General features: G+C 60.1%; 51 protein-coding genes (1 of these 51 only partly in view). 22 read left to right on the forward strand and 29 right to left on the reverse strand.

Annotation, left to right across the window (positions count from 1 at the left end; translation table 11 throughout):
- Nucleotides 1–113: the 5' portion of a delta-9 fatty acid desaturase DesA gene (gene desA, locus CAG47_RS22645; protein WP_085727603.1), read on the reverse strand. Its footprint begins 1,072 nt before the window's first position; 113 of the gene's 1,185 nt are visible here — the first part of the coding sequence; its start codon is at nucleotides 111–113; the stop codon falls past the left edge of the window.
- 146 nt (nucleotides 114–259) lie between these two features.
- On the opposite strand from desA, the gene dibA reads away from it, so the two are divergent.
- From dibA to CAG47_RS22675, 6 genes are all read left to right on the forward strand, one after another.
- Nucleotides 260–2,179, forward strand: coding sequence for a phosphodiesterase DibA (gene dibA / locus CAG47_RS22650; RefSeq protein WP_085727605.1), 1,920 nt, complete (start codon nucleotides 260–262; stop codon nucleotides 2,177–2,179).
- 295 nt (nucleotides 2,180–2,474) lie between these two features.
- Nucleotides 2,475–2,657 (forward strand): sulfur starvation response protein OscA, encoded by a 183-nt coding sequence (oscA, locus tag CAG47_RS22655; RefSeq protein ID WP_007975618.1) that lies wholly within the window; start codon nucleotides 2,475–2,477, stop codon nucleotides 2,655–2,657.
- 74 nt (nucleotides 2,658–2,731) lie between these two features.
- Nucleotides 2,732–3,745 carry a sulfate ABC transporter substrate-binding protein gene (locus CAG47_RS22660; protein WP_085727607.1) on the forward strand — a complete coding sequence of 338 codons (1,014 nt, stop codon included), beginning with the start codon at nucleotides 2,732–2,734 and terminating at the stop codon, nucleotides 3,743–3,745.
- Between the two features lie 151 nt (nucleotides 3,746–3,896).
- Nucleotides 3,897–4,715 (forward strand): sulfate ABC transporter permease subunit CysT, encoded by an 819-nt coding sequence (gene cysT, locus CAG47_RS22665; RefSeq protein ID WP_085727609.1) that lies wholly within the window; start codon nucleotides 3,897–3,899, stop codon nucleotides 4,713–4,715.
- A 13-nt stretch (nucleotides 4,716–4,728) separates the two neighbouring features.
- Nucleotides 4,729–5,598, forward strand: coding sequence for a sulfate ABC transporter permease subunit CysW (gene cysW, locus CAG47_RS22670; RefSeq protein ID WP_007972954.1), 870 nt, complete (start codon nucleotides 4,729–4,731; stop codon nucleotides 5,596–5,598).
- Between the two features lie 3 nt (nucleotides 5,599–5,601).
- Nucleotides 5,602–6,591, forward strand: a complete 990-nt coding sequence (locus tag CAG47_RS22675) for a sulfate/molybdate ABC transporter ATP-binding protein (RefSeq protein WP_085727611.1) — start codon at nucleotides 5,602–5,604, stop codon at nucleotides 6,589–6,591.
- A gap of 85 nt (nucleotides 6,592–6,676) precedes the next feature.
- On the opposite strand, the gene CAG47_RS22680 is transcribed toward CAG47_RS22675, so the two are convergent.
- Nucleotides 6,677–7,201: a DUF962 domain-containing protein gene (locus tag CAG47_RS22680; protein WP_085727613.1), complete on the reverse strand. Its 525-nt coding sequence runs from the start codon at nucleotides 7,199–7,201 to the stop codon at nucleotides 6,677–6,679.
- A gap of 83 nt (nucleotides 7,202–7,284) precedes the next feature.
- Here CAG47_RS22680 and CAG47_RS22685 point away from each other — a divergent pair, with 83 nt between their 5' ends.
- Nucleotides 7,285–7,971 carry a Crp/Fnr family transcriptional regulator gene (locus tag CAG47_RS22685; RefSeq protein WP_085727615.1) on the forward strand — a complete coding sequence of 229 codons (687 nt, stop codon included), beginning with the start codon at nucleotides 7,285–7,287 and terminating at the stop codon, nucleotides 7,969–7,971.
- Nucleotides 7,972–8,048: 77 nt separating this feature from the next.
- On the opposite strand, the gene CAG47_RS22690 is transcribed toward CAG47_RS22685, so the two are convergent.
- Nucleotides 8,049–9,053 carry an AraC family transcriptional regulator gene (locus CAG47_RS22690; protein WP_085727617.1) on the reverse strand — a complete coding sequence of 335 codons (1,005 nt, stop codon included), beginning with the start codon at nucleotides 9,051–9,053 and terminating at the stop codon, nucleotides 8,049–8,051.
- A 100-nt stretch (nucleotides 9,054–9,153) separates the two neighbouring features.
- On the opposite strand from CAG47_RS22690, the gene CAG47_RS22695 reads away from it, so the two are divergent.
- From CAG47_RS22695 to CAG47_RS22725, 7 genes are all read left to right on the forward strand, one after another.
- Nucleotides 9,154–10,227, forward strand: coding sequence for a fatty acid desaturase (locus tag CAG47_RS22695; protein WP_085727619.1), 1,074 nt, complete (start codon nucleotides 9,154–9,156; stop codon nucleotides 10,225–10,227).
- Nucleotides 10,228–10,730: 503 nt separating this feature from the next.
- Nucleotides 10,731–11,312, forward strand: a complete 582-nt coding sequence (locus tag CAG47_RS22700; RefSeq protein WP_085727621.1) for an alpha/beta hydrolase — start codon at nucleotides 10,731–10,733, stop codon at nucleotides 11,310–11,312.
- Nucleotides 11,313–11,376: 64 nt separating this feature from the next.
- Nucleotides 11,377–12,300, forward strand: coding sequence for a sigma 54-interacting transcriptional regulator (locus tag CAG47_RS22705; protein WP_085727623.1), 924 nt, complete (start codon nucleotides 11,377–11,379; stop codon nucleotides 12,298–12,300).
- Nucleotides 12,301–12,586: 286 nt separating this feature from the next.
- Nucleotides 12,587–13,369, forward strand: coding sequence for a MetQ/NlpA family ABC transporter substrate-binding protein (locus CAG47_RS22710; protein ID WP_007972924.1), 783 nt, complete (start codon nucleotides 12,587–12,589; stop codon nucleotides 13,367–13,369).
- Between the two features lie 590 nt (nucleotides 13,370–13,959).
- The gene (locus CAG47_RS22715; protein WP_085727625.1) at nucleotides 13,960–15,063 is read left to right on the forward strand and encodes an efflux RND transporter periplasmic adaptor subunit; all 1,104 of its coding nucleotides are present in this window, start codon (nucleotides 13,960–13,962) and stop codon (nucleotides 15,061–15,063) included.
- Nucleotides 15,060–16,124, forward strand: a complete 1,065-nt coding sequence (locus CAG47_RS22720) for an efflux RND transporter periplasmic adaptor subunit (protein ID WP_085727627.1) — start codon at nucleotides 15,060–15,062, stop codon at nucleotides 16,122–16,124. Before CAG47_RS22715 ends, CAG47_RS22720 begins: the two co-directional genes overlap by 4 nt.
- On the forward strand, nucleotides 16,121–19,171 hold the full coding sequence (locus tag CAG47_RS22725) for an efflux RND transporter permease subunit (RefSeq protein WP_085727629.1): 3,051 nt from the start codon (nucleotides 16,121–16,123) through the stop codon (nucleotides 19,169–19,171). Before CAG47_RS22720 ends, CAG47_RS22725 begins: the two co-directional genes overlap by 4 nt.
- Before the next feature lie 99 nt (nucleotides 19,172–19,270).
- On the opposite strand, the gene CAG47_RS22730 is transcribed toward CAG47_RS22725, so the two are convergent.
- The 13 genes from CAG47_RS22730 to CAG47_RS22790 all read right to left on the reverse strand — a co-directional run bounded on the left by CAG47_RS22730 (nucleotide 19,271) and on the right by CAG47_RS22790 (nucleotide 32,385).
- Entirely contained in the window at nucleotides 19,271–19,900 is a 630-nt protein-coding gene (locus tag CAG47_RS22730) for a bifunctional 2-polyprenyl-6-hydroxyphenol methylase/3-demethylubiquinol 3-O-methyltransferase UbiG (protein ID WP_085727632.1), read from the reverse strand.
- A 158-nt stretch (nucleotides 19,901–20,058) separates the two neighbouring features.
- On the reverse strand, nucleotides 20,059–20,397 hold the full coding sequence (locus tag CAG47_RS22735; protein ID WP_085727633.1) for a DUF6124 family protein: 339 nt from the start codon (nucleotides 20,395–20,397) through the stop codon (nucleotides 20,059–20,061).
- 539 nt (nucleotides 20,398–20,936) lie between these two features.
- A complete protein-coding gene (locus tag CAG47_RS22740) occupies nucleotides 20,937–21,581 on the reverse strand; it encodes a methionine ABC transporter permease (protein ID WP_085727635.1) in 645 nt (214 codons plus the stop codon).
- Nucleotides 21,571–22,692: a methionine ABC transporter ATP-binding protein gene (locus CAG47_RS22745; protein ID WP_085727637.1), complete on the reverse strand. Its 1,122-nt coding sequence runs from the start codon at nucleotides 22,690–22,692 to the stop codon at nucleotides 21,571–21,573. The genes CAG47_RS22740 and CAG47_RS22745 overlap by 11 nt, the downstream gene beginning before the upstream one ends.
- 2 nt (nucleotides 22,693–22,694) lie before the next feature.
- A complete protein-coding gene (locus CAG47_RS22750; RefSeq protein ID WP_085727639.1) occupies nucleotides 22,695–23,504 on the reverse strand; it encodes a MetQ/NlpA family ABC transporter substrate-binding protein in 810 nt (269 codons plus the stop codon).
- 131 nt (nucleotides 23,505–23,635) lie between these two features.
- Complete coding sequence (locus CAG47_RS22755; protein ID WP_085727641.1) at nucleotides 23,636–24,988, reverse strand: LLM class flavin-dependent oxidoreductase; 1,353 nt, start codon at nucleotides 24,986–24,988, stop codon at nucleotides 23,636–23,638.
- Nucleotides 24,989–26,182 (reverse strand): SfnB family sulfur acquisition oxidoreductase, encoded by a 1,194-nt coding sequence (locus tag CAG47_RS22760; RefSeq protein ID WP_085727643.1) that lies wholly within the window; start codon nucleotides 26,180–26,182, stop codon nucleotides 24,989–24,991.
- Between the two features lie 23 nt (nucleotides 26,183–26,205).
- Nucleotides 26,206–27,438 carry an SfnB family sulfur acquisition oxidoreductase gene (locus tag CAG47_RS22765; protein ID WP_085727645.1) on the reverse strand — a complete coding sequence of 411 codons (1,233 nt, stop codon included), beginning with the start codon at nucleotides 27,436–27,438 and terminating at the stop codon, nucleotides 26,206–26,208.
- Between the two features lie 232 nt (nucleotides 27,439–27,670).
- Complete coding sequence (locus tag CAG47_RS22770; RefSeq protein WP_085727647.1) at nucleotides 27,671–28,435, reverse strand: hypothetical protein; 765 nt, start codon at nucleotides 28,433–28,435, stop codon at nucleotides 27,671–27,673.
- 430 nt (nucleotides 28,436–28,865) lie between these two features.
- Nucleotides 28,866–29,621 (reverse strand): L-cystine ABC transporter ATP-binding protein TcyN, encoded by a 756-nt coding sequence (gene tcyN / locus CAG47_RS22775; RefSeq protein ID WP_085727649.1) that lies wholly within the window; start codon nucleotides 29,619–29,621, stop codon nucleotides 28,866–28,868.
- A gap of 4 nt (nucleotides 29,622–29,625) precedes the next feature.
- The gene (tcyL, locus tag CAG47_RS22780; RefSeq protein ID WP_085727651.1) at nucleotides 29,626–30,291 is read right to left on the reverse strand and encodes a cystine ABC transporter permease; all 666 of its coding nucleotides are present in this window, start codon (nucleotides 30,289–30,291) and stop codon (nucleotides 29,626–29,628) included.
- Complete coding sequence (gene tcyJ, locus CAG47_RS22785; RefSeq protein WP_085727653.1) at nucleotides 30,291–31,091, reverse strand: cystine ABC transporter substrate-binding protein; 801 nt, start codon at nucleotides 31,089–31,091, stop codon at nucleotides 30,291–30,293. Before tcyJ ends, tcyL begins: the two co-directional genes overlap by 1 nt.
- Nucleotides 31,092–31,392: 301 nt before the next feature.
- Nucleotides 31,393–32,385, reverse strand: a complete 993-nt coding sequence (locus CAG47_RS22790; protein WP_085727655.1) for a D-cysteine desulfhydrase — start codon at nucleotides 32,383–32,385, stop codon at nucleotides 31,393–31,395.
- Between the two features lie 191 nt (nucleotides 32,386–32,576).
- Here CAG47_RS22790 and epsC point away from each other — a divergent pair, with 191 nt between their 5' ends.
- Nucleotides 32,577–33,503 (forward strand): serine O-acetyltransferase EpsC, encoded by a 927-nt coding sequence (gene epsC, locus CAG47_RS22795; protein WP_085727657.1) that lies wholly within the window; start codon nucleotides 32,577–32,579, stop codon nucleotides 33,501–33,503.
- A 355-nt stretch (nucleotides 33,504–33,858) separates the two neighbouring features.
- On the forward strand, nucleotides 33,859–35,814 hold the full coding sequence (betT, locus tag CAG47_RS22800; protein WP_177409064.1) for a choline transporter BetT: 1,956 nt from the start codon (nucleotides 33,859–33,861) through the stop codon (nucleotides 35,812–35,814).
- A gap of 24 nt (nucleotides 35,815–35,838) precedes the next feature.
- Here betT and CAG47_RS22805 read toward each other — a convergent pair whose 3' ends face one another.
- From CAG47_RS22805 to CAG47_RS22840, 7 genes are all read right to left on the reverse strand, one after another.
- On the reverse strand, nucleotides 35,839–36,099 hold the full coding sequence (locus tag CAG47_RS22805) for a hypothetical protein (protein WP_085727661.1): 261 nt from the start codon (nucleotides 36,097–36,099) through the stop codon (nucleotides 35,839–35,841).
- A 142-nt stretch (nucleotides 36,100–36,241) separates the two neighbouring features.
- On the reverse strand, nucleotides 36,242–37,084 hold the full coding sequence (gene tauD, locus CAG47_RS22810) for a taurine dioxygenase (RefSeq protein WP_085727663.1): 843 nt from the start codon (nucleotides 37,082–37,084) through the stop codon (nucleotides 36,242–36,244).
- Between the two features lie 149 nt (nucleotides 37,085–37,233).
- A complete protein-coding gene (tauC, locus tag CAG47_RS22815; RefSeq protein WP_085727664.1) occupies nucleotides 37,234–38,067 on the reverse strand; it encodes a taurine ABC transporter permease TauC in 834 nt (277 codons plus the stop codon).
- Nucleotides 38,064–38,858 carry a taurine ABC transporter ATP-binding subunit gene (gene tauB, locus CAG47_RS22820; RefSeq protein WP_085727667.1) on the reverse strand — a complete coding sequence of 265 codons (795 nt, stop codon included), beginning with the start codon at nucleotides 38,856–38,858 and terminating at the stop codon, nucleotides 38,064–38,066. Before tauB ends, tauC begins: the two co-directional genes overlap by 4 nt.
- A gap of 249 nt (nucleotides 38,859–39,107) precedes the next feature.
- Nucleotides 39,108–40,691: a glutamate--cysteine ligase gene (gene gshA / locus CAG47_RS22825; RefSeq protein ID WP_085727669.1), complete on the reverse strand. Its 1,584-nt coding sequence runs from the start codon at nucleotides 40,689–40,691 to the stop codon at nucleotides 39,108–39,110.
- A gap of 272 nt (nucleotides 40,692–40,963) precedes the next feature.
- Nucleotides 40,964–41,347, reverse strand: a complete 384-nt coding sequence (locus CAG47_RS22835; protein WP_085727673.1) for a PaaI family thioesterase — start codon at nucleotides 41,345–41,347, stop codon at nucleotides 40,964–40,966.
- Nucleotides 41,347–43,671 carry a Tex family protein gene (locus tag CAG47_RS22840; RefSeq protein WP_085727674.1) on the reverse strand — a complete coding sequence of 775 codons (2,325 nt, stop codon included), beginning with the start codon at nucleotides 43,669–43,671 and terminating at the stop codon, nucleotides 41,347–41,349. The genes CAG47_RS22835 and CAG47_RS22840 overlap by 1 nt, the downstream gene beginning before the upstream one ends.
- A 361-nt stretch (nucleotides 43,672–44,032) precedes the next feature.
- Here CAG47_RS22840 and ompR point away from each other — a divergent pair, with 361 nt between their 5' ends.
- Nucleotides 44,033–44,773: a two-component system response regulator OmpR gene (gene ompR, locus CAG47_RS22845; RefSeq protein ID WP_007972873.1), complete on the forward strand. Its 741-nt coding sequence runs from the start codon at nucleotides 44,033–44,035 to the stop codon at nucleotides 44,771–44,773.
- Between the two features lie 114 nt (nucleotides 44,774–44,887).
- Nucleotides 44,888–46,201, forward strand: a complete 1,314-nt coding sequence (locus tag CAG47_RS22850; RefSeq protein WP_085727676.1) for an ATP-binding protein — start codon at nucleotides 44,888–44,890, stop codon at nucleotides 46,199–46,201.
- Between the two features lie 83 nt (nucleotides 46,202–46,284).
- On the opposite strand, the gene rimK is transcribed toward CAG47_RS22850, so the two are convergent.
- Entirely contained in the window at nucleotides 46,285–47,190 is a 906-nt protein-coding gene (rimK, locus tag CAG47_RS22855) for a 30S ribosomal protein S6--L-glutamate ligase (protein WP_007972871.1), read from the reverse strand.
- The gene (locus CAG47_RS22860) at nucleotides 47,187–47,648 is read right to left on the reverse strand and encodes an ATP-dependent zinc protease (RefSeq protein WP_177409066.1); all 462 of its coding nucleotides are present in this window, start codon (nucleotides 47,646–47,648) and stop codon (nucleotides 47,187–47,189) included. Before CAG47_RS22860 ends, rimK begins: the two co-directional genes overlap by 4 nt.
- A gap of 234 nt (nucleotides 47,649–47,882) precedes the next feature.
- Here CAG47_RS22860 and CAG47_RS22865 point away from each other — a divergent pair, with 234 nt between their 5' ends.
- From CAG47_RS22865 to CAG47_RS22875, 3 genes are all read left to right on the forward strand, one after another.
- Entirely contained in the window at nucleotides 47,883–48,287 is a 405-nt protein-coding gene (locus CAG47_RS22865; RefSeq protein WP_085727680.1) for an RNA-binding S4 domain-containing protein, read from the forward strand.
- 203 nt (nucleotides 48,288–48,490) lie between these two features.
- Nucleotides 48,491–49,393 carry an Hsp33 family molecular chaperone HslO gene (hslO, locus tag CAG47_RS22870; RefSeq protein WP_085727682.1) on the forward strand — a complete coding sequence of 301 codons (903 nt, stop codon included), beginning with the start codon at nucleotides 48,491–48,493 and terminating at the stop codon, nucleotides 49,391–49,393.
- 180 nt (nucleotides 49,394–49,573) lie between these two features.
- Nucleotides 49,574–51,115, forward strand: coding sequence for a phosphoenolpyruvate carboxykinase (locus CAG47_RS22875; RefSeq protein WP_085727685.1), 1,542 nt, complete (start codon nucleotides 49,574–49,576; stop codon nucleotides 51,113–51,115).
- A 134-nt stretch (nucleotides 51,116–51,249) separates the two neighbouring features.
- On the opposite strand, the gene CAG47_RS22880 is transcribed toward CAG47_RS22875, so the two are convergent.
- From CAG47_RS22880 to CAG47_RS22895, 4 genes are all read right to left on the reverse strand, one after another.
- Entirely contained in the window at nucleotides 51,250–52,527 is a 1,278-nt protein-coding gene (locus CAG47_RS22880; protein WP_085727687.1) for a type II toxin-antitoxin system HipA family toxin, read from the reverse strand.
- Nucleotides 52,524–53,018 carry a helix-turn-helix domain-containing protein gene (locus tag CAG47_RS22885; RefSeq protein WP_085727689.1) on the reverse strand — a complete coding sequence of 165 codons (495 nt, stop codon included), beginning with the start codon at nucleotides 53,016–53,018 and terminating at the stop codon, nucleotides 52,524–52,526. The genes CAG47_RS22880 and CAG47_RS22885 overlap by 4 nt, the downstream gene beginning before the upstream one ends.
- Nucleotides 53,019–53,220: 202 nt before the next feature.
- On the reverse strand, nucleotides 53,221–53,517 hold the full coding sequence (locus CAG47_RS22890; protein ID WP_085727691.1) for a hypothetical protein: 297 nt from the start codon (nucleotides 53,515–53,517) through the stop codon (nucleotides 53,221–53,223).
- A gap of 415 nt (nucleotides 53,518–53,932) precedes the next feature.
- Entirely contained in the window at nucleotides 53,933–54,223 is a 291-nt protein-coding gene (locus tag CAG47_RS22895) for a hypothetical protein (RefSeq protein WP_085727693.1), read from the reverse strand.
- Between the two features lie 449 nt (nucleotides 54,224–54,672).
- Here CAG47_RS22895 and CAG47_RS22900 point away from each other — a divergent pair, with 449 nt between their 5' ends.
- Nucleotides 54,673–56,607: an ATP-dependent DNA helicase RecQ gene (locus CAG47_RS22900; protein WP_085727695.1), complete on the forward strand. Its 1,935-nt coding sequence runs from the start codon at nucleotides 54,673–54,675 to the stop codon at nucleotides 56,605–56,607.
- Nucleotides 56,608–56,633 lie beyond the last annotated feature (26 nt).

The following is a 56,633-nucleotide window of genomic DNA, read 5'->3' on the forward strand; positions in this document are numbered from 1 at the left end:
GCCGAATAACGATGCAGATAGACCGTGACAGCGATGATCGTCACGTGGGTCATCAGCAGGGTGACTGCCACCAGTGACCAGGGCGACAAGCCAAGAAAACCTTCGTACCACATAGGCTATAGGGCCCTCGATAAAGGAAAAACAGCCGATGCATTATCACTAAGCCCACACAGAAAACCAGTCGCCCTTTCAGATAAGAGTGGCTGGAGGTGCCTTTAAACTATAATTCCTGTTTTTTTGTAAGGACATGGATCGCCGGATGTCTGCCACCTATCGCGATGCCTTGCGTGCAGCGCTGCTCTATCTGTTGCTTTCTTTGGTTTGGCTGCAGATCAGTGGTTATTTATTGAACAGTTTCTTCGATAGCTCTGTCGAGCGACTGCGCTGGCAACTGATCAACGGTTATGTTTGGGTTCTGTTTAGCGCCGGGTTGATTTTCATTGCCCGGGCGCGGTTGCTGCGATGCCTGGGCATCGGCGTCACATTGCGCGAGCACAATGCCAACCGCGAGCGTCTGCGCCAGGCAGCGGCAGTGTTCGACTGCACTCGAGAAGGCGTTCTGGTCACCAATCGGGAAGGCGTGATCGTTCATGTGAACCGGGCCTTCATGGAGATCACCGGTTATGGCTGTGAGGATGTGCTGGGGCAGCGGCCCAATCTGTTCAAGTCCGGGCGACATTCCGCCGAGTTTTATCAGGCGATGTTTGCCGCGCTCGCCAGTGTTGGAGAGTGGAGTGGGGAGATCTGGAACCGGCGCAAAAGCGGCGAGATTTACCCGCAATGGCAAACGATTCGCCTGACCCGCGACGAATACGGCCAGCCGAGCCAGTATGTGGCCGTGTTTTCCGATATCAGTGCAATCAAGAACTCTGAACTCGAGTTGATGCACCTGGCGCACCACGATCCGCTGACCGACCTGCCGAACCGCCTGCTGTTCAACGATCGCGCCGAACAGGCCCTGGCCTCGGCACAGGTCCACAAGCGTGGTTGCGCGCTGCTGATGATCGATCTCGATCACTTCAAGATGATCAACGACAGCCTCGGCCACACCATCGGCGATCAGTTGCTCAAGGCCGTGGCCGGGCGTCTGGCGGCCATGTTCGGACCGGGCATCACCCTGGCGCGACTGGGTGGGGATGAGTTCGCCGTACTCGCTGAAAGCTGTCCGCAACTGGTTCAGGCCGCTGCGTTGGCTCAACGGATTATCGATGGCCTTAAAGAACCGTTCCTCATTGATGGGCACCAGCTGTTCATCAACACCAGCATCGGTATCAGCTTGTTCCCCAGCGATGCCCTGAGCGTCGAGCAACTGCTGCGTAACGCCGACTCGGCGCTGTTCAAGGCCAAGAGCACGGGGCGCAATGATTATGCCTTGTACACCGAAGAGCTGACGGCCCACGCCCAGCAACGGGTCGAGATGGCCACCGAATTGCGCCGCGCCCTGGACCAGCAGGAGCTGCGGGTTTACTACCAGCCGGTTCACGACCTCAAGAGCAGTCGCCTGATCGGTGTCGAGGCGCTGGTGCGCTGGCAGCATCCACAGCGGGGCCTGGTGTCACCGGCGGAGTTCATTCCGGTCGCCGAACGAACTGGCCTGATCGCCGAAATCGATGCCTGGGTCATGGCGCAGGCGTGTCGGCAGATGTGCCGCTGGCAGCAGGACGGAGTGGTGCTGTCGTTCGTCGCGGTCAACGTTTCTTCGCGCCTGTTCGCCCGTCGTGAGCTGTATCAGCAGGTGGCGCAGGTGCTGCGCGAAACCGGGCTGGAGCCGGCTTGTCTGGAGCTGGAAGTCACCGAAAGCGCGGTGATGGAGGACCCGGAAGTCGCGCTGGAGCAGATGCATCGTCTACGCGAGTTGGGGGTGCGCCTGGCCATCGACGACTTTGGTACGGGTTACTCATCGCTGCTGCGGCTCAAGCGTCTGCCGGTGCAGAAGTTGAAGATCGACCAGGGTTTCGTCGCCGGATTGCCGTGGGATGAGGATGATACGGCGATCTCGCGGGTGATCATTGCGCTGGCCCAAAGCATGGGCATGCAGGTCCATGCCGAGGGGATCGAACAGGCTGAGCAGGCGGCTTTCCTCCTCGGGCAGGGGTGTGATCTGGGGCAGGGCTATTGGTTCGGGCGACCGGTGCCGGCGGCGCAGCTGGATTGGGCGCATGCCCCGGTGATCGTGTAGGAGCGAGCATGCTCCGGGCGGCGTTCCGACGATGGAGGCGCAGGCACCGCGGGGTGTCAGGTAGCCAGTGTCATCGTTGACCTCCATCGCGAGCATGCTCGCTCCTACAGGGGGTTTGCGTGCGACTGAAAGGTGCAATCCCTCGCAAACCCTTGTCCCGCCAAATAATCTCTTCTGGTTATATAAACATTCTTAAATAGTCTTTTTAAGAATATAAACACGCCTCTAGTATTGCTCCCAAGCCGCAAGCAGTGCCGACACTGCGAGGCAATCTCTCAGTTGAAGGAGCAGCAATATGAGCGCATCCCTGCGTAGCGTCGACGGTCAAGACGAAGCCACCATCCTGCGGGAAATCCAGAGTGCCCTGCGCGACCTGCGCTTTGGTGCCGTGGAAATCACCGTGCACAACGCCCAAGTGGTGCAGATCGAGCGCAAGGAAAAATTCCGTTTGCAGCAGCCGGGCAACAAGCCGGGCTGAGGCGAAACAGGCATCGCGGTTCCCGTTATCCATAAGAAAAAGCCAGCACACCAAGAATTCCAGGAGCTTTCATCATGTCGTCGATTCGCCACTTCGCCTTGGCCGCCCTGGCCACCGGCCTTTTTGCCGGTTCCGCGGTAGCCAAGGATTACGAACTGCTCAACGTGTCGTATGACCCGACCCGCGAGCTGTACCAGGACTACAACGCCGAATTCATCAAGTTCTGGCAGAAGGAGCATGCCGGCGATTCCGTGAAGATCCAGCAATCCCACGGTGGCTCGGGCAAGCAAGGCCGGGCGGTGATCGATGGCCTGCGTGCCGACGTTGTGACTTTGGCCCTGGCCGGTGATATCGACGAAATCGCCAAGCTCGGCAAGACCCTGCCGGCGGACTGGCAAAAGCGCCTGCCGGACGCCAGCACGCCGTACACCTCGACGATCGTGTTCCTGGTGCGCAAGGGCAACCCGAAAGGCATCAAGGACTGGGGCGACCTGATCAAGAATGACGTCTCGGTGATCACGCCGAACCCGAAAACCTCCGGTGGTGCGCGCTGGAACTTCCTCGCGGCCTGGGCCTACGGCCTCAAAGCCAATGGCGGTGACGAAGCCAAGGCCAAGCAATACGTGCAAACCCTGTTCAAGCACGTGCCGGTGCTGGATACCGGGGCTCGCGGCTCGACCATTACCTTCGTCAACAACGGTCAGGGCGACGTGTTGCTGGCCTGGGAAAACGAAGCCTTCCTGGCCCTGAAAGAAGAGGGCGGCGCCGACAAGTTCGACATCGTCGTGCCTTCGCTGTCGATCCTCGCTGAACCGCCAGTGGCGGTGGTCGACAAAAACGCCGAGAAAAAGGGCAACGAGCAGATCGCCGAAGCCTACCTCAAGCACCTGTACAGCCCGGCAGGGCAAGAGATCGCAGCGAAGAACTTCTATCGTCCGCGTGACAAGGACGTGGCCGCCAAGTACGTCCAGCAGTTCCCGAAACTGGAACTGGTGAGCATCGACAAGGACTTCGGCGGCTGGAAAACCGCGCAACCGAAGTTCTTCAATGACGGCGGGGTGTTCGACCAGATCTACCAGGCGCAGTAAAAAACACTGTAGGAGCGAGCATGCTCGCGAAGAACGCAAGGCTAGCGCAGTCATTCAGAATGAACGCGTTATCGCTGACGAGCTTCGTCGGAACGCCGCCCGGAGCATGCTCGCTCCTACAGTTAAAACTATCCGTTAACCAAGGACTTTTATGTCGCGTCGTATCTCCCCCGTCATACCCGGCTTCGGGCTGACGCTGGGCTACACCTTGGTGTACCTCAGCCTGATTGTGCTCATACCGCTGGCGGCGATGTTCGTGCATGCCGCTCAACTCACCTGGGATCAGTTCTGGGCAATCATCTCGGCGCCACGAGTATTGGCCGCGCTGAAGCTCAGCTTCGGCACGGCACTTTGTGCCGCGATCATCAACGGCGTCATCGGCACGCTGCTGGCCTGGGTATTGGTGCGCTATACCTTCCCTGGACGAAAAGTGATCGATGCAATGATCGACTTGCCGTTCGCATTGCCCACGGCGGTGGCCGGTATTGCGCTGACCGCGCTGTACACGCCTACCGGCCTGGTCGGTCAATTTGCAGCGGATCTGGGTTTCAAGATCGCTTACACCCCTCTGGGCATCACCCTTGCCCTCACTTTTGTGACACTTCCATTCGTAGTACGTACCGTACAGCCAGTATTGGCCGATATTCCTCGCGAAGTCGAAGAAGCGGCGGCGTGCCTGGGGGCAAAACCCTTGCAGGTGTTCCGCCATATCCTGCTGCCGGCACTGCTGCCGGCATGGCTTACCGGTTTCGCTTTGGCCTTTGCCCGTGGGGTCGGCGAGTACGGTTCGGTGATTTTCATCGCCGGCAACATGCCGATGAAAACCGAGATCCTGCCGCTGCTGATCATGGTCAAACTCGATCAATACGATTACACCGGCGCTACCTCCATTGGTGTACTGATGTTGGTGGTTTCCTTCGTTCTGTTGCTGCTGATCAACTTGTTGCAGCGGCGCATCGAAACCCCATAAGGAGGCGGCACCCATGTCCCAATCGTCTATTGCTGCCGCGTCCTCGAACGCTGCCCGTCGTGGCAGTGCGACTTCGCGGCGAATCCTGATCGGCCTTGGCTGGCTGATTTTTGCCCTGTTCCTGCTGCTGCCACTGTTCATCGTGGTGTCCCAGGGCCTGAAGCTCGGCCTCGGTGCGTTTTTCACCGCGATCTTTGAGCCGGACGCGCTGTCGGCACTGAAACTCACGGTGATCGCCGTACTGATTTCGGTGCCGCTGAACCTGGTGTTCGGTGTCAGCGCCGCCTGGTGCGTGAGCAAATACTCGTTCCGCGGCAAGAGCATGCTGGTGACGCTGATCGACCTGCCGTTCTCGGTATCGCCGGTGATCGCGGGTCTGGTGTATGTGTTGATGTTCGGCGCCCAGGGCCTGTTTGGCCCGTGGTTGCAGGATCACGACATTCAGATCGTGTTCGCCCTGCCGGGCATCGTGCTGGCGACGATTTTCGTCACCGTGCCATTCGTGGCCCGTGAACTGATCCCACTGATGCAGGAGCAAGGCACTCAGGAGGAGGAAGCTGCACGCCTGCTCGGGGCCAACGGCTGGCAGATGTTCTGGCACGTCACCGTCCCCAACATCAAATGGGGTCTGATCTACGGCGTGGTGCTGTGCACCGCGCGGGCCATGGGGGAATTCGGTGCGGTATCGGTGGTTTCCGGGCACATTCGCGGCGTGACCAACACCCTGCCGCTGCACGTCGAGATCCTCTACAACGAATACAACCACGTGGCCGCGTTCGCCGTGGCGAGCCTTTTGCTGATCCTGGCGCTCTTCATCCTGCTGCTCAAGCAGTGGAGCGAAAACCGTATCAACCGCCTGCGCGCCAGCGCCGCGGAGGAATAATTCATGTCGATCGAAGTGCGTAACGTCAGCAAGAATTTCAACGCGTTCAAGGCGCTGGACAACATCAGCCTGGACATCCAGAGCGGCGAACTCGTCGCGTTGCTCGGTCCGTCGGGCTGCGGCAAGACCACGCTGCTGCGGATCATCGCCGGCCTGGAAACCCCGGATCAGGGCAACATCGTGTTCCACGGTGAAGACGTTTCCGGCCATGACGTGCGGGATCGCAACGTCGGCTTCGTGTTCCAGCACTACGCCTTGTTCCGCCACATGACGGTGTTCGACAACGTCGCGTTCGGCCTGCGCATGAAGCCGAAAAACCAGCGCCCGAGCGAAAGCCAGATCGCGACCAAGGTTCACGAACTGCTGAACATGGTGCAACTGGACTGGCTGTCGGACCGCTACCCGGAACAGCTCTCAGGCGGCCAGCGCCAGCGCATTGCGTTGGCCCGGGCGCTGGCGGTGGAGCCGAAAGTGCTGCTGCTCGACGAGCCCTTCGGCGCCCTCGACGCCAAGGTTCGCAAGGAGCTGCGCCGCTGGCTCGCGCGGTTGCACGAAGACATCAACCTGACCTCGGTGTTCGTGACCCACGACCAGGAAGAGGCGATGGAAGTCGCCGACCGTATCGTGGTGATGAACAAGGGTGTGATCGAGCAGATCGGCTCACCGGGCGACGTTTACGAAAACCCGGCCAGCGATTTCGTCTATCACTTCCTCGGTGATTCGAACCGTCTGCACCTGGGCGAAGACAGGCACGTGCTGTTCCGCCCGCACGAGGTGTCGCTGTCGCGCCATGAACTGGAAGATCACCACGCAGCCGAGGTGCGCGATATTCGTCCGCTGGGCGCGACGACGCGGGTGACGCTGAAGGTCGAAGGGCAGAGCGATCTGATCGAGGCCGAAGTGGTCAAGGATCACGACAGCCTGATCGGGTTGGCGAAGGGCGAGACGTTGTTCTTCAAGCCGAAGGTCTGGCAGAAAGTCGCCAACATCTAAAGCAAAAGCTTCGCGAGCAGGATCCCACAGAAGATTTGTGAACAATGCAAATCACTGTGGGAGCGAGCCTGCTCGCGAATGCAATCTAGACAGCCGCACGCTTCGGATTGACCCGCACCGCGCCCGACCGCGCCTCGATCTGCTCCTTGAGCTCATGGCGCATTCCCAACATGAACGCCAACTCAACCACCACAAACAACGGCCCGACAATCAACCCGGTCACGTCATCGACAAATGCCGGTTTGCGCCCCTCGTAGTGATGGCCGACAAACTGGATCGCCCAACCGATCACGAACATCGCCACGCCGCTGCTCAACCAGACCAGCGTGCTTTGTTGCGCCAGCGCATGACCGGCCCAGACACTCAGCCCGAGCAACAGGGTCATCAGCACGCCCAGACGCAACTCAAGGCGCAGGTAGAACCACGCCGAGGCCAGTGAAACCAGTACCGCTGGCGATACCCAGGCACCCCCCAGCGACCACTCCGGCCGGGACAACAACACCGCGACGGCCACAACGATGAGCGGAATGCCGATAAAGTGCGATGCGATGTTGCGCGGGTCACGGTGGTAGGCGGCGTATTGACTGAGGTGGTCGACGAGGCTTTTCATTGTTGTTCTCCTGTGGGGTAGTCGATCATGCCCCGGGGCCACTTCCCGCTCTGTCAGCCAGGCGACAATCTCTAGGAGTTTTCATGGATATGCAGGTCTGGCGTCCACGCCTGATGAGCGGTCAGTGGTTCAGCCATTTGCCTGTTTCCCTACAGGATAGTCTGCTGTCAGTGGCCAGGCTGCGACGCTTGTCGTCGGGCCAGCGGCTGTTCAAGCGCGGCGATCCGCCCTGTGGCCTGTATGCGGTACTCGAAGGCTCAGTGCGTGTGGGGGCCGTGAACGAGCAGGGCAAGGAAGCGTTGCTCAGCCTGGTGGAGCCGCCGCATTGGTTCGGTGAGATCTGTCTGTTCGACGGTCAGCCGCGCACCCACGATGCCTACGGCGCAGGCCAGTGCACACTGTTGCACATCCCCCAGAGCACCTTGCTGGCGCTACTCGACGAGCATCCGCAGCACTGGCGGCAACTGGCGTTGCTGATGAGTCAGAAACTGCGCATGACCTTCATCAACCTTGAGCAACTGAGCCTGTTGCCGGCCTCGGCACGGCTGGCGCACCGCCTGTTGATGATCGCCGAAGGCTATGGCGAACTCGACGAACCGCGCCGCGTCCTGCAACTGCCCCAGGAGCAGCTTGCCGCCATGTTGTCGCTGTCGCGCCAGACCACCAACCAGATTTTCAAGGAATTGCAGGGGCAGGGGATCATCGGGCTGAGTTACGGCGAAATCGAAATCCTCGATGCCGAGCGGTTGCGGGCGCTGGCCACAATCTGAAGCTCGATGCATATCCCTTGTGGGAGCGGGCTTGCCCGCGAAGAGGCCAGCCCAGGCAACCCATTTTCAGGGCTACATCACCGCAACCCATCCCGAAACTGCCCCGGTGTCATCCCCGTCCAGCGCTTGAACGCGCGACTGAAACTGCTGGTGTCGGCAAACCCGAGCAGATAACTGATTTCGCTCAGCGACACCTGCGGGTCCCGCAGGTGCAGCAGCGCGAGATTTTCGCGGCTTTCGTTGAGCAGGGTGTCGAACCGGCAGCCTTCATCGGCCAGGTGCCGTTGCAAGCTGCGCAGGCTCAGGTGCAGGGCCTTGGCGATGTGCTCGGCGCTGGGTTCGCCTTCGGGCAGTTGTTCTTCGATAGCGTCGCGGACCTTGCGCTCCCACGTCAGCGGTTTGAGTTGCGCCAGGGTGCGCTTGAGCACGGTCTCATTGTGTTCGGCCAGTTCCGGGTTGGCGTCGTCCAGATGGCTGTCGAAGTCGATGAGGGCGAATTCCAGTCGATCCTCGTCGGTGTCGAAGTGCACGGGCGAGCGAAAGACTTTATGCCATTGGTGCGCATCTTCCGGCTCCGGGCGGCGCAGGTAGGTCGCCAGCGGCGCATAGTCGCGACCCAGGCGATTGCGGCAAGTGCGCACGTAAATCGCCATGAAGGCATCGATGGCTTCGAAGGCCGGGGCCGGGTTGCCGGTGGGGATTTTCAGGCGGAAACAGTAGCGATCATCGGCGCGGGTCAGTTCCAGTTCCAGGGCATCGCTGACCACCTGGTGATAGCGCACGATGCGTTCGAACACTTCCCGCAGGCTGCCGCTGGCCACCAGCGCATAACCCAGCGCATGGAAAGTGGTCGGGCTGACGAAACGCGAAACCCGCAAGCCAATCGCCGGGTCGCCACTGGCCTGCACCGCCAGGTTCCACAGGTGAGTGGTGCCCGACAACGGATAGCGCGCGTTCGGGTCGTCCATCAGTTGTGGGTCGAGCCCCGCTTGCTGGCACAGGGCAGTGCTGTCGATGCCCAGGGCATCGAGTTGCTTGCGCAGGGCACGGGTCCAGCTGGCGAGGGAGGTCGGTTCAGTCATGCTGATTGGCGCTTCCGGTCAACAGGTTGGCGTTCTCGGCTACCGCGTTGCGAAGGTCCGCAAGGCAGGATGCAACCATCGATAACCAGAGGATGGAAGCATGAGCGGTACTTCTGCAAGCCCCCAGCGACTGAATGCATCACAGCGATCGGCCCATATCCGTGAAGTAGTCCTGGCCAAAGGCGTCGAGTTGCGCGAGCGCTACCCGATTCTCAAGCATCAGGACGCCATGGGCGCGGGCATTCTGGCCTTTGCGCTCGCAGGCATGGTCGGCTCGGCGGCGCTCTACATGACCGGGCACATGGCGTGGTGGGCATGTCTGCTGCTCAACGCGTTTTTCGCTTCGTTGACCCATGAGCTGGAACACGACCTGATCCACAGCATGTACTTCCGCAAGCAAAAGGTGCCGCACAACCTGATGATGGGCCTGGTATGGCTGGCGCGGCCCAGCACCATCAATCCGTGGATTCGCCGCCACCTGCACCTCAACCACCACAAGGTCTCCGGCTCCGAAGCCGACATGGAAGAACGCGCCATCACCAACGGCGAGCCTTGGGGTTTCGCGCGGTTGCTGATGATCGGCGACAACATCATGTCGTCGTTCATCCGCATGCTGCGGGCCAGGACCTGGGCCATGAAGTTCAGCATCATTTACCGAACGCTGAAGGTCTACGCGCCGCTGGCGCTGATGCATTGGGGCGCGTGGTACGTGTTTCTCGGTTTCCACGCAGCGAACGGCGTTGCGCATCTGATGGACGCACCGATCGAGTGGTCGACGACGATGCTGTCGGTGATGCAGGTGATCGACATCGCGGCAGTCGTGATCATCGGCCCAAACGTTTTGCGTACGTTCTGCCTGCACTTCATCAGCTCGAACATGCATTACTACGGTGACGTGGAGCCGGGCAACGTGATGCAGCAGACCCAGGTGCTGAACGCGTGGTGGCTGTGGCCGTTGCAGGCGTTCTGTTTCAACTTCGGCAGCACCCATGGCATCCATCACTTCGTGGTGAAGGAACCGTTCTACATCCGCCAGATGTCGGCAGCGGTGGCGCATAAAGTCATGCGCGAGATGGGCGTGCGTTTCAACGATATCGGCACCTTCGGTCGGGCCAACCGGTTTATCCGCAAGGAAACCGTAGAACCCCGGCAAGTGCAGGCCGCTCAGGTCTGAGCCATGCGCCCGGAAATTCAAATGGAAAAATCCTGGTCATCAAGTTGACCCAAAGAGAGGTTAGTTTGTGACACATGCGGGGTTGATGGCGGTTTATTGGTATATGCGTTTTAGGTCTAATAAGGTAATTAAATATTCCTTTATTAGATAACCAGTTTCGCCAATCATCGGCCCCACAGTTGTTGATCAACACTGGCAGATTTGAGTTTCCGGGGCCGTCTCCTTGGCAGGGTGCGGCCCTTTTTTTTGCCTCGATTTCAGCAGCACCCCCCCTTGTAGGAGCGAGCATGCTCGCGATGGTCGTTAACGATAACGCGTGTTTACTGGCTAAACGCGGCGCTCTTGAGTCCATCGCGAGCATGCCGCAAGCGGGCACCCGCTCCTACAGGTTTTGTGTTTAATATTCTGTATTGATCTTAATAAATAGCTTCTTATTCCTTAACGGATATAAATCCTCTCCCTATACTCGATCGGGAACAGACACGCAGCAGGAGAGCTTCCCCATGCGCAACGAATCAATTCGCTACCTGATTGTGCCGGGCTGGCAAGGATCGCCGGAAGATCATTGGCAAAGCCACTGGCACAACAGCCTGCCGAACAGTGCGCGGGTGGAGCAGGCCGACTGGCTGACGCCGCGTCGCGAAGACTGGGTGGCGGCGCTGGCCGAGGCGATAGCCACCGACAGTACACCGGTCATCCTGATTGCCCACAGCCTGGGTTGCATCACCGTCGCCCATTGGGCGGCCACCGCTCCTGCGCAGTTTTTGCGTCAAGTGCGCGGCGCCCTGCTGGTCGCACCGGCGGATGTCGAGCGCCCGGCCTGCGCGCCGGCCTTGCGCAACTTCGCGCCAATCCCGAGGGACCTGTTGCCATTCCCGAGCCAGGTCGTCAGCTCCGACAACGACAGCGCCGTCAGTGCACCACGGGCCCTGGAACTGGCGCGCCACTGGGGTGCCGAGGCGGGGATTCTGGCGGGGGCGGGGCATATCAACGTGAAGTCCGGTCACCAGCGCTGGGAGCAGGGCTTTGCCTATCTCTATCGTTTGCAGAACCGCATGGAACACCACGCCCTGCGCCGCGCTTGAACCTGTTGAATTTTCATTTTCCGTAAACGCCCCCGTCTCCCGGCGGTTTGGGCGGGAGTCTGCCATGAGCCTTGAAACCTTCGGTCAGCCGCTGCTGACTTTTCCCGATGCCGAAAAAAGTCCACTGAGCATCCGTGCCAAGGCGCTGGTGTTTGTCGACCCACGTTCGCGGCAATTACGTAAAGACCTTGAACAACTGGCCTCACGTTCGGTGTCAGTGCTCATCCGAGGCGAGACTGGCACCGGCAAGGAATTGCTGGCGCGCCATATCCACCGCGCCAGTGATCGCGGCGGCTTGTTCGTGTCGGTCAACTGCGGCGCCATCAGCCCGACTTACGCCGACGCCGAGTTGTTTGGCTACGCCGCGGGCAGCTACAGCGGCTCGGCGAGCAGTCGTGCCGGGTGGTTCGGTTCGGCCAACGGCGGCACGCTGTACCTGGATGAAATTGGCGACCTGCCGCTGCCGATCCAGATCAAGCTGCTCGCCGCCCTGGAGAACCACGAAGTCACTCGCGTCGGTGCTCATCAGCCGAGCCCGGTGGATGTGCGGCTGGTGGCAGCCACCAGCATCGATCTGGCCCAGGCGGTTGCCGCCGGGAAATTCCATGAACGGCTCTATCACTACCTCAGCGAAGGCCCGCTCGAACTGCCGGCGCTGCGCGAGCGTACGGGGGACATTCTGCCGCTGGCCGAATACTTCCTCGGCATCTACAGCCAGCGCCTCGGCCTGACGGTGCCGCTGATCAGTGAAGCAGCGCAGCTTGTGCTTGAACGTCACAGCTGGCCGGGCAACACCCGGGAGCTGGAAAACGTCATTCACTTTGCGCTGCTGGTGAGTACGGGCGACGAGGTCTTGCCAGAACATTTGAATTTGCCTGACGAAGGGCTGGGGCAGATCGAACGGCAGCTCAAGCGGATTCTTGGCCACGGTTCCGACACCGAAAAAGATGCCTTGAAACAACTGCTCTTAAGCGTTGGACTTCTGTAGGAGCGAGCATGCTCGCGATGGTCGTCAACGATGACGTTGGCTGCCTGATACCCCGAGGTGTCTGGTCCACCATCGCGAGCTTGCCGCAAGCGGGCACCCGCTCCTACAGGGTAACGCGCGGGTTAGAGCTGTATGAACAAAATGGAATATGAAGCTGAATAAAGGTTATTGTTCGGGAATAAAAAATCCCGGTATTGTCCGCTTCACGCCAGCGATAGCACTTCACTGGCACTCTCGTTTTCAAGCCGTCGCCACAAGCGACTGTGATTTTCGATAAGGACACTGCATGAAAAAGGTTCTGTTGTTCACCGCACTGGCGGCTGCCCTCACTGCGGGCCTGGCCCAGGCTGGCGAAAAACTCGTGGTTGCGGCAACCCCGGTTCCACACGCCGAGATCCTTGAGCTGATCAAGCCAACCCTCGCCAAAGAAGGCGTGGACCTGGAAATCAAAGTCTTCACCGACTACGTTCAGCCGAACGTGCAGGTCGACCAGAAGCGCCTGGACGCCAACTACTTCCAGACCCTGCCGTACCTCAAAAGCTTCAACGAAGGTAAAGGCACTCACCTGGAAACCGTGATCGGCGTACACGTTGAACCTTTCGGCGGCTACTCGAAGAAAGTCAAAACCCTGGCCGAGCTCAAGGACGGCGCGACCATCGCCATCCCGAACGAAGGCAGCAACAGCGGCCGTGCCCTGATCCTGCTGCAGAAGGCTGGCCTGATCGAGCTGAAAGACCCGAAAAATGCCCTGGCCACGCCGAAAGACATCGCCAAGAACCCGCACAACTTCAAGTTCAAGGAGCTTGAGTCGGCCATGTTGCCGCGCGTGCTGGATCAGGTCGACCTGGATATGATCAACACCAACTACGCACTGGAAGCGGGTCTGAACCCGGCTAAAGACGCTCTGGTGATCGAAGGTGCCGATTCGCCTTACGTGAACTTCCTGGTGGCCCGTCCGGACAACAAGGACAGCGTTGCCATCCAGAAACTGGCCAAAGCCCTGACCAGCCCGGAAGTGAAAGCCTTCATCGAGAAGAAGTACAGCGGCGCGGTACTGCCAGCGTTCTGATTCGCGAAGCAAACCCCTTCAAGGTTTCAAACGCCGACGGCTGATATAGCGTCGGCGTTTTTTTATGGGCGATGGATTGCTCAGGCCGGCTTGGCCTCCAGGGCCCTGCGCAATGCCATCAAGAGTTTAAGAATGTCCTGCGGATCCAGCCGTTGCGGCGCTTGTTCGTCTGCCATGTTCTCGTCCTTGTGAGGTTCTGGCCGGGAGTCTGGCCAAAAGTGCTTCGTCCTTGGAGTTGTGTTTCGAAAAAAAGATCCTTCCTACGGCCCAAGGGAAAATAGACGTCTTCCATCGTCCCGGCAAACCAGCCGTCGTTCAATCCGACCAATACCACGCCGGCTCATCCAGCATTCGCTGCCCGACAATTCCTGTCTGGCAGGCCGCGGCTGATCGAGCAAAGAGTCTTGAGCATTTGGGTTCCTGAGGCGGGGGTCGGCCGGGGCCCATTGTCGGACATGTGCAGGCGTCTATTGCAACTGTTTCAGGGTTGAAAGGCTGTGGATTTTTTCTTCATAAGACGCTCGTGCAAGGTTGCAGGTCTGTTCTAAGCTCTCTGTCGAGTTGTCCATAAAAAAGGCCAAGGAGTTTGCATGGCGGTTCCCGGATTAAAAGTAGTAATGGCCTTGAGTGTCGTCACCCTGCTAACGGCGTGCGAGGAGAAAAAGCCCGTGCAGGAATACCTGCCACGGGTATTCGTGCAGGTCGTCAAGCCAGCGGATTATTCGGCCTCGGTCACCCTCACCGGCGATATCCAGGCGCGGGTACAGACGGAGCTGTCCTTTCGTGTCGGCGGCAAGATCATTGAGCGCTCGGTTGACGTGGGGGATCGCGTGACCGCCAGGCAAGTGCTCGCCCGGCTCGACCCCAAGGATCTGCAGACCAACGTCGACTCGGCCCAGGCGCAAGTGGTCGCCGAACAGGCGCGGGTGACGCAGAGCGCGGCGGCATTCGTGCGTCAGCAAAAACTCCTGCCCAAGGGCTACACCAGCCAGAGCGAATATGACTCGGCCCAGGCCGCCTTGCGCAGCAGCCAGAGCGCCTTGAGCGCGGCCCAGGCGCAACTGGCCAATGCCAGGGACCAGTTGAGCTATACGGCGTTGATCGCCGATGCGCCGGGGATCATTACCCAGCGCCAGGCGGAAGTAGGCCAAGTGGTTCAGGCGACGATGCCGGTCTTCACCCTGGCCCGGGACGGCGACCGCGATGCGGTGTTCAACGTCTATGAATCGCTGCTGGCGGAGAAGCCCAGGGATGAAACCATTGTCCTGAGCCTGCTCGACAACCCTGCGATCAAAACCACTGGCACCGTGCGTGAAATCACTCCGTCGGTGTCGGCGCAATCGGGCACCGTGCAGGTCAAGGTCGGCCTCGACAGCCTGCCCGACGGCATGCAATTGGGCTCGGTGGTGAGCGCCACGGCCAGGGGATCGGGCAAACCGGTTATCGAGTTGCCGTGGTCGGCGCTGACCAAAAACATCAGTGAACCTGCTGTCTGGATTGTCGACGACAAGGGCAAGGCCCAGCTGCATACAGTGAAGGTCGGTCGCTATCTGACCGGCAAGGTCATCATCAGCGACGGGTTGAAGGAGGGGGACAAAGTCATCATTGCGGGCGGGCAGTTGCTGCACCCGGACATGGAAGTCGAGATTGCCGAAAACACTTACAAGGACCTGACGTGGGGAGCAAAGCCATGAAGCCTTTATGGGCGTTGTCCATCGGGCTGGTGCTGAGCGCCTGTTCCAAGAGCGAACCGCCGCCGACGCCGGTTCGGCCGGTGTTGTCGATCAAGGTTCAGACCTTGAACGAAGAGGACCTGGGCCGCTTCGCCGGCAGTATCCAGGCTCGCTATGAAAGCGATACCGGGTTCCGTGTGGGTGGACGAATCGCCAGCCGTAACGTCGATGTCGGCACCGAGGTGGCGCCGGGTACATTGCTCGCCACCCTTGACCCTTCGGATCAACAGAACCAATTGCGTTCGGCCCAGGGCGATCTGGCGAAAATCCAGGCGCAGCTGATCAACGCCAAGGCCACCGCCCAGCGTCAGCAAGCCTTGTTTGACCGCGGAGTCGGCGCGCAGGCGCAACTGGATGAAGCCAACACGAACCTGAAAACCACCCAGGCCTCTCTCGATCAGGCCCGGGCGACCGTCAACCAGAGCAAGGACCAACTGGGCTACACCGAGCTGCGCGTCGACCATAAAGCCGTGATCACCGCGTGGAACGCCGAGGCCGGGCAAGTGGTCTCGGCGGGTCAGCCAGTGGTGACCCTGGCGCAACCGGACATCAAGGAAGCGGTGATCGATCTGCCCGATACCCTGGTCGACCAACTGCCCAGCGATGTGGTGTTCCTGGTTGCGGCGCAACTCGATCCAGGCATCAAAACCACCGCGATCGTCCGTGAAATCGAGCCTCAGGCTCAAAGCGCCACACGCACACGTCGCGCCCGCCTGACCCTGGCCGAAACGCCAAGTGGCTTTCGCTTGGGCACCGCCATCAGCGTCACCCTGAGCTCGGCGATCAAGCCGCGCATCGAATTGCCGCTCACCGCGCTGCAGGAGGTCGATGGCAAGCCACGCATCTGGGTGATCGATGCACAGAGTAAAACCGTCTCCCCTCGTGACATCACCGTGGTCAGCCGCACCGACAGCACCGTGGTGCTGGCCGGCGGCGTGAAGAACGGCGAGCGAGTGGTCAGTGCCGGTGTCAACAGCCTCAAGCCGGGGCAACAAGTGAAAATCGACGAGGACAGTCAATGAAAGGGCCTTTCAACCTCTCGGAATGGGCCCTCAAGCATCAGTCGTTCATCTGGTATCTGATGTTCGTCGGGTTGCTGATGGGTGTGTTCTCGTACTTCAACCTGGGTCGCGAAGAAGACCCTTCGTTCACCATCAAGACCATGGTGATCCAGAGCAAATGGCCGGGGGCGAACCAGGAGGAAACCCTCAAGCAGATCACTGACCGGATCGAGAAAAAGCTCGAAGAGCTGGATTCTCTCGACTACGTGAAAAGCTACACGCGCCCCGGCGAGTCGACGGTGTATGTGTACCTGCGTGACACCACCAGTGCCAAGGACATTCCGGAAATCTGGTACCAGGTGCGCAAAAAGATCGCCGACATCAAATATCAGTTCCCGCAGGGCATACAGGGGCCGTCGTTCAACGATGAGTTCGGTGACGTCTTCGGGTCGGTCTATGCCTTCACCGCCGACGGCCTGACCATGCGCCAGTTGCGCGATTACGTGGAACAGGCCCGCATGGAAATTCGCGGGGTGCCGGGGCTGGGCAAAATTGAAATGATCGGCCAGCAGGACGAAGTGCTGTACCTGAACTTCTCCACGCGCAAACTCGCCGCGCTGGGCATCGATGAGCGTCAGGTGGTGCAGAGCCTGCAATCGCAGAACGCCGTGACCCCGGCGGGTGTCATCGAAGCCGGGCCGGAGCGGATTTCGGTGCGAACTTCAGGGAAGTTCGCTTCGGAGAAAGACCTGGCCGAGGTCAACCTCAAGCTCAACGACCGCTACTATCGTCTGGCCGACATTGCCGAAATCAGTCGCGGCTATGTCGATCCGTCCTCGCCGGAATTCCGCTACAACGGCAAACCGGCCATCGGCCTGGCGATTGCCATGCAGAGCGGTGGCAACGTCCAGGCGTTCGGCAAGGCTTTGCACGCCCGTATCGATCAGTTGACCGCCGACCTGCCGGTGGGGGTCGGCATCTATAACGTCTCCGACCAGGCCGTGGTGGTGGAAGAAGCCGTCGGCGGCTTTACCAGTGCCTTGTTCGAAGCGGTGGTGATCGTGCTGCTGGTCAGCTTCGTCAGCCTTGGCATGCGCGCCGGGCTGGTGGTGGCGTGCTCGATTCCGTTGGTGCTGGCCATGGTGTTCGTGTTCATGGAGTACAGCGGCATCACCATGCAGCGGATTTCCCTCGGTGCACTGATCATCGCCCTCGGCCTGTTGGTGGACGATGCGATGATCACCGTGGAGATGATGGTCACGCGCCTGGAGTTGGGTGATACCAAGGAGCAGGCCGCGACCTTCGCCTACACCTCCACGGCGTTCCCGATGCTTACCGGTACGCTGGTGACGGTGGCGGGCTTCGTGCCGATCGGCTTGAACGCCAGCTCTGCGGGTGAGTACACCTACACCCTGTTTGCGGTGATTGCCTGCGCGATGCTGGTGTCATGGGTGGTGGCGGTACTGTTTGCGCCGGTGATCGGCGTGCACATTCTCAGCGCCAACGTGAAACCCCACGAAGGCGAACCCGGGCGCATTGGCAAGGCGTTCAACGGCGGGCTGCTGTGGTGCATGCGCAATCGCTGGTGGGCCATCGGCATTACGGTGCTGTGTTTTGTGCTGGCGGTGTTCTGCATGCGCTACGTGCAAAACCAGTTCTTCCCGTCTTCGGATCGCCCGGAAATCCTGGTGGACCTGAACCTGCCGCAAAACGCCTCGATCGACGAAACCCGCCGGGCCGTCGATCGTCTCGAAGCCACGCTCAAGGACGATCCGGACATCGTGCGCTGGAGCACCTACATCGGTCAGGGCGCCATCCGTTTCTATCTGCCACTGGACCAGCAACTGCAAAACCCGTTCTACGCGCAGTTGGTGATCGTCAGCAAAGGCCATTCCCGCGACGCCATGATGCAGAAGCTCAGCGAGCGCTTGCGCAACGACTTCGTCGGCATCGGCGGTTATGTCCATGCACTGGAAATGGGCCCGCCGGTAGGGCGTCCGATCCAGTACCGGGTCAGCGGCAAGGACATCGACCAGGTCCGCCGCCATGCCATCGACCTGGCCACCGAGCTGGACAAGAACCCGCACATCGGCGAAATCATCTACGACTGGAACGAACCGGGCAAAGTGCTGCGCATCGACATCGCCCAGGACAAGGCGCGGCAGTTGGGGTTGTCTTCCGAGGATGTGGCCAACCTGATGAACAGCATCGTCAGCGGCCAGACGGTGACCCAGGTCGATGACGACATTTACCTGATCAACGTCGTCGGTCGTGCGGTGGATTCCGAACGCGGTACGCCGGAGACCCTGCAGAACCTGCAAATCGTCACGCCGAGCGGCACGTCGATTCCGCTGCTGGCGTTCGCCACGGTGCGCTACGAACTGGAACAACCGCTGGTGTGGCGTCGCGATCGCCTGCCGACCATCACCATCAAGGCGGCGATACGCGACGAGATCCAGCCGACGGACCTGGTGAAAATCCTCAAGCCGTCCATCGACGACTTCGCTGCCAGATTGCCGGCGGGCTACAAGGTCGCCACAGGGGGTACGGTGGAGGAAAGCGGCAAGGCCCAAGGGCCGATTGCCAAGGTTGTGCCGCTGATGCTGTTTCTGATGGCGACCTTCCTGATGATCCAGTTGCACAGCGTGCAGAAGCTGTTCCTGGTGGCCAGCGTCGCGCCGCTGGGGCTGATCGGCGTGGTCCTGGCGCTGGTGCCTACCGGTACGCCAATGGGCTTCGTGGCGATCCTCGGGATTCTGGCGTTGATCGGCATCATCATTCGTAACTCGGTGATCCTGGTGACCCAGATCCACGAGTACGAGGAGAAGGGCTATACGCCGTGGGATGCGGTGGTGCAGGCCACCGAGCATCGTCGTCGGCCGATCCTGCTGACCGCGGCGGCGGCGAGCATGGGGATGATCCCGATCGCGCGGGAAGTGTTCTGGGGGCCGATGGCCTACGCAATGATCGGCGGGATCGTCATCGCCACCTTGCTGACGCTGCTGTTTTTGCCGGCGCTGTATGTGGCCTGGTACAAGATTCGCGAGCCGAAGAAGGACACTGTTTAAAAAGCGAGCGCTTCGCGCTCATCGCGAGCAGGCTCGCTCCTACAGGTTGACCGCGATCCTCTGTAGGAGCGAGCCTGCTCGCGATGGCGTCCGAATTGACTACACAGTCTTACGCCAGACACTCGCCAACCAAGGCTGCTGCTCCCGCGGCAGCCCTGTCGGCCGGTAGTAATGCTCAAGCTCCACAAACCCCGCCTCGACCAACAATTGCTGCCAGGCCGCCAGGTCGTGGTATGACCCATAACGCGGCCCGTTCCAGCCTTCCTGATTCTCGCCACGGGGATTGGAGCTGAACAACACGCCACCCGGCTTCAATGCATCGCGCAACTGCCGCAACACCCGTGGCAACTCCTGACGCGGCACATGAAACAGCACCGCATTGGCAAAAATCCCGTCGAAGCGTTCAGCCGGCAGGGCGAGCTTCAAGAAGTCCTGTTGCCACACCTCGCAACCGCTATCGTCTCGCGCCATCTGCGCAAACTTTTCCGAACCGTCCAGGCCGACCGCCTTGTGGCCCATGCGGGTGAAGGTTTGCAGATCGCGCCCCGGCCCGCAGCCGAAGTCGAGAATGTCGAACGGCGCCTGGCCCTGAATGTGCCGCAACAGTGCATCGATGTTCTGGCTGACATCGTGATCGCGGGTGCCTTCACGAAAACTTTCCGCCGTCGCGTTGTAGTGACCCAGGGTCGTGGCGGTGATCTGTTCGAGGTCGTCGGGTGTTTGCTTCATGGTCGGGCTGCGCGGGCAATTTGGATTTAGCGAATATACGCCATGACGCCGGGGGCTGCTGCGCAGCCCATCGCGAGCGTGCTCGCTCCTACAGGTATACGCGATCAACTGTAGGAGCGAGCATGCTCGCGATGGCAATATCCCTGACAAAAGAAAACTCAGCCCTTTTTCATCCCCAAACACTCAATGGAGTGATCCACCATCGCCTTGGCAATCTCCAGCAAATGCCAGATCGAGTACACCATCGCCCGGTCGGCGCCCTTGAGTTGATCGCCACACTGATAGGCCGTGACCGAAGCACAACGCAGCAGGTCGGCGACATAGAGTTGGGTGTCTTCGAAGCTCACGTCCTTGCTGACGTTGTAGAAGCGCAGTTCATCGGGTCGGGTGGGTTGATCGCCGGTCAGGTAGAAATCGATGGCGCGGTAGAGCGCGGATCGATCCTTGGTTTCGTTGGCGGGATTTTCGGGAGGTGGATCGGGTACGGATTTTTCCATGATTTACTCCTATTGCTGAAAGGAGCCATCACTTACCGCCTACTAAACGATTGGGTGGTGGCTGTGCGCAGGTAGTAGGCCGGTCAATAGGAAAACCGGTGCATCCGAAGATGCCCCACGCACAGCTACCATATCTTGCATGCGGCAAAAATCGCCGAACATGAGCATGGAATTGCTATGCGCCTATTGTTCCGGGCTACTAAACCCGATCACTGATGAGCAGTGACGGACCGAGACTAGCCAGCGGATTTGGCAGGCGCAAGCGAGCGAAATGATCTAGGAAATGTCCTGCAAAGGAAAGGGAAGCGGCCTGCGGAAGCGCTGATTTTCCTGTACGAAAATTTCCCTCTTGGCGTCGATGATTACCTGTGGCGAGGGGGCTTTGTGGCGAGGGGGCTTGCCCCCGTTGGGGCGCGAAGCGGCCCTAAAACCATTCAATGAGGTGTATCAGTAAAAACGAGGTCGCTGGTTTTACGACTGCTACGCAATCGAACGGGGGCAAGCCCCCTCGCCACAAAAGCAAGGTGACGTTCAGCTCGTCAGCGTTTGTTCAGGCCCCGAGCCAACCGATCCCCACCCAACTGAATCACCGCCACCAACGCCACCAGCAACACAATCACCGTCAGCATGATCTGGCTATCAAACCGCTGATACCCATACCGGTAGGCAATGTCTCCCAACCCGCCCGCGCCAATCGCCCCGGCCATGGCCGATGAGTTGATCATGGTCACCAGGGTGATGGTGAACCCGCCGACAATCCCCGGCAGCGCTTCGGGCAACAACACGTGCCAGACGATGTGCCCGCGTCGGCAGCCCATGGCTTGCGCCGCTTCGATCAAACCATGGTCGACCTCGCGCAAGCTGACCTCGGCAATGCGCGCAAAAAACGGCGTGGCGGCGATGGTCAGCGGCACCACGGCAGCCCACACGCCGTACGTGGTTCCGACCAGAAGCCGGGTGAACGGTATCAAGGCGACCATCAGAATCAGGAACGGAATCGAGCGGAACAAGTTCACGAACGCACCCAAAACGCGGTTCAGCGCCGGAGCTTCGTAGATGCCGCCCTTGGAACTGGTGACCAGGATCACCGCCAGCGGAATGCCCGCCAACAATGCAATCAGCGACGACACACCGACCATCAGGAACGTGTCGATAAAGCCCTGCAGCAAACGATCAAACCACATAACCCAATACCTCCACCTGTTGCGCCCAATGGCCGGCGCGTTGACGCAATTGCTCGGCAGTAAGAGTCGAGCCGGTCACTGCCAGCAGCAGTTGCCCAAGCGCATGCCCCTGTATCCGTTCCACGCCGCCTTGCAGCAAGCGCACGCGGCCTCCGAGGGCGCTGAACAGCGCCGCCAGGTCCGGTTCGTCGCGTTGGCTGCCGGTGAACTGCAAGCGCAGGACCACGGCAGCGTCTGCGGACGTTGGCTGCGGCTGCAAACGGCTCTGCAGTTCTTTGGGCAATGCGTGTTGCAATGGCGCAAGCAGCGTCTTGCTGACCTCGTGCTGTGGATTGCCGAAGACCTCCCATACCGGGCCTTGTTCGACGATGCGCCCGTGTTCGAGGACGACCACGCGATCACAGATCTCACGGATCACTGCCATCTCGTGTGTGATCAAAACGATGGTCAGCCCAAGGCGTTGATTGATCTCGCGCAGCAAGCCGAGGATCGATTGGGTGGTCTCCGGGTCGAGCGCCGAGGTGGCTTCGTCGCACAACAGGATCTGCGGGTCATGCACCAGCGCCCGGGCAATGCCCACGCGTTGTTTCTGCCCGCCGGACAATTGCGCCGGGTAGGCCTTGTGTTTGGCTTGCAAGCCGACCAGTTCCAGCAGTTCACGGACTTTGCGCTCGCGTTGTTCCTTGGGCACGCCAGCGACTTTCAACGGCAGCTCGACGTTCTGCCAAACGGTCTTGGCCGACATCAGGTTGAAGTGCTGGAAGATCATGCCGATGCGCCGACGCAGCGCCACCAGGCGGTCTTCGTCGAACTCGCCGATGTCCACCTGATCGATCAGTACCCGACCGCTGCTCGGTTGTTCCAGGCGGTTGATGGTGCGGATCAGCGATGACTTGCCGGCGCCGCTGCGACCGATGATGCCGAACACTTCGCCGCGCTGGATCGCCAGGTCGATGCCCTGCAACGCGGCCACCGGTCCTTGCTGGCCGTTGTAGGTTTTGCCCAGGCCGATGAAGCGGACGTGGGCATGGTTGAGTTCGGGATGCAGCTCGGTTTGCTCGGCGCTTTGCGGCTCTGGAGTCTCCAGTCGCCGTTGGATGGCGGCGCTCATGTTCAGCTTTCCCAGCCGGCTTGATAGAGCTTGCCGTGAGCTTTATCCAACGCGGCGCGCACCGCGGGTGAGTGCTGGTAGATGTCGACGAACTTGATCAGGCGCGGATCGGTTTTGCTCTTGGGCTGGATCACGAACTGGATCACGTATTCCTTGTGATCGAGCCCGTCGAACAGCAGCGCGGAGCCCGCATCGAAGGTTTTCGACAAGCGAATGTAGGCGGGGTAGCCCTGCACCAGATCGGCATCGTCATAGGCGCGTACCAGTTGCACGGCTTCGACCTGGAGGATCTTGATGTGCTTCGGGTTGGCGATGATGTCTTCTTCGGTGGCCTTGTAGCCGACGCCGGGCTTGAGGGTGATCAGGCCGGCCTTGGCCAGCAGTTGCAAGCCACGACCGCTGTTGATCGGATCGTTGGCGATGGCCACGCTGGCGCCTTGCGGCAGTTCGTCGAAGCTTTTGTATTTCTTCGAGTAGAGGCCGACGTTGTTGATGATGCCCGGCGCGAATGGCACCAGGTCGAAACCTGACGCAGCCTTGGCGTTTTCCAGGAACGGGATGTGCTGGAAATAGTTCACGTCGATGTCACCGGAGGCGAGGCTCACGTTCGGCGCGATCCAGTCGGTAAACTCCACCAGCTCGACTTTCAGGCCTTGTTTGCCGGCTTCTTCGACCGCTGCTTCCAGGGGGATGGCGAAGGCGGCAGTGGTGCCGATTTTCAGGGGCGCGTCGGCGGCGAAGGTCACCGAGCTGAACAGGCCGAGGGCCAGGGCCAGTGCTTTGACTGGGTGAGAGAGGTAGTGCTTTTTCATGATCAGGTTTTCCAGTCAGTGCATTGAGTTTGTGGTGTCTGTTTGGGGCTTATCGCGAGCGTGCTCGCTCCTACAGGGTTTTTGAGAACGCCTGGGATCTACTGTAGGAGCGAGCATGCTCGCGATGCTTTCTAGCGGCGGTAACCCGAGCCGGAATGTTGCGGAGGTAACTGCGCCCCTTCGCGAAACAGCTTTTCGCGCAAGGTGCCGCTGTCGTACGCGGTCTTGTAGGAGCCCCGCCGTTGCAACTCGGGGATCACCAGCTCGATGAAGTCCTCATAGCTTTCCGGCGTGACGATGCGGGTCAGGTTGAAGCCGTCCAGTCCGGTTTCGGCGATCCACGATTCCAGCTCATCGGCCACTTGCTGCGGTGAACCGACCACGGTGATGTAGCGACCGCCGAGGGCGTGTTGTTCGAGCAGTTTGCGCCGGGTCCAGTCGTTGTTTTGCAGGTGTTTAGTGGCGGACTGGATCGCGTTGCTCTTGACGTACTGGATCGGTTCGTCGATTTCATACTGAGAAAAATCGATCCCGGTGGACGCCGAAAAGTGCGCCACGCCGGCCTCGGCACTGGCGTAGCTCAGGTATTCGGCGTGCTTGGCCCAGGCCAGCTCCTCGGTGGCGCCGACGATCACGTTCAGCCCCATGAACACCTTGATGTCCTCGGGATTGCGCCCGGCTTCGACGGCACTGGCGCGCACCTTGTCTACCTGCGCCCTGGTCGATGCCTTGGTCTGGCCACTGATGAACACGCACTCGGCATGCCGCCCGGCGAACAGCATGCCGCGATCCGAGCTGCCGGCCTGGAACAGCACAGGCGTGCGTTGTGGCGAGGGTTCGCAGAGGTGATAACCCTCGACCTGATAGAACTCGCCCTTGTGTTCGACCTTGTGCACTTTCTCAGGCGAAGCGTAGATCCGCTGCTGCGGATCGTTGAGCACCGCGTCGTTTTCCCAGCTGCCCTCCCAGAGTTTGTAGAGCACCTCCAGGTACTCGTCGGCCTGGTCGTAACGACGGTCATGTTCAACCTGTTCGCTCAGACCCATGGCCTTGGCGGCGCTGTCGAGATAGCCGGTAACGATGTTCCAGCCGACACGCCCGCGGCTCAGGTGATCCAGCGTCGACAGGCGGCGGGCGAACAGATAGGGCGCTTCGTAGGTGAGGTTGGCGGTCAGGCCGAAACCGAGGTTTCGGGTGACAGCCGCCATGGCCGAGACCAGCAATAGTGGGTCGTTGACCGGTAGCTGGATCGACTCCTTGAGCGGCACGTCCAGCGAATTCCGGTAGACGTCGTAGACCCCGACGATGTCGGCGATGAACAGGCCGTCGAACAGGCCGCGCTCCAGCAATTGCGCCAGTTCGGTCCAGTATTCGAGGGTGTTGTACCGGGTCGAGTTGTCCCGTGGATGAGTCCACAGGCCATGGTTGATGTGCCCGATGCAGTTCATGTTGAACGCGTTGAGCAGGATCTTCTTCTTGGCCATTCAGATGGTCCCCCGCAGTGGCGGGTTTTCATCGTTGAGGTAGTAATGACCGACGGCGTGATACTTCCAGCGCACCGGGTCGTGCAGGGTGTGCACCCGGGCGTTGCGCCAGTGACGGTCGAGACCATGTTCGCTCAAGGTCGCCTGGCTGCCGGCCAGTTCGAACAGCGTGCTGCCGGCGGCCAGGGAGATTTCGGTGCTGAGGGCGCGGACCTCGGCGACGGCGATCGACGCGGCCGCGACAGTCTCGGCGTTCGTGTCGGCCTGGGCCTTGTCGAGGTATTCGCCCGCACGTTCCAGCAGGGCCTCGGCGGCGTGCAGGCGAATGCTCAGGTGGCCGAAGCTCTTGAGGGTCAGTGGGTCGTCCGTGGCTTTTTCATGGGTGGCGTCGATCCACGGCCGGGTTTTCGTGCGCACGAAGTGCAGTGCATCTGCAAAGGCGGCGCGGGCGATGCCGGTGTCGATTGCAGCGTGAAGAATCTGCGCCAGCGGGCCGACCGGGGTCGGACGCTCGAAGGCGCTTTGAAACGGGAGGACATCTTGCGATGCGACATAGACGTCTTCGAACACCACCGAACCGCTGCCGGTAGTGCGCTGTCCGAAGCCGCTCCAGTCGTCGATCACGGTCAGACCCTTGCTGTCGCGTGGGACGAACGCCAGTTGCTGCACGCCGTTTTCATCCACGACCGAAGTGGGAATGCGCTGGGCGTAGATCGCACCCGTGGCGTAGAACTTGCGACCATTGATGCGATAGCCGTTGCCGTCGCGCGTCAGGCGGGTGACGCGATCGTGTGCGGTTTTGGTGCCAAGTTCGGCGAGGGCATTACCGAAGCGCTGGCCGGCCAGTACTTCGGCATAAAGACGTTTTTTCTGCTCGGGGTTGCCGTTCACGCGCAGCACTTCGAGGGCGTAGAAATGGTTCTGTGGAATCTGCCCCAGTGAGCCGTCGGCCTGGGCAATCAAGGCGATCACCTTGGCCAGGGTGACGTTGGAAACGCCGGCGCCGCCATACTCTTTCGGCACGCTGATGCCCCACAGGCCCGAGCGGGAAAATGCCTCCAGTTCCGGGTGTGGCAAGCGGCGTTCGCGGTCGCGCAGGGCGCTGTCGCGTTTGAAGTCTTCGGCCAGGTCGCTGGCGACGATCAGGGCTTGTTCATCGCTGGTGATGACCGCGACGTGCTGAGAACTTGTCATGTGTTTCTCCAGATGTCTGGTCATCAGATCCAGGAATGCCGGGCCGGCAGCGTGCCGTTGAGGCGATAGGCACCGATGGCGTGATATTTCCAGCGCACCGGATCGTGCAGGGTGTGCACCCGGGCGTTGCGCCAGTGACGGTCGAGGTTGAATTCGGCGAGGGTCGCGCGGCTGCCGGCCAGTTCGAACAGCTTTTCGCTGGCCAGCAACGAGATCTCGGTGGTCAGCACCTTGGCTTCGGCCACGGCGATCGAGGCGCGGGCGGCGGACTCGGCGGTGAGCGGCGCGGCGCTGACTTCATCGAGCACTTGCCCGGCCTTGCGCAGCAGGGCTTCGGCGGCGTGCAATTCGATTTTCAGCTTGCCGATATCGGCGATCACGTACAGATCATCGCTGGCCCGTTCGACATTGGCGTCGATCCACGGCCGGGCGCGGGTTTTCACGAAGTCGATGGCGTCGTCGATGGCGCCTCGGGCGATACCTGCATCGATGGCCGCTTGAATCAATTGGGAGACAGCGCCCTGGATGTTCGGCGTGTCGTTGATCCGCCAGTTATCCACAACCAGTTCGGCTTCGACCTGCACGTTGTTGAGCAAAATCGTGCCGCTGGCGGTGGTGCGCTGGCCAAAGCCGGACCAGTCATCGACGATGCGCAATCCCGGCGTGCCGCGACGGATGAATGCCAGCACTTGTTTGCCGTCGTCGTTCAATGCCTTGACCGCGACCCAATGGGCGAACAGGGCACCGGTGGAGTAGAACTTCTGGCCGTTGAGGACGCCATCGGCGCTGAGGCGTGCCTTCAGTTCCAGGGTGTTGCCGGTGCCGCGTTCAGGCCCGGCATTGCCGATGCGCCAGCCCTCGAGGACGCTTTTGAACAGGTGTCTTTTCTGCGCTTCGGTGGCACTGCCGAGTATCAGGTTAAGAATGCCGAACTGGTTTTGCGGGATCTGTCCGAGCGCCGGGTCGGCGGCGGAAATGATCGCGAAGACCTTGGCCAGGGTGACGAACGAAACCTGCGGACCACCGTACTCGCGGGGGATGGAAATGCTGCCCAGGCCGCTGCGGGTGAACTGTTCGATTTCAGACCATGGGAGCTTGCGCTGCCGGTCACGTTTGTCGGCGTGCAGGCGCGCGACTTGCGCCAGTTCGTGGGCCGCCTTGATGGCTTGAGCATCGTTGCGCAGGATTTTTGCGGGCAACAACAAGGGGGCGATGTCCAGGTCACTCTGGACGATTGCATCTGCCAGACTGGACATCAGCGCCGCTCCCTGGCTGCACGCAATGCCCTGGCGATCTGCACTGGGGTGATTGTGTTCCGGACCATACCTACCTCACATCTCATGGAAGCGCCGCGTGTGGCGGCGCATGAAAACAAGAATGTCCGGTGGTCCGGTTTATATACCCTAAGCGTGTATAAATATTTTTTGAACTAACTTTTAGGAATATACATAGAAGGATGATCCCGCTGCTGTGAGCGCCCCCCTGTATTCATTGCTTGCGGGATTCGGTTGCCTTGAGCACTTTTTTCGAGGGGACTTTCAGATAAGGATTGGCGCAACCGATCTGCAGCGTACGGGCCGGTGCCCAGCGGGAATTGTTGCCCACCCGGTCGAGAATGCAGTACGTCACTTCCAGCCTCAGGTCTTCGCCGGCTTCGAGGATGATGGCCGGCGGTACCCAGACCTGGATTGGTTGGCCCACATTGGCGGACTTGAGCTTTGGCAGATCCATGCGCACATCGCCCCAGCGCAGTGTGATTTCGTCGTCGACGGCCATGTTCAAATACGGCTCGATGGTCAAGGGCACGCCGCGTTTGACCTGGCTCGGATTGACCCCCTGACGGCGAATCGCCTCGGGAATGCCCACCGGCGCCAGGCACTGGTTTTCATCGCCGCATAGCGCGGAGGGTTGGCCGCCTGGGCAATCGAGTTTGATCTGCACGTTGCAGCTGGCCGATATCGCCGGGCCCAGGCCAACCTGCATGATCCGGTAGTGAATGCGCGAAGTACCGTTGGCGACAAAACTTTCAGGCACCCGCAGTTGCACCGGTCGCCCGACATCATTGGCCGTCAGCACGCGGGAGGCCACGTAGCAGTTGTCCCAGAACAGTTCGATCAGGTCGCCTGCGTCCATGGTGGGGTAGGGTGGCACGTCGATCAGCAGATGCGCAGCGCAAGTGACGTTGATGGCGGTCTTGTTGGATTGCGCCAGGGTCGGGGCGCAAAGCCCGGATTTGTTCGGGGTGCTGTTCATGAAGTCTCCTTGAAGTCTTGCAACGAAGTCCGTTTCTGGCATATCAAAAACAAAAGCTCGAATAGAAGAAACACTCATTGACAATGATTCAAACGTGAAGAGAGTTGTTGGCTGGGGACTAGATAAAAGTTGGATGGATCAAGTGTCAATCAGATTTATTAGTAATAGAGGGTATAGGGTTTTATTCAGAAAGCTCCTACGGTTTCAAGTAAATAAACCATGCCTGTTTGTCGAGTTTTTCTGCTGAAAGCCCAGCGTTATAGGCGGATTTGCACAAATCCTCGGCTCCGCTTTGCAGTAAGCATGTATGTGCCGCGCATGCGTGCAAAGCAGGCATGTCGAGCAAAAGAGTCTGGGTTGGTAATAATGAGAGATATTTGAAGAGCGGTAACTTCCATCCATGGAAGTTTGCCGTTGTTGCGTAGGGTTGTTAGTTGTGAGCGTTGTTCAGGAATTTGCTCAGGAACTGTTTGGTCCGTTCTTCTTTCGGATTGGCAAACAACGCCTTCGCTTCGCCTTGCTCGACGATCACGCCCTTGTCGAAAAACACCACGCGATTGGCCACGTCCCGGGCGAAACCCATTTCGTGGGTGACGATCACCATGGTGCGCTTCTCTTCGGCGAGGCCGCGGATGGTCGCCAGCACCTCACCCACCAGTTCCGGGTCGAGGGCCGAGGTTGGCTCGTCGAACAGGATCACTTCCGGTTCCATCGCCAGCGCCCGGGCAATCGCCACACGCTGTTGCTGGCCGCCGGAGAGGCGACGCGGGTAAGCGTCCTCCTTGCCCGCCAGGCCAACCTTGGCCAGGAGCTTTTTACCCAGGGTAACGGCGTCGGCGTGCGGGGTCTTCTTGACCACGGTCGGGCCTTCGATGACGTTTTCCAGCGCCGTGCGATGGGGGAACAGGTTGAAGTTCTGGAACACGAAGCCCACATGCTGGCGCAAACGGCGCACCAGGCTCTGCTGCTGGTTCAGGGGACGGCTGGTATCGATCTCGATATCGCCGACCTTGATCCGGCCGCTGGTGGGTTCCTCCAGAAAATTCAGGCAACGCAGGAAGGTGGTCTTGCCCGAACCGCTGGGGCCGATGATCGCCACCACCTCGCCTTCCTTGACCTCAAGATCGATGCCCTTGAGCACGACTTGACCCTTGAACTGCTTTGTCAGTTTTTCCACGACAATCATGGGGTCAGGACTCCTGGTCGTGCCGATTGACCCGTGCTTCCAACTGGTTCTGCAGGTGCGACAGCACCGTGGCCAGAATCCAGTAGATCAGCGCGGCGGCAAGATACATGGTGAAGACTTCGAAAGTCCGGGCGGTAATCAGTTGCGCCTGACGGAACAGCTCCGGCACCTGGATGGTAGCGGCCAGCGCCGTGTCCTTGACCAGTGAAATGAAGCTGTTGCCCAGCGGTGGCAATGCGGTGCGCATTGCCTGCGGCAGGATGGCCCGGCGCAGGGTCTGCGCGCGGGTCATGCCGATACTGGCAGCGGCTTCCCACTGGCCGCGTTCGATCGAACCGATCGCGGCGCGCAGGATTTCACAGGCATAGGCGGCCATGTTCAGCGAGAAACCGATCAGGGCCGCCGGCAGCGGATCAAGCTCCATACCCAATTGCGGCAAGCCGTAATAGATCACGAACAGTTGCACCAGCAACGGCGTGCCGCGAAAGAACGACACGTAGATGCGGGCCAGCCAACTGACCGATTTGAAGCGAGACAGGCGCATCAGCGCCAGGCCGAACCCCATTACCAGGCCGAAGAACATCCCGCCCAGGCTGAGGATGACGGTGTAATACGCGCCCTTGAGCAGAAAGGGCGCGGAGTCCAGTGCGAGTTGGAAAGCTGCTTCCATTATTTGGTGACGTCAGCTTGGAAGTACTTTTCCGAGATCTTTGCCAGGGTGCCGTCGGCACGCAGCTCGTCGAGGGCCTTGTTCACGGCAGCCAGCAGTTCCGGCTCGCCCTTGCGCAGGGCAATACCGGATTCCTGGCGGGAGAACGCCTGGCCGGCAGCGACGGTTTTCGGTGCTTTCTTGGCGTATTCAAGAGCGGCCAGGCGGTCGATCAGGATGGCGTCGGTACGGCCGTTGTTCAGGTCTGCGAACTTGGTCGGATCATCGTCATAGGTGCGCACGTCGGCACCCGGCACGTTGGCTCTCACCCATTGTTCGTAGTTGGTGCCAAGGCCCACACCGACTTTCTTGCCGGACAGGTCAGCGGCGGTCTTGATGTTCAGCGCGGCTTCCTTGTCCTTCAGCACCAGCGCCTGAATTCCGGAAATGGTGTACGGCTCGGAGAAGTCATACTTCTTCTTGCGTTCGTCGGAGATGGTCACCTGGTTGACCACTACGTCCAGACGCTTGGATTCCAGGGCGGCGAGGATGCCGTCCCACTTGGTTGGCTGAATCTTGGCCTTGACGCCCAGCTTCTGGGCCAGGGCCTCGGAGAGCTCGACCTCGAAACCCGCAAGCTTGCCGTTTTCATCAACGAAACTGAACGGTGGGTAGGTGCCTTCCAGGCCGACGTTGATCACGCCTTTGTCCTTGATTTGTTGCAGTTGTTCACCGGCAACCGCCTGGCCGATCAGGCCGGCGCTCAGTGCCAGGCCCAGCGAGCCCACCAGCAGGTTGCGACGTAGTGCGGAAAAATTCATGACAAGCCCCTGTGTTTTCTTATGGAAGACGCTTAAGGAAAGTTGGCGAATTCGGGATTCGGACGACTGCGATATCCTGCCTTAAAGCAGCGTATGCGTCTCTCGCGAAATTCGCCTGTGGCATGACTATATGATGGCGTTTTTAGATTAGAAAATAATAATTAATATTCTGCTTATTCTACTTTGGAATATTTTAAGTTTTTTACTGTAGGAGCGAGCACGCTCGCGATGTTCGTCAACGATAACGCTGGCAACCTGACACCCCGCGGTGCCCTGTCGTCCATCGCGAGCCTGCTCGCTCCTACAGGAAGTCCTTGTAGGCAAACAACGCCGGTGCCCCACCGGTATGCAGGAAGATGATCGGGCCGTCGTCGAAACGCTGACGCCCGATCCCGTCCAGCAAGCCCGCCATGGCCTTGCCAGTGTAGACCGGGTCCAGCAGCAAGCCTTCGTGACCCGCCAGCAGTTTCACCGCCGCCAGCGTCCCGGCATTCGGCTCGCCATAACGTGGGGCGAAATACTCATCCCACAACTCGACCTTGAAAGCGTCCGGCAGGCTCACACCCAACAGCTCGGCGGTGCGTTCGGCCAGGCCTTGAACCTTTGGCCGCTGATCTTCATCGCTGCGCGAAACCGTCACGCCGATCACTGGCAGATCAGGCAGTGCTTCACTCAAGGCCAGGGCCAGACCGCTGTGGGTGCCGGCGCTGCCCGAGGCCAGGACGACAGCGGCGAAGGTCAGGCCGGTGTCCTTGATCTGCTCGGCCAGTTCCAGCCCTGCGCGCACATAACCCAGGGCGCCCAGCGCATTGGAGCCACCGATCGGCACCAGGTACGGCTTCTTGCCATTGCTGCGCAGTCGGCCCGCCAGGGCCTGCAATTGCTCATCGGCGTTGTCGAGGTTTTCCACCCGTTCGACCTTGGCATCGAACAGGTCGAGCAGCAGCCGGTTGCCGTTGCCGATGTAATTGCTGTCATCGGTGCCGAGGGGGTTTTCCAGAAGGGCGACGCAGCCCAGACCCAGTTTTGCCGCAATGGCCGCGGTCTGGCGTACGTGGTTCGATTGCAATGCGCCGGCGGTGATCAAGGTATCGGCACCCTGGGCCAGCGCATCGGCGGCCAGATACTCGAGTTTGCGCAGCTTGTTGCCCCCCATCGCCAGCGGCGTCAGGTCATCGCGCTTGACGTACAGGTCGCGGCCCAGCCAGGTCGACAGGCGTTCGAGTTTTTCCAGGGCGGTGGGTTGACCGAGCAGGTCGAGACGGTTAAAGCGGGCGAGCTGTTGTTTGATCATGGGTCCGTACTGGCCGTGGAAGATCTCAGGACTATAGGCAGGCCCAAAAGCCGGGGCAACCGCCAATCGCTTATAGCCAATCGGACTGAGCACAGCATTATTGGTTCTTAATTTGCCTTGCGACCCTTGCCGTAAAGTAATCGTCGTCAGTGCGGCCAGACAGTCCGGTCGCCCGTGAGGAGTTTTTTACCGTGAGTGAACGTTCCAGCCATTGGCAATTGCAGACCATCGTCAGCCAGCTGCGCACGGCGCGTGAGCAGTGGCGAGCACAAAATGGCCGTGCCAGTACCGAGCAGGGCGGTCGCGAGCTGCCTTCCCGGGCGGCCATGGCGGAGATTCTCGAAGCCTTGTGCGGCGCACTGTTCCCGATGCGCCTGGGGCCGGTTGACCTGCGTGAAGAGAGTGAAGACTTCTACGTCGGTCACACGCTGGATGTAGCGTTGAATGCGCTGTTGGCCCAGGCGCGACTCGAATTGCGCTACGCCGCGCGCCACAGTGCCCAGGCCGAGACCGAGGTTGAAGCCAGGACCATCCAGATCATTCAGGGCTTCGCCCTCGCCCTGCCGGGGTTGCGCAGCCTGTTGGACAGCGATGTGCTGGCGGCCTATCACGGCGACCCGGCGGCGCGCAGTGTCGATGAAGTGTTGTTGTGCTACCCGGGGATTCTGGCGGTGATTCATCATCGTCTGGCCCACCACTTGTACCGCGCCGGGTTGCCATTGCTGGCGCGGATCAGTGCGGAAATCGCCCACTCGGCCACCGGCATCGATATCCACCCCGGCGCGCAGATCGGCCGCAGTTTCTTCATCGACCATGGCACCGGTGTGGTGATTGGCGAGACGGCGATCATCGGCGAGCGCGTGCGGATTTATCAGGCCGTGACCCTGGGTGCCAAGCGTTTCCCGGCGGACGAAGACGGCCAGTTGCAGAAAGGCCAGCCGCGGCATCCGATTGTCGAGGATGACGTGGTGATTTATGCCGGGGCGACGATTCTGGGGCGGATCACCATCGGCCAGGGCTCGACCATCGGCGGCAACGTCTGGCTGACCCGCAGCGTGCCGGCGGGCAGCAACCTGACCCAGGCGAATCTGCAGCATGATGATGGGGCGCAGAAGTAAGTTTCTGAATTTTCGCTGACTGATCCGACCTCTTCGCGGGCAAGCCCGCTCCCACAGGGTATGTGCGTTGGTCACAAATCCAATGTGGGAGCGAGCCTGCTCGCGAAGCTTCTAAATCCCTCCATATTTCCTCCTTGCGCCAGCGTACAACCCCTACCGCCGAGCCCTGCGATTAGTCCTTAGCCCCCTATCCATGTTTAACTTGAACGTTCATTCAAGTTAAACCGGTGGTTCGCCGCCCGCTCACAACAGGAGGCTTGCCTTTGCTGAGTCCGATTTCCACAGCCACGTTTTCCCCCTTCGAGGTGCACCGTACATGAGTGCATCGTCCATCCCTCCAAGCGGTCTGATCCGCATGAATCCGCCGGTGTTCTGGTTCTCGGCGAGTTTCATCCTGTTGTTCGGTGTCGTTGTCATCGCCATGCCCGAGCAGGCCGGTGCCTGGTTGCTGGCGGCGCAAAACTGGGCGGCCAACACGGTCGGCTGGTATTACCTGCTGGCGATGACCCTGTATCTGGTCTTCGTGGTGGTCACCGCCTTGTCCGGCTACGGCAAGATCAAGCTCGGTGCCGACCACGACGAGCCCGAATTCAGTTACCTGTCCTGGGCCGGCATGTTGTTCGCCGCCGGGATCAGCATCACCCTGTTTTTCTTCTGCGTGTCCGAGCCCCTGACCCACATGCTGCAACCGCCCCAAGGCGAGGCCGGGACGGCAGATGCGGCGCGCCAGGCGATGCAGATTCTGTTTCTGCACTGGGGCCTGCATGGCTGGGGCGTGTTCGCCTTTGTCGGCATGGCGCTGGCCTACTTTGCCTACCGGCATAACCTGCCATTGGCCCTGCGTTCGGCGCTGTATCCGCTGATCGGCAAGCGCATCAATGGTCCCATCGGTTACGCGGTGGACGGCTTTGGCATCATCGCCACGGTGTTCGGCCTCGGCGCCGACATGGGCTTCGGTGTCTTGCACCTCAACTCGGGCCTGGACTATCTGTTCGGCATCGCCCACACCCAATGGATTCAGGTCGGCCTGATCACCTTGATGATGGGGGCGGCGATCATCGTGGCCGTATCCGGCGTCGACAAGGGTGTGCGGGTCATGTCCGACATCAACATGCTGCTGGCCTGTGCGCTGTTGCTGTTCGTGTTGTTCGCCGGCCCGACCCAGCACTTGCTCAACACCCTGATCCAGAACCTCGGCGATTACCTCGGCGCCTTGCCGATGAAAAGTTTCGACCTTTACGCCTACGACAAACCCAGCGACTGGCTGGGTGGCTGGACAGTGTTCTACTGGGCCTGGTGGATCGCCTGGTCGCCCTTCGTGGGCTTGTTCATTGCGCGGATTTCCCGTGGTCGGACTATCCGCGAATTCGTCTTCGGCGTGTTGTTGATTCCGCTCGGCTTCACTCTGGCGTGGATGTCGATCTTCGGTAACAGCGCCATCGATCAAGTGCTCAATCACGGCATGAGCGCGCTCGGCCTGTCAGCCCTCGACAACCCGTCGATGACGCTCTATCTGCTGCTGGAAACCTACCCGTGGAGCAAGACCGTCATCGCGGTCACGGTATTCATCAGCTTCGTGTTTTTCGTCACCTCCGCCGACTCTGGCACCGTGGTGCTCTCGACGCTGTCCGCCAAGGGCGGCAATCCCGATGAAGACGGGCCGAAATGGCTGCGGGTGTTCTGGGGCGCGATGACCGCGCTGGTGACCAGCGCGCTGCTGTTCTCCGGTAGCATCGATGCGTTGAAGTCGGCGGTGGTGCTGACCTCGCTGCCGTTCTCGCTGATTCTGTTATTGATGATGTGGGGGCTGCACAAGGCGTTTTATCTGGAATCGCAGAAGCAGATCGCACAGATGCATTCCCTGGCGCCGGTCTCCGGATCACGGCGCGGCGGCTGGCGGCAACGCTTGAGTCAGGCCGTGCATTTCCCTTCGCGGGACGAGGTTTATCGCTTCCTCGATACAACGGTGCGTCCGGCGATCGAGGAAGTGTCGGCCGTGTTCCGGGAAAAGGGTTTGCATGTGGCGACGCATCCCGATCCGGCCACAGATAGCGTCAGCCTGGAAATCGGCCACGGTGATCAACATCCGTTCGTTTACCAGGTGCAGATGCGCGGCTATTTCACGCCGTCGTTCGCCCGTGGCGGCATGGGTTCCAAGCAGCTCAACAATCGCCGTTACTACCGGGCCGAAGTGCACTTGAGCGAGGGTAGCCAGGACTACGATCTGATGGGCTACACCAGGGAGCAGATCATTAACGACATCCTCGACCAGTACGAACGGCACATGCAGTTCCTGCATCTGGTGCGTTGATTCCGAGCAGGGCGCCGGGGCTGTTCAGTTCTCGGCGCTCAGCACCATGAACAACACCAGCGCCGCCACCGGAATGCTGAACACCATCGTGCCTATCCCCAGTTCCGTGCTCAGCGACTGACCGGCGGACACCATGCCGATGGCGCCGTTGATCACCGTCAACGCCAGCCACAGGATCACGAAACTGTAGGTGAGGGTCTGCCGGCTGAAGCCGATTTTCTCGCCGATGAACAGCATCATCGCGAGCAGGATCAGGCCGAAGGTGATGATGATGGTGGTATGCATGGCTTGCTTCATCCTTGCGATCGGTGTCGCCTGTACGTAGCTTTTGCGACTTTGTTCCTACCGCGCCTGATCATGCAAGCCTGTCGTTGATTTGTCGGTGTTCCGACGAAGAGGCCAGTCCTGACAGCAAAGATCCCAAGGTTCAACGAAAAAACGGCACATCCCCCAACACCGTCGCCCGCTGCATCACCCGCCGCGCCGGCCGGTAATCATCGACGGCGTAGTGTTGGGTCACGCGGTTATCCCAGAATGCAATGTCGTCCTGCTGCCAGCGCCAGCGAATGGTGAATTCCGGGCGCGTCCCATGGGCGAACAGAAACTTTAGAATCGCATCGCTTTCGGTTTCCGACAGTTCGTTGATCTTCGAGGTGAAGCCTTCATTGACGAACAGTGAGCGGCGCCCGCTGACCGGGTGTGTGCGGATCACCGGGTGCGACAGCGGCGGGTTCTTGCGTCGTGCTTCTTCCCACTGAACCAGCGCTTCAGGCGTATTGCCGTAGCGCTCCAGCGGGAACGAACGAGTGAAATCGTGAGTGGCGGTCAGGCCTTCGAGCAAGGTTTTCATCGGCGCCGACAGGGCTTCATACGCGGCAATCCCGCTGGCCCACAAGGTATCGCCACCAAACTCCGGCAGCAGCTTGGCACTGAGCACCGCGCCCATGGCCGGGGTCGGCAGGAAGGTCACGTCGGTGTGCCAGATTGCGTTGTCGCGCACGTCGGTGACAGCGGTGTCGAGGATCAGCACTTCCGGCTGTTCCGGCACATTGGGGTAGATCGGGTGAATGTGCAGGTCGCCAAAGTTCGCCGCGAATCGCGCCTGTTGTTGTGGCGTGATCGGCTGGTCGCGAAAGAACAGGACTTGATGCTTGAGCAGGGCTTGTTCGAGGGTATTGCGTTGTTCCGTGTTCAGCGGCTGGCTGATGTCGATGCCGCTGATTTGCGCGCCGAGGGCGGAGCTCAGGGGGACGATGGTGAACTGGCTCATGGTGGTTCTCTCAAATTCGGGGGGGCCGAGCTTTTTGTGGGAGCGGGCTTGCTCGCGAAAGCGATATGTCAGTCACAACAGGGGTGCCTGACACTCTGCAATCGCGAGCCTGCCGCAAGCGGGCACCCGCTCCTACAGGGGGTCGATATTCAGTGGACCTGGCCGTGCCACGGCACCAGTCTGCGTTGCAGGGCTCGCAGGCCCAACTCCATGGCGAAGGCGATCAGTGCGATCACCAGGATCCCCAGTACTACCACGTCGGTGACCAGGAACTGCGCGGCCGACTGCACCATGAAGCCCAGGCCGCTGGTGGCGGCGATCAGTTCGGCGGCGACCAGAGTCGACCAACCCACACCGAGACCAATGCGCACGCCGGTCAGGATATCGGGCAAGGCACTCGGCAAAATCACGTGACGAATCAACTGTGCCCGTGTCGCACCCAACGACTGCGCGGCACGCAATTTGGCCGGGTCGACCGTGCGCACGCCGATGGCGGTGGCGACGGCAATAGGGGCGAAGATCGCCAGGTAGATCAGCAGCACTTTCGACAGTTCACCGATGCCGCACCAGATCACGATCAGCGGCAGGTAGGCCAGCGGCGGAATCGGCCGGTAGAACTCGATCAGCGGATCGAGCACACCACGGGCAATACGGTTGGCGCCGATGGCGATGCCCACCGGGACGGCGGTGAGGATCGCAAAACCGAGGCCCAGGCCGATGCGGCTCAGGCTCGCGCCGAGGTGCTGCCACAGGGTGGAATCCATGTAGCCCGAAGTCGCCAGCAGCCAGCCTTTTTGCAGAACGGCGGAGGGCGGCGGCAGGAACAGCGGCTCGATCAAGCCGGTCGCCGTGACGGCCCACCAAAGAACAACGAGAGCGACCAGTGTCAGCGCACTGATCCAGCGAGTGCTCAAGCTGCGTCGTGCAGGTGTCACGGGCGTGCCTGGCTTTATCGCGGCGACTGGAATTTCGTAGCTGCTCATGCGCGCTCCTGCCGCTGGGCGGCGCTGCGTTGAGCGAACACTTTGGCGAGTACGTGTTCGCGGGTTTCGATGAAGCGCGGGTCGGATTTGATCGAGCGAGCCGACTCACCGGCGGCATAACGCTGGCCGAAATCGAGGCTCAGGCGCTCGACGACTTGTCCCGGGTTGGGCGCCAATAGAATCAGGTCGGTGGCGAGGAACACGGCTTCTTCGATGTCGTGGGTAATCAGGAACACCGGTTTGGCGGTGCGTTGCCAGACTTGCAGCAACAGCTCCTGCATCTGCTCGCGGGTGAAAGCGTCGAGGGCACCGAACGGTTCGTCCATGAGCAACACGCGCGGGTCGGCGGCGAGGGCGCGAGCCAGGCCGACACGTTGCTTCTGACCGCCGGAAAGCTGCCAGATGCGCCGCTGTTCAAAACCGGACAGATCGACCAGTGCGAGCATTTCCCTGGCGCGGGTTTCGCGTTTGTCCCGGGCGATGCCGGCCAGCTCCAGGCCAAAACCGACGTTGGCCAGCACGTCTTGCCACGGCAGCAGCGCATCGTCCTGGAACACCACGCCGCGCTCGGCGCTCGGACCTTTGACTGGAACGCCATCAAGGGTGATGCGCCCGGCGCTGGGTTCGACGAAACCGGCAATCAGGTTCAACAGCGAAGTCTTGCCGCTGCCGGACGGGCCGAGGGCGACCAGCAATTGCCGAGGCCCAAGGTTCAGGGAGATATCCGCCAACACCGGTTCCGGGTTGCCGGGGTACCGTGCGCTGATGCGCTCCAGTTGTAGCAAAGCCATCGCGTGGACTCCCGATCAGTGGGTGATGAACCTGGCGCCGTCGGCCGCCAGCAAGCGTAGAGGGGAAGTCAGTTTCATCAGAAAGCTCCTTGTCAGGCGACCGAGTGTCGGCGTGAGAAAGAGACTAAATGATCTAAAAATTCGAAAATAAATAACTTTTTCGAATTAGCTTATGAGAGGAGTTTCTGGGGGGGAGGAACCTTTGTGGGAGCGAGCAAGCTCGCTCCCACAGGGGGGCTGTTTTGACGGTTAGTTACTGATTGCCAGAATGCTCGCCTGGTAAGCCCCGACAAACACATCGAAATCACCGACTTCGCTCTGTTCCAGCTCAGCCTGTTGAGCCAGTGACGCACGCGCCAGTTCTTCGAACCGGGCTTGTTCCTCAGCCGCCAATGGCTCGCTGCGGAAGAATTCGGCATGGGCCTGGCTCTGGCGCAGGGAGAACTGGGCAAAGCTTTCCTTGTGCTCGGCCATGGCTGCCAAGACCTGGGCCGATGGCGTCAGGGAAGGGTCCTGGACCTTGGCCAACTGGGCGTCCAGCGCCTTGCTGTGGGCATCGCCGCCATGGCTCTGATCGAGCATCGCCGCCAGAGGGGCAATATTTTCCAGCAGCTCAGCGGCCCATTCCTTCAGGTCGACCGGCTGGCCATCCCGTTGCAACTGCAGGCCCGGACGACGACCCTCCTTGACCACACTGAGGAAGTTCGACGTCGCATTGCCGCAACTGGTGCTGGTCAGCAGCGGGCTGTCGTTGAGCGCGCAATACAACAGGAACGCGTCGAGGAAACGCGACTCGGTGAGGTCGATGCCCATCGGCAGGAACGGGTTGATATCCAGGCAGCGCACTTCAACGTACTGGATGCCACGGGCCATCAGTGCCTGGATCGGACGTTCGCCGGAGTAGGTCACGCGTTTCGGGCGGATGTTGGAGTAGTACTCGTTTTCGATCTGCAGGATGTTGGTGTTGAGCTGTACCCACTCGCCATCCTGGTGGGTGCCGACTTCGACATAGGGTGCGTACGGCGTGGCCACCGCTTTGCGCAGGCTGTCGGTGTAGCTGTTCAGGTCGTTGTAGCACGGCGTCAGGCCGGCCTGGGCGTTGCTCTGGTAACCCAGGTCGCTCATGCGCAGGCTGGTGGCGTACGGCAGGTACAAGGTTTGCGGGTCCAACTGTTCCAACTGATGCGAGCGACCGCGCAGGAAGCCGGCGTCCAATGCCGGTGACGCACCGAACAGGTACATCAGCAGCCAGCTGTAGCGGCGGAAGTTGCGGATCAGTGCGATGTAGGACGACGACTGGAAATCGCGGTCGGTGCCGACAAAGCCTTCGGCCTGCTTGAGCAACGGCCAGAGTTTTTCCGGCAGGGAAAAGTTGTAGTGGATGCCGGCAATGCACTGCATCGTCTTGCCGTAACGCAGGGCCAGGCCCTTGCGGTACACGTACTTGAGTTGCCCGATGTTGGACGTGCCGTAGTAGGCGATCGGGATGTCCTCCTCAGCCGGCAACGGGCACGGCATCGACGGACTCCACAGGTACTCGTTGCCGAGCTTGCTGTAGGCAAAGCGATGAATGCTGTCCAGGCTCGCCAGCGTGTCCGCCGGGTCGGGCAGGGCCGGAGTGATGAACTCCAGCAGCGACTCGGAATAATCGGTGGTGATCTGTTCGTTGGTCAGCGCGGAACCCAATTCTTCCGGGTGCGGCGTTTGCGCCAGACGACCTTCGCCGGTCACGCGCAGGCATTCACGTTCGATGCCGTGAAGGCACTGTTCGAGCAGAGAGAGGTTGGCGCGCTCGCCGAGCAGAGCCAGGCGGCGGTTGAGAAGTTCGCTCAAGTTGGATTCCTTCACGCGTCAGTCGCCCCAATATGGGGGTGGGCAAGACGGTCTACAAGGGTGAAGTTAAAACTGGCGTTTTCGCCTGGTTTTTGTCGCCGGTTGGTCAAAAACTGCACAACCTCCCTGTAGGAGCGAGCATGCTCGCGATGGACGTCAACGATGACGCTGGAAGCCTGACACCCAGCGGTGTTCTCGGATCCATCGCGAGCTTGCTCGCTCCTACAGGGAAAGGCATTGCGTCGAAATTAACTCAAATCGATGACGACTAGCTACAGGACAGCGAACGTGCCTTGTGCTTTTGCGACCAGTTTGTCGCCCTGCATCACATCGGCCTCGACCACCAGGGTGCGACGGCCCGGGTGGATCACCCGCGCCGTGCACATCACCTCGCCGTCAGAGACGGCGCGGATGTAGTTGATCTTGCACTCGATGGTCGCGCTCTGCTGGTCAAAGCCGTGGGTGCTGGAACAGGCCAGCCCCATGGCGATGTCCACCAGACTGAACAAGGCCCCGCCGTGCAGCTTGCCGCTGCGATTGCGCAGCTCGGGTTCCAGCACCAGGGCGACTTGCGCCACCCCGGTTTCCAGACTGTGCAAGCGGCAGCCCAGCAGCTTGAAAAACGCGCTTTCGATCAGGCCGGCCGGGATATCCATCAGCGTTTCTTCAACTGCTTGGCATTGGCGAACAGTGAAGCCATGGCATTGTTGCTCGGTGCAGCCGCCGTGGTTTCCTTGCGCGGAGCGGTGTTCTGGGACTGACGTGGCGCCGACCCCGGACGCGCGCCGCGAGCGCCGTCGATTTTCTCCCCCGGTGTGTCGCTCATGCGCATCGACAGGCCCACGCGTTTGCGCGGGATGTCGACTTCCATGACCTTCACTTTCACCACGTCGCCGGCTTTCACCGCTTCGCGCGGATCCTTGATGAACTTCTCCGAAAGCGCGGAGATATGCACCAAACCGTCCTGATGCACGCCGATGTCGACGAATGCGCCGAATGCGGTCACGTTGGTCACCACACCTTCGAGGATCATGCCCGGTTGCAGGTCCTTGAGGTCTTCGACGCCTTCCAGGAACTCGGCGGTCTTGAACTCGGGACGCGGGTCGCGACCTGGCTTGTCCAGTTCCTGAAGGATGTCGGTGACAGTGGGCAAGCCGAAGGTTTCGTCGGTGAATTTTTTCGGGTCCAGGCGCTTGAGGAAGGCACTGTCGCCAATCAGCGAACGAATATCGCGATCAGTCTCGGCGGCGATGCGCTGCACGAGTGGATAGGCTTCCGGGTGCACCGCGGAGGCGTCCAGGGGATTGTCGCCGTTCATCACGCGCAGGAATCCGGCCGCCTGCTCGAAGGTTTTTTCGCCCAGGCGCGCGACTTTCTTCAGCGCGGCGCGGGTCTTGAACGCGCCGTGCTCGTCGCGGTGACTGACGATGTTCTGCGCCAGGGTCGCGTTGAGGCCGGAGATGCGTGCCAGCAACGCTACGGAGGCGGTGTTCACGTCCACGCCGACGGCGTTCACGCAGTCCTCGACCACAGCATCCAGGCCGCGCGCCAGTTTCAGTTGTGACACGTCGTGCTGGTACTGGCCGACACCGATGGATTTCGGGTCGATCTTCACCAGTTCAGCCAGTGGATCCTGCAGGCGACGGGCAATCGATACCGCGCCACGGATCGACACGTCCAGGTCGGGGAACTCCCTGGCGGCCAATTCCGACGCCGAGTAAACCGAAGCGCCGGCCTCGGAGACCATGACCTTGGTCATTTTCATCGCTGGATATTTTTTGATCAGATCGGCGGCCAGCTTGTCGGTTTCACGGCTGGCGGTGCCGTTGCCGATGGCGATCAGGTCCACGGAGTGCTTGGCGCACAGGGCGGCGAGCACGGCGAGGGTCTGGTCCCATTTATTGTGCGGTACGTGCGGGTAAACCGTGGCGTGATCCAGCAGCTTGCCGGTGGCGTCGACCACGGCCACCTTGCAACCGGTACGCAGGCCAGGGTCGAGGCCCAGGGTGGCGCGCGGGCCGGCCGGGGCCGACAACAGCAGGTCGTGCAGGTTGTGAGCGAACACGTTGATCGCTTCGGTTTCCGCGCCATCGCGCAGTTCGCCCAGCAGGTCGGTTTCCAGATGGGTGTAGAGCTTGACCTTCCAGGTCCAGCGCACCACTTCGCCCAGCCATTTGTCGGCAGCGCGGTTCTGGTTCTGGATGCCGACGTGCTGGCCGATCATCCCTTCGCATGGGTGCATGGTGCCGGGCAGTTCGTCGCCGACTTTCAGCGCGGAGCTGAGAATGCCTTCGTTGCGGCCACGGAAAATCGCCAGCGCGCGGTGCGAAGGCATGCTTTTGAGCGGTTCGTCGTGTTCGAAGTAGTCGCGGAACTTGGCGCCTTCTTCTTCCTTGCCGGCGATCACGCGGGCACTGAGGGTGGCTTCCTGCTTGAGGAAGTTGCGCAGCTTTTCCAACAGGCCTGCGTCTTCGGCAAAGCGTTCCATGAGGATGTACTTGGCGCCTTCGAGGGCAGCCTTCACATCGGCCACGCCTTTTTCCGCGTCGATGAAGCGCGCGGCTTCGGTTTCCGGGCTCAGGGACGGATCGTTGAACAGGCCGTCGGCCAGCTCGCCGAGGCCGGCTTCCAGGGCGATCTGGCCCTTGGTGCGGCGCTTTTGCTTGTATGGCAGGTACAAGTCTTCGAGACGGGTCTTGGTGTCGGCGAGCTTGATGTCGCGTTCCAGTTGCGGGGTCAACTTGCCTTGCTCTTCGATGCTGGCAAGGATGCTGATGCGCCGTTCGTCGAGTTCTCGCAGGTAGCGCAGGCGCTCTTCCAGATGACGCAATTGCGTATCGTCGAGGCTGCCGGTCACTTCTTTACGGTAACGGGCGATGAAGGGAACGGTAGAGCCTTCATCGAGTAGCGCGACGGCCGCTTCGACCTGTTGTGGGCGTACACCGAGTTCCTCGGCGATGCGGCTGTTGATGCTGTCCATAAAACCACCTGACAAATTGTGAAAGCAGGCTCGCAGGCGCGGAAACAGGGCCTTTGCGAGTCTGGTTGAGCGGCCTGGCCAGCGCCGCTGCCTGGGTCGACAGGCATAGCGTTGACCCGTGAAATCGAACAATTACTGCGGACGCGAGCAAAATAATTCGCATCCCTCTGTAGTACCGGTCTGACGTTGCCTGACACAAAAGGCCGCGCATTATAACCAGCGTTACGGCATTCGGGGGCATCACCGGTTACCGGTGCAAAGGCCGGTTTTCTGGCACTAAAGGAAAAATCTGCTAACAATGCACACGGTGCGTGTAACGGTAGCTACGCCATAATGCGCGCCGAGATCAAAGGAGCATCCAATGAGCAGCACTGCACAAACTGCTGAAGGCGAAAAAATTCTTATCGTTGACGACGATCCGGGGCTCAGCAGCCTGCTGGAACGTTTTTTCGTCAGCAAGGGCTACCGCGCCCGCGCCGTCCCGAACACCGAGCAAATGGATCGCCTGCTGGCGCGCGAAGTGTTCAACCTGGTCGTCCTCGACCTGATGTTGCCTGGCGAAGACGGCCTGACCGCCTGCCGCCGCCTGCGCAACGCGAACAACCAGATTCCGATCATCATGCTCACCGCCAAGGGCGACGAGCTGAGCCGGATCAAGGGCCTGGAACTGGGCGCCGACGATTACCTGGCCAAGCCGTTCAACCCCGATGAGCTGATGGCTCGCGTCAAGGCGGTATTGCGTCGCCAGTCGGCTCCGGTGCCGGGCGCCCCGGGCAGCGAAGACGAAAGCGTGACCTTCGGTGACTACGAGTTATCCCTGGCCACCCGCGAGCTCAAGCGCGGCGAAGAAGTACACATGCTCACCACCGGCGAGTTCGCGGTACTCAAGGCCCTGGTGATGAACGCGCGTCAGCCGCTGACCCGCGACAAACTGATGAACCTGGCCCGCGGTCGCGAGTGGGACGCCCTGGAGCGATCCATCGATGTGCAGATTTCCCGACTGCGCCGGATGATCGAGCCCGACCCGTCCAAACCGCGTTATATCCAGACTGTCTGGGGCGTGGGTTACGTGTTTGTTCCGGATGGTACCGCCACCAAGTGATTGTCGATTTGTAGGAGCGGGTCATGCGGACAACGGATCGATCGATCCTGTCCGCAGACTCGCGATCCGCAATATGCGAGCATCGCTCGCTCCTGCAATGTCTAACGGTTATCCATGAAAACCCCCGTTTGGTTCCCCCAGAGCTTTTTCTCCCGCACCCTTTGGCTGGTGCTCATCGTCGTTCTCTTTTCCAAGGCGCTGACCCTGGTTTATCTGCTGATGAACGAGGATGTGCTGGTGGACCGCCAGTACAGCCACGGTGTCGCCCTGACGCTGCGTGCCTATTGGGCAGCCGATGAAGAAAACCGAGACAAAATCGCTGGTGCCGTGCCCCTGATACGAGTGGTGGGGGCGGGAGTGCCGGAGGGCGAGCAACACTGGCCCTACAGTGAGATCTATCAGCGGCAAATGCAGGCTGAGCTGGGGGCTGACACCGAAGTGCGATTGCGCATGCATGCACCGCCAGCGTTATGGGTTCGAGCGCCAAGCCTGGGTGAGGGTTGGCTCAAGGTTCCCCTGTATCCGCACCCACTGCGCGGTCAGAAAATCTGGAACGTGCTTGGCTGGTTCCTTGCCATTGGGTTGCTGTCCACTGCGGCGGCATGGATCTTCGTCAGCCAACTCAACCAGCCATTGAAACGTCTGGTGTACGCCGCGCGGCAACTGGGTCAGGGCCGCAGCGTGCGCCTGCCGATCAGCGATACACCGAGTGAGATGACCGAGGTTTACCGCGCCTTCAACCAGATGGCCGAAGACGTCGAACAGGCCGGTCGCGAGCGTGAACTGATGCTGGCCGGGGTTTCCCATGATTTGCGCACGCCGTTGACCCGCTTGCGCCTGTCCCTGGAGCTGATGGGGGATCGCACCGATCTGACCGACGACATGGTTCGTGACATCGAAGACATGGACGCGATTCTCGATCAATTCCTGGCGTTCATTCGCGACGGGCGTGACGAGTCGGTAGAAGAAGTTGACCTCAGCGACCTGGTCCGCGAGGTCGCTGCGCCCTACAACCAGAATGAAGAAAAAGTGCGGCTGCGCCTGGAGCCGATCCAGCCGTTTCCGTTACGTCGTGTGTCGATGAAACGACTGCTGAACAACTTGATCGGCAACGCGTTGCATCACGCGGGCAGCGGTGTGGAAGTGGCGGCCTATGTCTCGGGTGACATCGCTGCGCCATACGTGGTGCTGAGCGTCATGGACCGTGGCGCCGGGATCGACCCATCGGAACTGGAAGCGATCTTCAACCCGTTCACCCGTGGTGACCGCGCGCGCGGCGGCAAGGGCACTGGATTGGGGTTGGCGATCGTCAAGCGAATTGCTTCGATGCATGGCGGGAATGTTGAGCTGCGTAACCGTTCGGGCGGTGGGCTGGAGGCTCGGGTGCGGTTGCCGCTGGGGTTGATGCTGCCGCGGGATGCGGTTTAAAGGCAGCTTCGAGCGCCAAGCTTCAAGCTGCAAGAAAAGCGGCTTTTCACTTGCCGCTTAAAGCTTGCAGCTTATAGCTGCTTTTAGCCCTTCCCTTTGGTCCGCGTCATGTTCGGCCCGCCGTTCTTCTCCAAATGCTCAATGATGATCCCCGCCACATTCTTCCCGGTGGTGGTCTCGATCCCTTCAAGCCCCGGCGAGGAGTTCACTTCCATCACCAGCGGCCCGTGATTGGAGCGCAGGATGTCGACACCGGCGACCGCCAGGCCCATGACCTTCGCCGCGCGCAAAGCGGTCATGCGCTCCTCTGGCGTGATCTTGATCAGGCTCGCGCTGCCACCGCGATGCAGGTTGGAGCGAAACTCGCCGGGTTTGGCCTGGCGCTTCATCGCTGCAATCACCTTGTCACCGACGACGAAGCAGCGAATGTCCGCGCCGCCGGCTTCCTTGATGTACTCCTGAACCATGATGTTCTGCTTGAGGCCCATGAACGCCTCGATCACCGACTCTGCCGCTGTCGCGGTTTCACATAGCACCACGCCAATGCCCTGGGTGCCTTCCAGCACCTTGATCACCAACGGCGCGCCGTTGACCATTTCGATCAGGTCGGGAATGTCATCGGGGGAGTGGGCAAACCCGGTAACCGGCAAACCGATCCCCCGACGGGACAACAATTGCAGTGAGCGCAGCTTGTCCCGCGAACGGGCAATGGCCACCGATTCGTTGAGCGGGAATACCCCCATCATTTCGAACTGACGCAGCACCGCGCAACCATAGAACGTCACGGACGCACCGATCCGTGGAATCACCGCATCGAAACCCTCCAGTGGCTTTCCGCGGTAGTGGATCTGCGGCTTGTGGCTGGCAATGTTCATGTAGGCGCGCAGGGTATCGACCACCACCATTTCATGACCACGTTCGGTACCGGCTTCGACCAGGCGACGGGTGGAATACAGACGCGGATTCCGCGACAGCACAGCGATCTTCATGCAACACCTGTGGAGGAGGTAGATACCGGGAACACCGGCTTGTCTTGTACATACTTGATGCCCGGATTGACCACCAACTGGCCGTCGATCAGGGCTTTGGAGCCGAGCAGCAGGCGATAGCGCATGGACTTGCGGCAGGCGAGCGTGAACTCGACCCGCCAGACCCGATCACCAAGGGCCAGGGTGGTGCTGATCACGTATCGCACCTGCGCGTGACCGTTTGAGCTTTTAATGGTTTTCATCGTCACCAGCGGTGCTTCGCAGCGTCGGTGGCGCAGCTGGACGACGGAACCCAGGTGAGCGGTAAAGCGCACCCACTGCTCTCCATCGCGCTCGAATGGCTCGATTTCAGTGGCGTGGAGGCTTGAGGTGCTGGCACCGGTGTCGATTTTTGCCCGAAGGCCCGCGACTCCCAAATCCGGGAGCGCTATCCACTCGCGCAGACCGACAACGGTCAAATGGTCAAATGTCTTCAATAGTGCTCAACCGGCAGAAACCGCTCGGGCCGCAGGCGGCCAACTTCGCGGTATTCACGCAGAATAATGATTAAAAGGCGACAGATATCTACAGCCCGAATTTTCAGCCCCGCAAGGTGGTTATGAAATGTCAGCATTGTAGTCCGGGCTGGTGAAATTCTTGGCACGACAGAAACGGTAGTACAGTTCACCAATATTTCAGAATGAGGAAATTCCATGGCACAAAAAAACGAAGAGGAGGACAAAGTCCGCCTCGATAAATGGTTGTGGGCTGCACGTTTCTACAAAACCCGTGCCTTGGCCAAGGCGGCGATTGAAAGCGGCAAGGTCCATTACCGGGGCGAGCGCTGCAAGCCGGGCAAGGAGCCGCGCATCGGCGATGAATTCGAAATCCGTACCGGCTTCGATGAGCGCACGGTGGTGGTCCAGGCGCTGTCCATTGTGCGCCGTGGCGCACCAGAAGCTCAGACACTCTATACCGAGACCGAAGCCAGCATCGCCAAGCGCGAAGCCGCCGCGGCCCAGCGCAAGGCGGGCGCGCTGGGTGTGAGCACCGATGGCAAGCCGAGCAAGAAGCAGCGACGGGATCTGTTCAAGTTTCGCGGCAGCAGCAACGAATAGTCCCGATTCGGACCCTTTGTCCGGGACCTACTTGCAATTGCCTGGGCGAGTAACCATATCGGGGGATTCCCCGACGCCGAAGCGAGCCTGCAAATAGCCGCTCGTCGAAAATCACTACAGCATCCGACCCCATGGGCCATAAAGAGGGCCTACGGCGTCAGAGGCGTTGAATTCCATTTTTTACCATTCAGATACCCAGACTTATGACCGACCTACCGGATACCGACTTCACTCAACGCTTCATCTTTGATGACAGCGACACCCGTGGCGAGATGGTTTCGCTGGAACTCAGCTACGCCGAAGTCCTGGCCAAACACGCCTATCCAGAGCCGGTTGCGCAACTGCTCGGCGAACTGATGGCGGCTGCGGCGCTGCTGGTCGGCACCTTGAAGTTCGATGGGTTGCTGATCCTCCAGGCCCGTTCCGAAGGCCCGATCCCGCTGCTGATGATCGAGTGCTCCAGCGAGCGCGACATCCGTGGCCTGGCCCGTTACGAGGCGGACCGGATTGCACCTGACGCGACCCTGTCCGACCTGATGCCGGATGGCTCGTTGACCTTGACCATCGACCCAAGGCAGGGCCAGCGCTACCAGGGTGTCGTCGATCTCGACGGCACGGATCTGTCCGAGTGCTTTACCAACTACTTCGTCATGTCCCAGCAGATCGGCACGCGCATCACGCTGTGCGCCGATGGCCGCCGTGCCCGCGGCATCCTGCTGCAGCAACTGCCGGCCGACCGCATCAAGGACGAAGAAGAACGCGCCGCCAACTGGCAGCACCTCTCTGCGCTGACCGGTACGTTGACCGTCGATGAGCTGTTGGGCCTGGACAATGAAACCGTGCTCCATCGTCTCTACCACGAGGAGCAGGTGCGTCTGTTCGACGTGCAGAAACTGCGCTTCCGTTGCAGCTGTTCCCGTGAACGTTCGGCCAATGCGCTGGTCAGTCTTGGTCAGGAAGATGCGCAGAATCTGGTGGTCGAACACGGTGGACACATCGAAATCGACTGTCAGTTCTGCAACCAGCAATACCTGTTCGATGCCGCCGATGTCGCTCAATTGTTCGCCGGCGCGGGCGTCGAGACGCCGTCAGATACCCGTCACTAAAACGGTTCAGCGCAGGTAAATTCACTGCCATGTGCCGGATTAACGCCGTTACGACAGGAGGGGCCTACTTTTTTTGGGCGTTTCTGGCATAATCCGGCCCACTTTTTTCGCGGTAGTAGTGCACGACTTTCTACTACAAAAACGTTTGGAGCACTCGGCCACTGGCCGACGGGGAACCTCATGACGCAAGCCAATAACGCCGTGTACACCGATCTGAGTGTTGATGATCTGGTTAAAGAAGCCCTCAACCGCGGTGAAGGCGAGCTTGCCGATACCGGCGCACTGGTTGTTCGTACCGGTCACCGTACCGGCCGTTCGCCAGTCGACCGTTTCATCGTTGACGAGCCGAGCACCACGGGCGCCATCGCCTGGGGCCCGATCAACCGCAAGTTCCCGGCCGACAAGTTCGACGCCCTGTGGGCTCGCGTTGAGGCATTCAACAACGCGCAAGAGCATTTCGTTTCCCACGTGCATGTAGGTGCCGCTTCCGAGCACTACCTGGCCGTGAAGATGACCACCCAGACCGCCTGGCAGAACCTGTTCGGCCGCTGCCTGTTCATCAACCCGGCCCAGTACAACCCGGCTGGCCGCGATGAGTGGCAAGTGCTGAACGTTGCCAACTTCGAGTGCGTGCCAGGGCGTGACGGCACCAACTCCGATGGCTGCGTGATCATCAACTTCGCACAGAAGAAAGTGCTGATCGCCGGCATGCGTTACGCCGGTGAAATGAAGAAAGCCATGTTCTCGGTGCAGAACTTCCTGCTGCCGGCCGCTGACGTGCTGCCTATGCACTGCGCCGCCAACATCGGCGAAGAGGGCGACGTGACCCTGTTCTTCGGTCTGTCCGGCACCGGCAAGACCACCCTGTCCGCCGACGAAAGCCGTTACCTGATCGGTGACGACGAACACGGCTGGGGCGAGGGCGTGGTGTTCAACATCGAAGGCGGTTGCTATGCCAAGTGCATCGACCTGTCCGAGAAGAACGAGCCGGTCATCTGGAAAGCCATCAAGCACGGCGCAGTATTGGAAAACGTTGTTATCGACGACGCCAAGCACGCCGACTACGCCGATGTCAGCCTGACCCAGAACAGCCGTGCCGCGTACCCGCTGGAGCACGTTGCCAAGCGTTCCGAGAAGAACCTGGGTGGCGAGCCGAACGCGGTGATCTTCCTGACTTGCGACCTGACCGGCGTACTGCCGCCAGTGTCGATCCTGAACAACGAGCAAGCGGCCTACCACTTCCTGTCGGGCTACACCGCACTGGTGGGTTCGACCGAAATGGGTTCGGGCAGCGGCATCAAGTCGACCTTCTCCACCTGCTTCGGCGCACCGTTCTTCCCGCGCCCGGCTGGCGAATATGCCGAGCTGCTGATCAAGCGCATCAAGAGCTTCGGTTCCAAGGTATACCTGGTCAACACCGGTTGGACCGGTGGTGGCTATGGCGTCGGCAAGCGCTTCAACATCCCGACCACCCGCGCAGTGATCGCAGCGATCCAGAGCGGCGCTCTGATCGGTGCCGAGACCGAGCACCTGGACACCATCAACCTCGACGTGCCACTGGCCGTACCGGGCGTTGAGACCGTCCTGCTGAACCCACGCAACACCTGGGCTGACAAAGCCGCCTACGACGAAGCCGCCAAGGCACTGGCCGGCCTGTTCATCGAGAACTTCAAGAAGTTCGAAGTGAGCGAAGCGATCAAGGCTGCGGGTCCAAAGCTGTAAGCGTTGGATTGAGCTAACGAAGAAGCCGTCCCGAGGGGCGGTTTTTTTGTGTCCGCGTGAATCCTCGACAGCGCGTGGACGTTACAGGCCTTCCAACTGCATCAAGTTGTCTTCGGGGAAGTTGGGGGCGATTATCATTGAGCAGGTTCCGCCAATCGAAATGCAGGTGCCATATTGTCCTGCTCACGTTTCGACAGCCCCAGAGCGCTCGCTAGCGTTGGCCATTGGCCGACGACTTGTTTGAAATTGTCGATGATGTTTTCTGCATCCGCGCGACTGACTCGAAAATACTCCGCCACTTCTCGCGCCAGCTCCAGATCCAGGGCATTGTCGGAATCGGTGATGTTCAGCTTCAAGCCGTCTGCGTGGGCCACCGGGTTCATGTCATAAGCGGCAGACAAGCGCCATCCTCGACCCGGATCAAGGATAAAACCATGGTTGCGCAGGTGGTCGTCGGTGTTGGAGACCAGAATGTTGAACACAATCCGAGACCACAACTCCCGCAGATCTGCCTTGGTTTCCGAGCCGTGTTCCATGAGCACTTCGGCCAACTCAAGGTAGCCCGCACCCACTGAGGCGTCGTCGCCATCAACACGATCGGTCATGGTCATGGCCGAGGCAAAGTGCAGTCGGCCGCCCCGTTCGGTGCGATCGAAGCGCTTGACCATGAAACAGTGATAATTGCTGGCGTAGCGTCGGGCAATTCCGGTCGCGACTCGCAGGCCACAGTGATTGGCCAAGGCATTCACCACCATTTCCCATGCGCCAACGTCATAGTCGTCGCGGGTGCTCGGGAACTTGGCAATCCACAAATGCCCGTGCTCGTCGGCAACGCTGGCCTTGGGGCGCGCACCACCCAGTGAGCCTCCCGGTGCGATCAGCATTCGCAGCCACTCGCGGCCGTCGAGTGAGGTATTGTCTGGATCGTTTTCCAGTGCGCGGCTTGCTTGCTCCAATGTCCGTAACTCTATGAAAGGTGGAGCGGCCACGCCATCGCGATCATCGAGAAAGTTGCCTTGGTCATTGAGCTTGTAGCGGATCGCGCCAACCCGATAGAGGTCATGTACGCCTAACAGGAAATCCGACTCGTAGAGCTTGCTGCCTTTAGCCACCAGGCCTTCGCGGACATCTCGTTCCATCCGCCGCTTCATCAACAATTGACCCCAGCGGTCCGGGCTTGAGTCAGCGAACACGCCAAATCGGCTTTGATGTTGCCCCGGGAACTGACGACCTTCATAGAGCCCGATTCGAGGGTCCAGCGGTGTGAAGTTCAACTCGGGATCTACGAGTGCCGCAGCGTCGTATTCAAATTCGAAGACGTCCGTGGAGAGGGTTTTTCGGGAGTGCAAGAAACCGAGGCGCCTGGGGCCATTCAAGGACTCCCAATCGGCATACACCGCAATCTGCGTCATTTTTCACCTGTCGCGGGTTTGGTTTTTCTCTTGGTCAACAGATCGGAAAGTGAGTGGGTGTTGAGGGGGAAGTCAGCGGATAGATCTTCGGCCTGGGTGGCACTTTCAATTACTCCAGTGTCCTTTTCAGGTATCGGAGAGGTTTTATTTATTGTGCTTGTTCTGCGTACTCGTCGGTTCGAGTCTATAGCTGAGGTTGTCTTGGGTTTGAGTTGTGCGTCCTGCAATTGACGGCCCACCTCATCGGTTGCCGCGAGTTTGTTCAAGTCTTTTTCCAGCCCCAAAACTTGCATGACCGACAGGTAGGCTCCAATGGTCACCCCCGAGCCACCTGACTCCAGAGAGCGCAAGGTGGTCAGTGACATGCCCGACCTCTCAGCGACTTGTTTAGCTGTGAGTTTGCGGCGTAGGCGAGCGAGTTTCAGTCGCTCGCCGAACTCGGAAAGTAGTCTGGAAGCGGTGGGCAAGAGCGGAGCTGTCTTCTTGGCCATGTGCCAATATTCCTTCATTAAGGCGCTATAACTGCCAGAATAATAGCACTTAGAGGAAAGGGGGAGCTGTGATTGGAGCATTGAAAAAGACACCATTTTCGTGACGCTGGTTTCCTTGAGGAAGGGATGATAACTGCCATTATTCCAGCTGTTTTTTATTTAAACAGCCAGAATAATGCCATTTGCGCTCTGGTGATTTGTGTCAGGCCGGGGCTTTCCAGTTGAGCATGCGTTGCTGGGCAACCTTGAGCAGGTCGCAGCCGTCCTGGGTCAGGAGGTAGAGCGCGTGGGTGATATGGGGGATGTCTTCGAGGTCGCCGTGTTTGAAGCATTGGCAGTGCAGGGTTTGCAGCAATTCGCTGGAGGCCCGGATGCGTTGAAGGGCGGCTTCGAGGATGTCTTGGGGGTTGGCTTCTGTGTCGATGATTAACGGTGGAGTGTCTGTCAGATTGGTTTCTAGTGGGCGATAGCGATTTGGAAATGGATTCAGAGTTGGCATGAGAGGTACTCGGTTTGTTGTTAAGTAACCGCCAGCACCGTGACCAAACGATGGGAGGCGGACTGTGCGCAGGCTTGGTCAACCGAGAACAACAACCCGGCTCGCCCGAAGGCGTCCCGCACACAGCCGCCATAGCAATGCACTGCGAGAACATAAATGTCCGCGGCGCGAATGATGGCACAACTATGTGCGTTGTTCTCAGGTGACCAAACCTGATCGCTGATTTGGCAGCGATGGGGAGACAGTAAATATTCGTTGTTAGTCGCGATAGCCGACGAGTTGTCTTCTTTTGTAGGACCTTGCCGAAGCTTTCATAGGTCGTTGCTGACGGCGTTATCCACACTGGACCGCGTTATCGTTCTTCGTCGGAACGCCGCCCGGAGCAGGCTCGCTCCCACAGGGAGCTGTGGTGTTTTCAGCCAGTGGACTTCGGCAAGCGCTGCCGGGCGATGTCGAGCAGGTCGTTGCCGTCCTGGGTCAGCAGGTACAGGGCGCTGACGATGTTGGGGATGTCACTCGCTTCGGCTTGTTTGAAACAGGTGCAATAAAGGGTTTCGAGCAGGTCGCTGGCGGCGCGGATGCGTTGTCGGGCGGCGTCGAGGATCTCGTAGGGGTCGGCCTCGGTATCAATGACCAGCACCGGGGTTTCGCTGTAGCGGGTCTTGAGTGGGTGGTAGCGCGCTTTCAGTGAGTCGGGGTGTTTCATTGAGTGGCTCCTGTACGAAATCGGCAAGTGTTCCCGGCTGGCCGAGACACTGTTTTCAGCCGCGCTGGAAACTATAGGAGGGTATGGCGTTGCGGAACAAGACGGCTGAGATCGACACGCGTTGTAAGGGTTTTGTCATATTTTAAGGAACGAGACTACACGTTGAAGGTGGGGTTTCAACGTGAAATAGCGAGAGGTAAAAACGCTTACAACGTTTTCAGTCGTTTCCCACCAAATCTCGGCAGAGAGGGCTTGGGACAATGTCGGATGTTTCGAGTTTTTCGGTGGGTGAGTCGGCTACTTCGCAATCTCTGAGTTGCCCGATTTCTCAAGTCTTTCCAGTCTTGCGCTGTATCATTCAGTCTCGTTTCTACCCCCGACCTTTTCTCGACTCGCTGTGATCGCCGGCCAGGCTTTTGACTCCGCAGCGGTCAACGGAGTGACAGCTCATGCACAACACCCTGGAACAGGTTTTCGGTTATCCACTGTTTCGACCCGGGCAGGAGGCAGCCGTCAGTGCCGTGCTGGCCGGGCACTCCGCAGCGGCGATTTTCCCCACCGGTTCCGGCAAATCCCTTTGCTACCAATTGCCGGCACTGTTGCTGCCGCACCTGACGCTGGTGGTCTCGCCGTTGCTGGCGTTGATGCAGGATCAACTGGCGTTCCTGCAACGCCACGGCATCTCGGCGGGCAGTATCGATTCGGCCCAGAGCCGCGATGAAGCCAGCGATGTCATGGCCCGCGCCAGGTCCGGCGAGTTGAAGATTCTGATGATCTCGGTGGAACGTCTGAAGAACGAACGTTTCCGGCATTTTCTGCAGCAAATACCGATCTCGCTGCTGGTAGTGGACGAGGCGCACTGCATCTCCGAATGGGGGCACAACTTCCGCCCGGACTACCTCAAGCTTCCCGAGTATCAGCGCCAGTTCAACATCCCTCAGGTTCTGCTGCTGACTGCAACGGCGACGCCCAGGGTCATCGCCGACATGCAGGCGAAGTTCGCCATCGCCGCCGAGGATGTAGTGACCACCGGCTTCTATCGCCCGAATTTGAATTTGCTGGTGGAGCCGGTTCGTGGAGCGGACAAGCGCAGACGCCTGGTCGAGTGGATGAGCCAGCGTCCGGGCCAACCGAGCATCGTCTACGTTACCCTGCAGAAAACCGCGGAGCACATCGCTGAACACCTGAGCCGCAACGGCATCCAGGCCGAGGCCTACCACGCAGGTTTGCCCCATGAGCAACGGGAAGCGATCCAGCATCGCTTCATGGGCGGACAGGCCAATTGCATCGTCGCTACCATCGCCTTTGGCATGGGCATCGACAAGAGCGACATCCGTAACGTGGTGCACTTCGACCTGCCCAAATCCATCGAAAACTACAGCCAGGAAATCGGCCGCGCCGGGCGTGACGGGCAGCCGTCGGACTGCCTGGTGCTGGCCAACCGCGACAGCCTCAACGTGCTGGAGAACTTCGTCTACGGCGATACGCCGGAGCTGGATGGCATCCGTTGTGTGCTTGATGAGATGCATGGCGCAGAACCTGAAGGGCAGTGGGAGTTCCTGCTGGGGCCGTTGGCGGATCAGAGCAATATTCGTCAATTGCCGCTCAAGACCTTGCTGGTACAACTCGAATTGCGCGGCTTGATCGCCCCGCGCTACGCGTACTACGCCGAGTACCGGTTCAAGTATGTGCAGGAGCCCGAAGCGCTGTTGGCGCACTTCGAGGGCGAGCGCAAGGATTTCGTCGCCGCCATCATCCAGACCTCCAGCCGCGCCCGGACCTGGGCAACGGTGAATTTCGAAGCGTTGTACGAGCAGCATCAGGCCGAGCGCAGTCGAGTGGTCAAGGCGCTGGATTACTTTCAGGAAAAGGGCTGGGTGGAGCTCGAAAGCAAGCAGATGACCGAGGTCTACAGCGTGTTGCAAAGCGGTTTCGACAGTGTCGCGTTGAGCGAGGAACTGCACGGCTATTTCACCCGGCATGAGCACACCGAGATCGCACGGATTCACGCGATGCTGGATCTGTTCGCCACCGGCCGATGCCTGGGTTATCGCCTGGCCGAGTATTTCGGCGACCACAATGCCCCGCAGCAATGCGGACATTGTTCGGTGTGTCACGGTCAAGTGGCGCGGCTCCCGGCACCACCGGAGTTGCCGGCGCTTGTGGATAAAAACTTCGAGGCCCTGTGTGGCGACTTTATCCACAGGCACGCGCAGCACACGGGCAACACGCCCTCGGCTGAACGCGTGACACGGTTTCTATGCGGGATCAGTGTGCCGTTGTTCACCAGGCTCAAGGCGCGGTCGATTTCCGGGTTTGCGGCGCTGGAGGATTATCCGTATGCCGGGGTGCGGGCGTGGGCGGAACAACACCTGCCGGGTTGAAACACGATCAATGTGAGAGTGGCGGT

Source organism: Pseudomonas sp. R37(2017) (assembly GCF_002113375.1).
Taxonomy (GTDB): Bacteria; Pseudomonadota; Gammaproteobacteria; order Pseudomonadales; family Pseudomonadaceae; genus Aquipseudomonas.

What these genes read in the sequence shown, in the direction of transcription:
- dibA (WP_085727605.1), top strand. Translation starts at nt 260, where the DNA reads ATGTCTGCCACCTATCGCGATGCCTTGCGTGCAGCGCTGCTCTATCTG.
- oscA (WP_007975618.1), top strand. Translation starts at nt 2,475, where the DNA reads ATGAGCGCATCCCTGCGTAGCGTCGACGGTCAAGACGAAGCCACCATC.
- CAG47_RS22660 (WP_085727607.1), top strand. Translation starts at nt 2,732, where the DNA reads ATGTCGTCGATTCGCCACTTCGCCTTGGCCGCCCTGGCCACCGGCCTT.
- cysT (WP_085727609.1), top strand. Translation starts at nt 3,897, where the DNA reads ATGTCGCGTCGTATCTCCCCCGTCATACCCGGCTTCGGGCTGACGCTG.
- cysW (WP_007972954.1), top strand. Translation starts at nt 4,729, where the DNA reads ATGTCCCAATCGTCTATTGCTGCCGCGTCCTCGAACGCTGCCCGTCGT.
- CAG47_RS22675 (WP_085727611.1), top strand. Translation starts at nt 5,602, where the DNA reads ATGTCGATCGAAGTGCGTAACGTCAGCAAGAATTTCAACGCGTTCAAG.
- CAG47_RS22680 (WP_085727613.1), bottom strand. Translation starts at nt 7,201, where the DNA reads ATGAAAAGCCTCGTCGACCACCTCAGTCAATACGCCGCCTACCACCGT.
- CAG47_RS22685 (WP_085727615.1), top strand. Translation starts at nt 7,285, where the DNA reads ATGGATATGCAGGTCTGGCGTCCACGCCTGATGAGCGGTCAGTGGTTC.
- CAG47_RS22690 (WP_085727617.1), bottom strand. Translation starts at nt 9,053, where the DNA reads ATGACTGAACCGACCTCCCTCGCCAGCTGGACCCGTGCCCTGCGCAAG.
- CAG47_RS22695 (WP_085727619.1), top strand. Translation starts at nt 9,154, where the DNA reads ATGAGCGGTACTTCTGCAAGCCCCCAGCGACTGAATGCATCACAGCGA.
- CAG47_RS22700 (WP_085727621.1), top strand. Translation starts at nt 10,731, where the DNA reads ATGCGCAACGAATCAATTCGCTACCTGATTGTGCCGGGCTGGCAAGGA.
- CAG47_RS22705 (WP_085727623.1), top strand. Translation starts at nt 11,377, where the DNA reads ATGAGCCTTGAAACCTTCGGTCAGCCGCTGCTGACTTTTCCCGATGCC.
- CAG47_RS22710 (WP_007972924.1), top strand. Translation starts at nt 12,587, where the DNA reads ATGAAAAAGGTTCTGTTGTTCACCGCACTGGCGGCTGCCCTCACTGCG.
- CAG47_RS22715 (WP_085727625.1), top strand. Translation starts at nt 13,960, where the DNA reads ATGGCGGTTCCCGGATTAAAAGTAGTAATGGCCTTGAGTGTCGTCACC.
- CAG47_RS22720 (WP_085727627.1), top strand. Translation starts at nt 15,060, where the DNA reads ATGAAGCCTTTATGGGCGTTGTCCATCGGGCTGGTGCTGAGCGCCTGT.
- CAG47_RS22725 (WP_085727629.1), top strand. Translation starts at nt 16,121, where the DNA reads ATGAAAGGGCCTTTCAACCTCTCGGAATGGGCCCTCAAGCATCAGTCG.
- CAG47_RS22730 (WP_085727632.1), bottom strand. Translation starts at nt 19,900, where the DNA reads ATGAAGCAAACACCCGACGACCTCGAACAGATCACCGCCACGACCCTG.
- CAG47_RS22735 (WP_085727633.1), bottom strand. Translation starts at nt 20,397, where the DNA reads ATGGAAAAATCCGTACCCGATCCACCTCCCGAAAATCCCGCCAACGAA.
- CAG47_RS22740 (WP_085727635.1), bottom strand. Translation starts at nt 21,581, where the DNA reads ATGTGGTTTGATCGTTTGCTGCAGGGCTTTATCGACACGTTCCTGATG.
- CAG47_RS22745 (WP_085727637.1), bottom strand. Translation starts at nt 22,692, where the DNA reads ATGAGCGCCGCCATCCAACGGCGACTGGAGACTCCAGAGCCGCAAAGC.
- CAG47_RS22750 (WP_085727639.1), bottom strand. Translation starts at nt 23,504, where the DNA reads ATGAAAAAGCACTACCTCTCTCACCCAGTCAAAGCACTGGCCCTGGCC.
- CAG47_RS22755 (WP_085727641.1), bottom strand. Translation starts at nt 24,988, where the DNA reads ATGGCCAAGAAGAAGATCCTGCTCAACGCGTTCAACATGAACTGCATC.
- CAG47_RS22760 (WP_085727643.1), bottom strand. Translation starts at nt 26,182, where the DNA reads ATGACAAGTTCTCAGCACGTCGCGGTCATCACCAGCGATGAACAAGCC.
- CAG47_RS22765 (WP_085727645.1), bottom strand. Translation starts at nt 27,438, where the DNA reads ATGTCCAGTCTGGCAGATGCAATCGTCCAGAGTGACCTGGACATCGCC.
- CAG47_RS22770 (WP_085727647.1), bottom strand. Translation starts at nt 28,435, where the DNA reads ATGAACAGCACCCCGAACAAATCCGGGCTTTGCGCCCCGACCCTGGCG.
- tcyN (WP_085727649.1), bottom strand. Translation starts at nt 29,621, where the DNA reads ATGATTGTCGTGGAAAAACTGACAAAGCAGTTCAAGGGTCAAGTCGTG.
- tcyL (WP_085727651.1), bottom strand. Translation starts at nt 30,291, where the DNA reads ATGGAAGCAGCTTTCCAACTCGCACTGGACTCCGCGCCCTTTCTGCTC.
- tcyJ (WP_085727653.1), bottom strand. Translation starts at nt 31,091, where the DNA reads ATGAATTTTTCCGCACTACGTCGCAACCTGCTGGTGGGCTCGCTGGGC.
- CAG47_RS22790 (WP_085727655.1), bottom strand. Translation starts at nt 32,385, where the DNA reads ATGATCAAACAACAGCTCGCCCGCTTTAACCGTCTCGACCTGCTCGGT.
- betT (WP_177409064.1), top strand. Translation starts at nt 33,859, where the DNA reads ATGAATCCGCCGGTGTTCTGGTTCTCGGCGAGTTTCATCCTGTTGTTC.
- CAG47_RS22805 (WP_085727661.1), bottom strand. Translation starts at nt 36,099, where the DNA reads ATGCATACCACCATCATCATCACCTTCGGCCTGATCCTGCTCGCGATG.
- tauD (WP_085727663.1), bottom strand. Translation starts at nt 37,084, where the DNA reads ATGAGCCAGTTCACCATCGTCCCCCTGAGCTCCGCCCTCGGCGCGCAA.
- tauC (WP_085727664.1), bottom strand. Translation starts at nt 38,067, where the DNA reads ATGAGCAGCTACGAAATTCCAGTCGCCGCGATAAAGCCAGGCACGCCC.
- tauB (WP_085727667.1), bottom strand. Translation starts at nt 38,858, where the DNA reads ATGGCTTTGCTACAACTGGAGCGCATCAGCGCACGGTACCCCGGCAAC.
- CAG47_RS22835 (WP_085727673.1), bottom strand. Translation starts at nt 41,347, where the DNA reads ATGGATATCCCGGCCGGCCTGATCGAAAGCGCGTTTTTCAAGCTGCTG.
- CAG47_RS22840 (WP_085727674.1), bottom strand. Translation starts at nt 43,671, where the DNA reads ATGGACAGCATCAACAGCCGCATCGCCGAGGAACTCGGTGTACGCCCA.
- ompR (WP_007972873.1), top strand. Translation starts at nt 44,033, where the DNA reads ATGAGCAGCACTGCACAAACTGCTGAAGGCGAAAAAATTCTTATCGTT.
- CAG47_RS22850 (WP_085727676.1), top strand. Translation starts at nt 44,888, where the DNA reads ATGAAAACCCCCGTTTGGTTCCCCCAGAGCTTTTTCTCCCGCACCCTT.
- rimK (WP_007972871.1), bottom strand. Translation starts at nt 47,190, where the DNA reads ATGAAGATCGCTGTGCTGTCGCGGAATCCGCGTCTGTATTCCACCCGT.
- CAG47_RS22865 (WP_085727680.1), top strand. Translation starts at nt 47,883, where the DNA reads ATGGCACAAAAAAACGAAGAGGAGGACAAAGTCCGCCTCGATAAATGG.
- hslO (WP_085727682.1), top strand. Translation starts at nt 48,491, where the DNA reads ATGACCGACCTACCGGATACCGACTTCACTCAACGCTTCATCTTTGAT.
- CAG47_RS22875 (WP_085727685.1), top strand. Translation starts at nt 49,574, where the DNA reads ATGACGCAAGCCAATAACGCCGTGTACACCGATCTGAGTGTTGATGAT.
- CAG47_RS22880 (WP_085727687.1), bottom strand. Translation starts at nt 52,527, where the DNA reads ATGACGCAGATTGCGGTGTATGCCGATTGGGAGTCCTTGAATGGCCCC.
- CAG47_RS22885 (WP_085727689.1), bottom strand. Translation starts at nt 53,018, where the DNA reads ATGGCCAAGAAGACAGCTCCGCTCTTGCCCACCGCTTCCAGACTACTT.
- CAG47_RS22890 (WP_085727691.1), bottom strand. Translation starts at nt 53,517, where the DNA reads ATGCCAACTCTGAATCCATTTCCAAATCGCTATCGCCCACTAGAAACC.
- CAG47_RS22895 (WP_085727693.1), bottom strand. Translation starts at nt 54,223, where the DNA reads ATGAAACACCCCGACTCACTGAAAGCGCGCTACCACCCACTCAAGACC.
- CAG47_RS22900 (WP_085727695.1), top strand. Translation starts at nt 54,673, where the DNA reads ATGCACAACACCCTGGAACAGGTTTTCGGTTATCCACTGTTTCGACCC.